Below are 57671 nucleotides of genomic sequence, written 5' to 3'. Positions count from 1 at the left end.
GGCCAGTCCTTCCATGTTTTTCTGATGCTCTTTATCATAGAGAAACAATGCAGGTACAAATAAGAGACTTTGAGTTTCTTCTTCTATAACAATAACAATATCTAGTGGATTTAGTTTTATTGCTCTTGTTGTAACGGTATTACTACCAATATCCATGATAACACTTCCGGTATCTATTAATTGTTCGTCTGTAATATATTTTTGTTGAACATAGTATTTGTTTTTATCCTCTTTTAGATTGGACTCTATTTTTTCCAGACTTACAAAAGATTTTTTTCCAACTGAAAAAAGATGATTAGTAAAAGTGAAATTATCTTTTGCGATATGAGAGAATGAATTAATGATACTTATAAAGGCCATTTTACAAGGAACCTCCTGGCCCATAAAAGCTATCTCATCATCCAAAGCATGGTAGAGGTTAACTACAAAACTTTGGTTTTTATTGAATTGTTGCATCAAAAATGAGATTCGTTGAGGAGTGTTAAATGCAAATAATGCTTTCATTAACGCAGGACTGGCATCTCTTACAAAGCTGAAAAAACCGTTTACATCATAGCTGTAAAAAGAACAAATGTTTTTCCATAAAACTTCAGGTTTTAAGCTGGATAATGTGAAATCAGGGGCGTTTTCATATAACCAAATAAGTTGTTTAATATCTGTAGTCCTTTCAATTAATGGAATATATTTGTTGTTAATTAATTGTTGAAACCATTCAGGGGTATCTCCTTGGATTTCTTTGATTAAGTAATATATATCCGTAATGTTTTCACTGAAAAACATAATGCCAACATATTTATCATTAATGCTAAATGCATTTTCTGAAGTTGTTGATTGTACAGAATTCCGATAATGTTCTGTATTTTTATAAAAGTATGCTGCCTTACACTTAATTTGTTCTTGGTTGCTGTCAATTTGAAAAGATATTGATATTGTACTGTCAATATTATCTATTTTTCTATTGATACCACAGCTAATCGATGTTGTAATTTTCTGTTTATAAGAGTTGATATAATAAAAAGGAATTGTCTCATTAACTTTTCTCTTTACATCAACCACACCATCTGTACCAATTACAACACTTTCATTAATTATTTTTGTTGGGGCAATAAAGTTTGTCCAGTCTAAAGGTTCTTCTGTGCCAGTCTTCAAGTATTTAACTATCTTAGAAAAATCAATTTTTTCATTTCTTTCTAATCCATAAAAATCTTCTGAATATTTACCAGATTTTTTTTTTTGTAGCCCTAGCGGAGGAATAGCTTTTATGACTTGAGATGGAGAGGAAATATCCTGTATTTTTGGAACTTTTAATGCTTTTATTGTGCTCATCTTTTTAGTTTTTAATGTTATGAGAAATAAAATGGCGGTTAGTCCGCCATTTTGTTAAATAAATATTAGCCTAAAGTACTGGTGTCTTTTTCTCCATGTTGCAACTGCGCCTCTTCATCCAATTTGAAGCTTGTTTCAAACACAAGTTCTTCACGGTTTTCACAATTTTCCGGATAATCTTCACGGAACAGTGGAAGCGGATGCAGCGGATCAACCGGTAATCCTGTAGAAGATGCCTGAAGAATCGTAAGGGTTGTAGGAACTCTTGTGATCCAGTATTTCCCTTGCGGAACTCCTGTCGGCTGTCTCATCTCGTCTACAATAGACATATACATTGGGTCTCCGATCACAGGAACAGCACCTCCGTTCCAGATAATTCCTGTTTCCATAAAGAATTGTACAGCGGCTTCAAAGCCCGGTTTTACAGTAACAATGATTCTCGCCATCCCTGCCTGAAGGAAACTTCTGAACAAAGGATCCATACTTTCGGTAAGGTAGAATTCCTGCCAGCTTTTACGGTTTGCCCAATAGTACGGATAGAACGTATAATCCATGATTTCCCACTCAAATGCCTGTTCCATGAACTTTGCCAAAGCTGCATACTGATCAAGGTTATCATTAAGATATACTTGGAAGTTATCCATTTTGGTATTATCATTCAATGCGTTTGTTGATTCATAGCCTAATGTATTTGAGTTAAGGTAATCCTGCAACAGATAAGCGATACAGTTATGCTTCAGGGTATCATGCTCCATATAACGGTAGAAATTACCCTGTTTTTCTTTAGCTTCTGTTTCTTTCTCCTTCTGCTCCGCATCCAATCGAGCCTGTTCTTCCTGGAATTTTTTATACGCTTCTTCGTAAGCCTTGATGATAGCATTAAAGTTTTCTGTAGCCCACTGAAGCATATATGCATCAGAAAGGGTACATTTAGCTTTCACAACCAAACCTACCTGTGTTGTTCCGTTTTCTCCTGCATACTGCATATTATAATCTCCAACAATGTTAATTCCGTAACTTGTGTAACTGCTTCGAAGCCAACCCTGACGATGCGGATTTTCAATATGCTGCGAACCTCCTTTTAAGTTATCAAATGTTAACCAAGAACTATTTTTTTTGAATCTGTTATAAAAAGCATACGTTATTTCAGCTTCATATGCTTTATAATTTGCAGGAATACTGATTGGTAAAATTCTTGGTGTCGCACTATTATCCAAATCTATTTCTACATTACTGGTTACAGTAAGATTAGCATTAGGTAAATCAGTAAGTGTAACTCCATAAATATTCGCCCAATATTGCAATAATTCTTTAGTTGCAGCCTTTGGACTGTCCATTGTTTTAGGAGATGGAGCGGTTCTCGGATCTACCGGAGCCGTAAGTACCTGCGCCTTTGCGACGGCAACCGCCAGACGATGCAGTCTTGAAGGCTCAGGAACCATAAATTCAAACATGGTACGTACCCCATAATTGTAAATCTGATTTTTCATCTTCTTATCAATCCATCTGTAAACGCCTGTAATGTGTTTAGGCTGTGCTGCATCTGCATCATCTGTTTCAGTTACTTTTCCTCTGTTGTCAAATTCATGAACATTGGTTTCCGTGTATTCTTTAATGATCTTTTGTACTCTTTCTTCAGAAATTTTGGTCAATACTCTTTCCATAGCTCTTTCCGTGATTTCCTGAGATTTAGCAACCGCCTGTCTTGTGCTGTCATGCTGCGCGGTATTGTTGGCATAATCGGCTCCTACTTCAAAGTACCAAGTACCCGATTTACCAAATCTTGCGTGAGCATTGAAACTCTGTTGCTTATCCAGTTCTTTTGCTACTTCCGTCTGCATATCTGTTCTGGAAGTTTTGGAAGTATCAGAGATTTTTTCTGTTTCCTGAGACTTGGAAGTCGTATCCGTAATTTCAGAATAATCCCTTGCTACGGAAGATTTATGCCTCAGTTCACTTGCCATCACGTTCTCAATATTGGAAACTTCTCCCGGAACATAGGCGTGAATACTCTGCACGACTTTCAGATAATCGGCAACTCCTAATCTTTTGATTCCGAAGTTTCTGCGTTTCTGGATTTTTACATTCTCCGGTTCTTCCGGATTTTCCACCACTCCTCTTGTCAGAGTAAGCATTCCGGTTAGACTGATATCTTCTTTTGGGTACAACTGTCCAAGATCTGCGGATGCTTTACTTCCATTATCAAAAATAATTTCGATTCTGAAAGCAAGACTTGCTCTGAATTTATTGATAAGACATGTTGGCAAAGTAATTTTATCGTTGATTACCGGAATATTGCTGAAACTTTCTTCAAAACTTCCTGCAACATCAGAAGCTGCAATAATCTTTGCAGAAGCAACGCTCCATGAAGAATCTGCGACCTCAAAAGAGAAATTAACAAATCCTCCCGCTCCCGAAAATCCAAATGTATTGTGGGAATAAAAGCTATAAGCCATTGGTGTTCTTGCGGTACTTTGCACCACAGGAACAGATGCCCCTGCAAGGTTAACATACTGCTGCTGCTGAAGTGGTGAGTTTTCCAGTGCGGTCTGCATAGAAGAAGAGATATGATTTCCGACAATGTTTAAGGCATCAGAATAGCTTTCTAATTCATTATCAAGTGTGATATTTTGGGAACCTATTCTTAACGTATTGTCAGAAAGAATTCTGATTCCCTCTTTTACAGCTTCTTCAGAGGCCTTCTGATGATCTAATTCTGCAAAGAGCTTGATGAAGGTATCTAAAGATTCAGGAGAAAGGTTGTCCTTCAGATCCAACAGATTAATTTCGTTTTTGTAAGAAAACTGAAAAGGGGCGACCTCATATCTCTTCAATTCCTCGTACATTCGGAGTTTTTCTTCTTCAGAGGTTTCCATAGTAATTCTACTTTCTACTTCCTCTAATTTTCTTTCGTACAGTTCAAGGGCTTCTCTGTTTTGTTCCTTATAGTTAGCATATGCCTCCTGATAAGCCTGTTCACTAACTTTATGGTATCTTTTCTGAAGCTTTTCCAATTCTGCGTTAAGTTTTTCCAAAGCTTCTTTTTGATGAAGTGCTTTGTTGGCAGATAATAAAGCCTGTGTTTCAGATTCTAATCTTTGCGAAGTTCTTGCACTCAAAGCATTAGCCGATGTTCCGGAAGCAGCTCTTGAAGAGACAGACCCCGCGGTAACAGCATCTTCAGAGAATAAAAACTTAGGCAAAACGATTTTCCCATCCAATGCCTTTTCCAATGGTTTCCCTCCATTAGCCTTTATGATTTCAGGATCTGCTAAATTCATACTTTGTGCGAAACCAATATGAATTGCCATTAAAACATGACTGATTGCTTCTTTCACATAGAAATCTCCCTGAGTAACGATCTGGAAAATATAATTGTTCCAAAGAGTTGAAAAGATTTTGATTCCATCTGCTGTGAGCTCTTTATAGTTATCAATAAGATGACTGTAATAATCTTTTACATAGCTTAATTCGTTGGCGTTAAGCTCTTCTCTTTTAGAAATTTTTCTCCCGATAATCAGAAGTTTACCGAATTCTCCTTCTTCAATTTTCTTTTCGGTTTCAAATCCTGAATTACTGAATGTTCTTGCCGCATTTGTCATTTCTGAGAGCTTTGATGCTCTTGAAGATTTTCCTGCAACGGCAGTATCGAAAGCTCCGGTAACTCCTTTTGGTCTGTGGATAAATCCTAAATTTCGTTCTTTGGTTTCTGTAAGCTGTGGATTTCTTAAGCTCACGAATCTGAAAAGCGTTTGAGACGCATTGTTTTTTCCTGACATTTTGTAAATTTGTTTTGCATTATAAAGGTTAAGATTTGAAGCCTCTTTTTAGTAGAGTTACTTCAGGTTTTAGCCTTATTTTTTTAGGTGGTCTTCAGGCTAAGTATGTCCACCGTGAGTTTTAAAGTCTCTTTTCACTTTCTGTGTTTTTGTATACTGCAAATATCGTCCGGCATGGCGACAAAACTCGTCGTATTAAATTGATTTCTAATTATTTTCGATAAAAATTTATACTTAATTGAAAATCAGTGAGAAAAATTTTTAAAGGATTTTTCGGAAATTTTGAAGAGAAAATTGTCTAATTTTTTAGCTTTTTTAGAAGAAAATTAATGTATTCTGTGAGTTGCTTTTTGGTGTTAAAATTCATTTGAAATTTTCATATTTTAGCTAAAAATTTTCATCCATCCTTTTACAAAATTCATCACAACATTATTTTATCTTTGTATGTTGATTTTGATTCGAATTGATAAATCAGTTTATTTTTCAGGTTTAGAATCAACAGAAAAAGTAAAAACAAAATGATATAAAAAATGGCAAGAGGATTCAGAGAAAAAATCAGACAGAAAAACACTGAAAACAGTGGTTTTGGTAGTAATGCTTCCGGAAGGTTTATCAACAAAGATGGTCTTCCGAACGTCAACAGAAAAGGGGTGAATATTTTCAACAGATACAGTTGGTATCATACGATGTTGGAACTGTCCAGTTTTCAGTTCATTTCCTATCTTGTTATTGCTTATATTCTGGTTAATTTATTTTTTGCTTTAATCTATTATCTTATCGGAGTAGAGCATTTAACGGGAATTGATAAAAGTAATCCTGTGAATGAATTTATTGATGTATTTTTCTTCAGTTCTCAAACTTTTACAACAGTAGGATACGGAAGAATTGCTCCGGTAGGTTTTACAGCCAGTCTTGTTGCTACCTTTGAAGCTTTTCTGGGATTGCTTACCTTTGCCATTGCAACGGGACTTTTCTATGGGAGGTTCTCAAGACCGAGAGCGTATCTGAAGTTTTCTGAAATTGCCGTTATCGCACCGTTTAAAGAAGCTTCAGCTTTGATGTTCAGACTGGCGCCTTATAAAAATAATGCGTTAACAGATGCCGAAGTTGTTATTACCACGGCCATTGAAGTCGTGGAAAATGGTATTTCGAGAAGTAATTTTTATCAGTTGAAAACACAGTTCAGCAAAATCAATACATTGGCTCTGAACTGGACAATTGTTCATGAAATTGATGAAGAATCCCCTTTTTATGGATTTTCTGAAGAGGATTTTAAAAATACGGGCATTGAAATTATTGTTCATATCCGTGCTTTTGATGAGGTTTTTTCCAATACGGTGGTTCAGAGAACTTCTTATATAACCAAAGAAATCGTGTACGGTGCAAAATTTATCCCGATGTATTATCCTGATAAGGACCATCTTTCCACGGTGCTGAATCTGGATAAAATAAGTGAGTATCAAAAAGCAAAACTTCCCGTATTGGTGGAAGAAGAATAAATGGATTTAGAATTTTATAAAAAACAGGCTTTACAAAAGCAGAAAGAGCATAAAAAATTTCTCGACGGACTGAAAAAGAAACCACCAAAAAATCTGGATTATGTGGTTCAGGAAACGCATGAAGAGGTTTTTGAAAAAATAGACTGTCTGCAATGCGCCAATTGCTGTAAAACAACAGGACCGCTTTATACCGAAAAAGATATTGAAAGAATTTCTAAGCATCTCCGCATGAAACCTGCCGATTTTGAAGCAAAATTCCTGCGTGTAGATGAAGATAATGATAAAGTTCTGCAAAATTTGCCGTGCTTTTTTTTAAATGAAGACAATACCTGCTCTATCTATGAAGTGCGTCCGAAAGCGTGCAGAGAATATCCCCATTCCGACAGAAAGAAGATCTACCAGATCAATAATTTAATGATCAAAAACACCGTGATCTGTCCCGCTGCATACGAATTTGTAGAGCGAATTATGAAAAATTTAGGAAAATAATATACAATTCAAAATCCGTCTTAAATAATTATAAAGTCCGTTAAATAAAGACTTCCCGCATAATATTAGATAAAATGTCGGCGTTTAAATTAAACAACCATTTAAATATTAATATTATGAAGAAGTTAGTTTTAACAGCAGCGTTTACATTAGTCGGAGTAATCGCAGTATCGGCTCAAACGGTAACATCACAACAAAATCCGTCCACAAATTCTAATAATCCATCGACCACTCAGACCCAACAGAATTCACAGGCAACCACCAACGGGGAGACAAACTCCGGAACGTCAAGCCAAAACCAAAATACAGGCACCACTGCCACTGTTGAAGCAACAATACCCGCCACAACAGCATCCGCAGAAACCACTGTAAATGCCAATACAGAACCTGTAACAGACACCACCAAATCCACAGAAGCTATAAAAGAAGAAAAGAAATCCAAGAAGAAAAAGTCGAAGTAAGTATTTAAATTTTTAAGAAGTAGAAAGAAGATCCTGAAATGTAATGTTTCAGGATTTTTTCGTAAATATCAAACAGTATAATTTATCTTAAATAATTATAAATCAAGTTAAAATAAGTAGAGATCATGAATTTTGTACGAAAGTTGTATTTAACATAATATCAAATTTTGAATAAATAATCGATATGCAAATAAAGAGAATCCTGAATCATTTTTCAGGATTTTGTGTGGTTTATTTCCTCTAGTCTGAACTGAACAATTTTCTTTATTAAATTTTCAGGAAGATCCTCTTTTTCAGGAAACTGTACCGCTCCTTTTGAAAATCTATAATTGCTTTTTTTAAATTCAGCCTCAAATTCTTTTATTCCTTCTGCTCCGGGATAAAAGCCAATATGTTTTTTATACCCTGCAAAATAGACCAACGGCTTATTTTTATATCTGAAAGCGGGCATCTGATAGCCAATATACTCTTCAATTTCAGAACTTTGTGAAAGAATTAGCTTTCTGAGATTTTCTAATTTATCCCGAATCTCCGGAAACAAAGCAATATATTCATCAATATTTTCAAATGTATTTTTCATGAATTAAATGTAATGATTTTTCACTTTTTGGCAGTTCTTATTATCATTCAGATCGAAGCGTAGCAAAGTGAAGAATCTGTCTTTGGTTGAGACGTTATACTTTGAAATGACATGAAGATGTCAATTTCATTTGAATTAAAATGATTATCATTAGCTGAATGAAATGCATTCACGATCGAAAAATATTCAGCATCATTCCAAAACAAGATCTTGCGAAAGTAGCGTTAAACACAAAAAAAGCGCTGAATAATCAACGCTTTCTCCTTTCACTTTTTACTTTTTTCCCATTTATAATCCCGGGAACAGGTTATATGAAAAAAGGTCGGGAATTTCCCAACCTTTGTATTTTATACTACTCCCTGAGCTAACATTGCTTCTGCAACTTTCACGAATCCGGCGATATTGGCTCCTTTTACGTAGTTTACATAGCCGTCTTCTTCTTTTCCGTAGTCTCTGCACGCTTTGTGAATTCCGATCATGATCTCTTTCAGTCTAGCATCCACTTCTTCAGAAGTCCAGTTCAGACGGATCGAGTTTTGCGTCATTTCAAGACCTGAAGTTGCAACACCTCCTGCGTTAGAAGCTTTCCCCGGAGAGAACAATACTTTATTGTCTAAGAAATAGTTGATCGCATCAAGTGTAGAAGGCATGTTTGCTGCTTCTGTTACACAAACACATCCGTTTTCTACCAATAATTTAGCATCTTCCAAATCTAATTCGTTTTGGGTCGCAGAAGGGATCGCAACATCACACTTCACTTCCCAAGGACGTTTTCCTGCAAAGAATTCTGCAGAAGGATATTTCTTCACATAATCTTCAGCTCTGTTGTTTCCGGAAGATCTTAATTCCAATAAATAATCGATCTTATCTCCGTCGATTCCATCTTTATCATACACATAACCGTCCGGTCCGGAAATCGTTACTACTTTTCCTCCCAGTTCGTTAACTTTTTTAATAACTCCCCAAGCTACGTTTCCGAAACCTGAAACCGTTACCGTTTTATCTTTGAAAGTCTGTCCGATCGTTTTAAGCATCTGCTCTGCGAAGTAAACAACACCGTATCCTGTAGCTTCAGGACGGATTAATGAACCTCCGTACGCAAGACCTTTTCCTGTAAGAACTCCCGTAAACTCGTTTCTGATTTTTTTGTATTGTCCGAATAGATATCCGATCTCTCTTGCTCCTACTCCGATGTCTCCCGCAGGAACGTCTGTTTCAGGGCCAATGTGTTTGCACATTTCCGTCATGAAAGCCTGGCAGAAACGCATTACTTCCATATCAGATTTGCCTTGCGGATCGAAGTCTGAACCTCCTTTTCCACCTCCCATCGGAAGCGTTGTTAAAGAGTTTTTAAACACCTGTTCGAACGCTAAGAATTTAAGAACAGAAAGGTTTACGGTAGGATGGAAACGGATTCCTCCTTTGTAAGGTCCGATCGCAGAGTTCATCTGGATTCTGAACCCTCTGTTTACCTGGATCTCTCCTTTATCGTCAACCCATGGAACTCTGAAGATGATAATTCTTTCAGCTTCCGCCATTCTTTCTAGAAGCTTCATTCCCGTATATTCCTTTTTCGTTAAGATAAACGGAATTACAGTTACCGCAACTTCTTTTACTGCTTGTAAAAATTCTGGCTCATTAGGGTTTTTTGCCTCAATTTTAGCTATAAATTCTTGGATTTTCTGGTCAATATTATATTGTTCCATATATTAGGGTTGAATATTATTGCCAACAAATTTAATTTTTTTTTCAAGATTCACAACACCCTAAATAACAATTGTTGAAAATTTAATAATATAATGACTTAATATTATTAAATCAGCAATTCAATCATTAATTTTATTAAAAATTAAATGTTATGTTTAAAATAATGCAATATTAAGAAATCGTTAATTGTTATATTGCTAAAAATTGTCTCCCTGAAAATGATTTTACTCTTCCTAAAAGCTCCAATTCTAAAATTACAGGCAAAATTTTGTGTGAAGAAAGGTCTGTTTTATCAGCAAGATCGTCCAAAGAAATCTGTGGATTATCGACAATAATTTTAAATATTTTACTCTGATTTTCAGATAATTGAATAAAAACTTCACTGCGTGGAAACAATTCTTCCATTCTGCTCTCCGGATTATTAAATCCTAAATTTTCAACCAGATCTTTTATCGTGGAAATGACCAAAGCTTTGTTCTGAAAAATCAGATGATTACAACCCTGACTCTGTTTATCTGTAATCTTTCCGGGAAGCGCAAATACTTCGCGGTTGTACTGATTGGCAAACGTTGCGGTGCTGATTGAACCGCCTCCGAAAGCTGTTTCCACCACAACTGTCGCAGGGGAAATTCCGGCTACAATTCTGTTTCTCTGAATAAAATTTTCGCGGTCCGGCTTTTTGGATGAATTGAATTCTGTAAATAAAGCTCCCCCGTCTTCAAGAATTTTTTCTGATAATTTTTTATTTTTCGAAGGATATAATGTGTGAAAACCATGGGCTAAAACCGCAACCGTACAAACCTGATGATGAAGAGACTGCTCATGAACTTCTTTATCTACTCCCAAAGCCAGACCGCTTACGGAAATAAAATTACCGGAAGACGTTTCCTTAAAAAAATCTTCAATAAACTGTTTTCCGTAGGAAGTCATATTTCTTGTTCCTACCATGCTGATTTTTGGTTTAGCATCATCAAAATGTCCTTTTTGGTAAAGAACAGCAGGTGCGTCGTCGCACTCGTGCAGAAGTTTGGGAAGATCGTGAAGATGTCTGAGATTAATTTTGATATGGTTTGCCTCACAAAACTTCAGTTCATTTTCGGCAAACTTCAGATGATCAGGATTTCCGATATCTGAAATCATTTTAGACCCGAATCCGTCCAGCTTTTTGTATTCCTTTTTGGTGTTTTCCCAGGCATTTTTGGCACTTCCGAAAATACGGACAAGCTTATAAAAATTAATATCTCCGATTAAATTACACTCTCGCAGAGCAATGGAATAAAGATGTTCTTCAGAATACATTTGTGTTGTTTTCACAAATGTAGAAAATTTTTAAAATTATTTGCCTCTCAGTTCATCCAGTCTTTCCCAGATATCGTCTTTCTTTTTGTAAGGCAGTTCCATAAAATCTTCGGGATGATTTTCTTTGTATTCCTGCCATAATTTATCATCTTTTTCGCTGTAATAATTTGGAAACTCCCAGATGAACTTCTTCTTTTTATCGCCTACTTTCTTAAATAAAAGAGCCAGAATTACGCCTACAATTCCACCTGCAAGATGCGCCTGCCAGGAAATTTTACTGGGTTCCTGAAGATTGGAAAACAGTTCTTCGGGAAGCATTCCCCAGATGAGACTTCCATAGTACAAAACGACCAACAGAGAAATCGTGAGCAATTTCATATTCCATTTAAAAACCCCACTGAAAAAAAGGAAAAAAGCAAGAACGTACACCACTCCACTCGCTCCGATGGTACAGGTATAAAGATAATCTCCCGTCATGATATCTATTGGCGGAAGAAGCCAAACCAAAAATCCTGTAGCAAGCCAGCCCGTGATAAACACTTTATTGGCAACCAAAGGATAAAACTGGTACAGCAAAAACATAAGCACCGCGATCGGGATAGAATTTCCCACAATATGTTCGAGATTACCGTGTAAAAGAGGTGACGTTATAATTCCCAATAAGCCTTCCGGCAACAATGGAATGATCGCCCCGAAACAGCTCTGAAAAAAGCCCTGCATCTGTAAAAAGAAACCCAGCCACATTGCTGCAAGCATCAGCAAAGGATAAAGCAGCGCTTTTTTGGAAATTATATTGTTTTTTAACATGAAGATTTTACGTCAAATGAAAAGCCAACGATAAATTTCGGAAAAATTGTCGATGAAATCTCTCTTCAGAAATTTATTTCAGCCAAAAAGTAATGATTTTCACGGCTTTCGAAGGAATTCCTTTTATTTTGTCATTGAAAACTTCAAAAAACGACTTCAAAAACCGGATAAAAGCCTGATCACATTCACTTCTTAAAGCTGGTTTTACATTCATAAAAATTATATTTAATATTTTTGTAAGGAATTTTGTATAATGAAATCCTGAACTCATGAAGAAGTTTTTATTCACACTCTCTCTTTCTCTGGGAATTTTTGCCAATGCACAGGTTGTTATTACAGACACCGCAGCCATTAAAGTAGATACCGTTAAACACTGGTCGGTTTTAGGAAAACAGTCGCTGATGATTAATCAGGCAGCATTTTCTAACTGGGTAGGTGGAGGAGCCAACAATGTGGGATGGCTTGCTGCGCTGGATTACAACATTACGTATGAAAAAGATAAAGATCTTTGGGAAAACATCATTCTTTTGAATTACGGACAAAATGATACGAAAGGAGTTGGTGTAAGAAAAACTCAGGACGTTATTAATGTTTCCACTAATTACGGAAGGAGGTTTTCAAAAAGCTGGTATCTTTCCGTAGGAGCGGGTCTGATTTCTCAGTTTTCTGCGGGATATGAGGACGGAAATAATCCGGAAGCAAAAAAAATATCCAATTTTATGGCTCCCGGTTATCTGAATGTCGGGATGGGGATTACGTACAGACCGAATGATAACGTAAATGTTACCCTTCGTCCGAGCAACGCGAGATGGGCTTTTGTGCTGGATAAAGATCTTCAGCTTGCAGGAAATTACGGTTTAAAAGCAGACGGAGATTCCTCGATTTTACAATATGGTTTTCTGGGAACGGCTTATTATAAATTCAATTTGATGGAGAACGTAAATATTACCAATACAGCATCCGTTTTCTCCAATTATCTGGATCATCCGGAAAGATTGGTTCTTGCGTATGGAATGATCTTAAATTTAAAGGTTAATAAATTCATATCGTCTAATATAACAGTGGATGTAATGTACGACCACAATCAGGTTCAGAAAACACAGCTTAAACAGACGTTGGGAGTTGGTTTTGCCTATACTTTAAACAACGGCGTGAAACGTTCCGACAGAAAGGACAGCCAATGGTGGATTAAAAAATAAAATCATCAATGATCATATTTTCCCTCAACAGATTTATTGAGGGATTTTTTTTGAATATCCTTTAATTTTACTGAGTTCAATGTAAAGATTCTGAATCAAAATTGGCTAAAGCCATCCCTATTGATGTTTTGTATTGTTTTATATTGAACCCACATTACTATTTTCGTCTTTATTTGATATTTTCCTTTGTAAAAAACCGGGATAATCTTTTGATTTTAATACATTTGTTAAAACATATTTAAAGATGAATTTCGAACAGGTTGCTTTACATTTAGAAGCTTACAGAGAACACGACCAGATCATTGATGCGGCAGAATACATCATCCGCTCTTTCAATCTCGAACATGAAAACTTTGAAGGATTTGGTCTTCGCGATGAGGTTTTCCCAAATTCTCTCGTTCTAACGGCAGAAGGCGTTTTAGGAAGCCCGCAAAAAGTAATGATCCCTAAAAATTTATTCGATTTTGATCTGAATCTGGTTTTAAATTTAATTGCCCACGAAATGCTGCATGTAAGACAGAAAGCTCCGGGACACGTTATTGAAGAAAAAAGCGAAAGGGAATTTCAGGCGTATTACGAAATGCTTTTTCATAAGGTTTTTCCTCAGATTCCTGAAGTATCCGATTTTTACAAAAAAGACTTCGGCAGCAAAGCTCTTGAATATTATAAAAGAATGGGCGAAGGTTCTGAACTGCAGAAAAAATATGCTGAACAGAAACTTGAAGTAGAACAATTAATCAACTCGTTATGATGATAAAACCTGAAATCTCGTGGGAAGATTTCGAAAAAATAGACATCCGCTGCGGAACCATTATTTCTGTAAATGATTTTGAGAAAGCAAGAAATCCATCTTATCAGCTCGAAATAGATTTTGGAGATTTAGGCATTAAAAAATCTTCCGCTCAGATCACTTCGTTGTATCAGAAAGAAGAATTAATTGGTCAGCAGATTTTGGCTGTCGTTAATTTTCCTAAAAAACAGATCGCCAATTTTTTCAGCGAATGTCTGGTTTTGGGTGTTTATGGTGAAAATAAAAAAGATGTTACCCTTTTAACTCCTTTATTACCCACAAAGAACGGAATGCAGGTAGGATAATGTCTTTCAAAAAATCTAATGAAAATATTGAAACCTGTGAGGTTTAGTTTCAAACAAATTACGAAGAAGTAAAAAATGATACAAAATATTCCTTTAGAAAGAGTTTTATTTCTTGATATCGAGACGGTTCCGGGATTCGGATTGTGGGAAGAATTATCGGAAGCCGAACAGATGCTTTGGGATAAAAAAACGAGATTCCAGAGAAAAGATGAGGTTTCTCCTGAAGAATTTTATGTGGAAAGAGCCGGAATTATGGCAGAATTCGGGAAAATCATCTGCATAACGATCGGAATGATCGAAAAAAACGATACCCTGAAAATCAAAAGTTTTGCAGGTGACGATGAAAAGAAATTACTTCTGGAATTTGGTGAAATTTTTAACAGCCCGAGACTTCGCGACGTCATTTTATGCGCACATAACGGAAAAGAATTCGATTTTCCGTGGATTGCCAGAAGATATTTAATTAATGGGATGATGCCTCCTACTCCGTTTCAGATGTTCGGAAAAAAGCCTTGGGAAATTCCGCATATCGATACGATGGAACTTTGGAAATTTGGGGATTACAAAAGTTTTGTCTCGTTGGAATTGCTGGCTCATGTTTTCGGAATACCGACTCCAAAAGACGATATCGACGGCTCAATGGTTTCATCAATCTACTACATAGAGAAAGACTTGCAAAGAATAGTTGACTATTGTGAAAAAGATGTCTTAACTTTGGCGAATGTTTTCCGGCGTATGCGTCAGGAAGATTTGTTGAAAAGGTACATCAATTTAGATTAAAAAATGAAATTTACAGACGATCAGATTGCTGACATCGGTGAGGAAATCATCGGTGTTTTAAAAACCGTGTATGACCCAGAGATTCCGGTAGACATCTACGAATTGGGGTTAATTTATGATGTTCAGATCTCCGATGAAGCGGACGTAAAAATTATCATGACGTTAACGACGCCCAACTGTCCGGTTGCAGAAACGCTTCCGCAGGAGGTAAAAGATAAAGTTGGTGAAGTGGAAAATGTAAAAAGCGTAGACTTAGAACTTACTTTCGAACCTAGCTGGAATAAAGATATGATGAGCGAAGAAGCTAAATTTGAGCTTGGAATGCTTTAAAATTTTATTTCTTTAAGCAATTTTCCATTAAAAAATAATTGGCTGTTTCATTTTGAAGCAGCTTTTTTTATTTTCCGTTTTTTCCCCATATACATTTCGTATAAACCCTAACATTCAGATTATTAAGTTGATATAATTTTGGTTTCAGAAATCAACAGTATGAAAGCCAATATCCTCATCGTATCATTCAATAACGGAAGTGTTCCGCCGCAGTACGCGTACCGATATCAGATTATATTTTCCGAACAGGACGGAAATGCCGAACTGAAAATCTTTAGAGGATATGACGCGGATGAAAAAATGATCGTCTCTGAACAAAGAAAATTCAATACAGAAATTTTTCTTCAGCTTCTTTCTTTAATCAGCAAAATAGAGGATTCTGTGAAAGATCCGGCAATGGTGGGAGGAAGCCAGAGAATGATTGAGGTGAATTCAAGAAAAATCATGATCGAACCCAATGATGATTTTGGAATTTCTCTGTTCAACCGGTTTTTATATCTGTACAATCCCGATTTCATTAACCAAATTAATTCTAACCTTAACCTTTAAAAAACAATTATCATGGACAAAGCACCTAAAGAACTGTTTGTAGGAGTTATCAATCCTTATGCATTAACTGAAGCCATCACAGGAAGAAAATTCGACTGGAAAGACGTAAAATCGTACCAGATTCTTGAAGAAACCCTGGAAACCAATTATGCAGAACTTTTCGACATCAAATTTAATTCTCCTCTGTACGCAGGACTGCAACTTAACAGCGATAACACTGTAAAAACTCTGAAATCTGAGGATATTAAAGTGAGAGCAACAGACAAACTGGAAACTGTAAATCTTTCGAATATTAAGACACTCAATGATCTTTCAGGTACTGGAATAAAAGACCTGAACAGCATCGCTGTAAAAAATGCCAGATTAGACAAAGGCGATGTAAAAGTGGTACTGAATATCCCTAAGCTGAACAACACCATCAGCAATAAAGTGCTCTCCCCTTCTATTAAAAATATCATTTTCGGGATGGGAAATGCCAACGGATGGACTCCTGCAGGAACTTCGTGGAGCGACAGAGGAAATTTCTTCAACGACGTTACGGAATACAATGACCCGATTCAGGGTGCAGTTGCCAACTGTTATTTTATTGCCGCTATTTCTGCTATTGCATGGGCAGATCCTTATACTATTCAGCATAAAGTGAGAGCCACCGGAACTGGAGAAACAGACCGCACCAACGCCATTCAGTTTTTCACAAAAGGCGGAGGAAAAGATGCGGCAACAAGACTTGTGGAAGTTACTGATAATACGATCATTAACTCATCCAACAACAATCCTGTATATTGCCGAAGCAACGATGCTGGAGAAATCTGGCCGGCTGTTTATGAAAAAGCCTTTGCCAAATGGATCACGAATGTAAATGACGATAAACCGGACATTTCTAAAACGGCTTTCGGAGATCCTGCAAAAGCTGTTGCGCAACTTACAAACAAAACACCGTATTATTATTACACTTCACCACGAACTGCGCTTGATCTTTTTGGCGTTGTAAGAGAAAACTCAATGAGCTGCAAGACCATTAATCCGATGGTTGCATGGACGTATGGATCAGGAAAAGATTATACCGGATCTAATATTGTTGGAAATCACGCTTACACGGTTTTAGGCTGGTCTACTTTCAATGGAAAGAACTACATCATCCTGAGAAATCCGTGGGGAGTTACCGAACCGAATGGTTTGAATTCTTATCAGGGACTTATCAGCTTTTTCGACGGAAGTTTCTGGAGACCGATTAACATGATTGGAAACGACGGCGTTTTTGCACTGGAAATCAATGCCTTTAAAAATTATTTTGAAGCTTTAGCTGTTACAAAATAGAGAAAAATTCACCTTTTTATTAACCAACCCTTCACTTCAGCTTTCACAGATTTCGGTCTGTGGAAGCTTTTATAATTCTGTGGAAATTTCTTTCCCTTCTCTTCTGCTCCATTCGCTCCATGATCCTACATACAGATTCGGGATTTTGAATCCTGCGTAATCCAAAGCCAGAATGGTATGACAGGCCGTTACTCCGGAACCACAGTGAATGATGAGATTTTCGGGCTTTCCTTCAAGCAATTTTGAATATTTTTCTCTTAAAATTTCCGGTGAAAGGAAGTTTCCGTTTTCATCAAGATTTTCAGAAAAAGGAATATTGATTGCTCCGGGAATATGTCCTGCAACGAGATCAATCGGTTCAGATTCGCCTCTGTAACGGTATGAATCTCTTACATCTACAACCGTCGATGATTGTTTTGTTAATTCATTTTCAACAGCTTCCAGATCTGAGACAGGAAGAAGCCACCTTTCTTTATGAATCAGGTCAGCTTTTTCGAAAGATTCTTCGCAGGAAGAAAATTCAACCCCTTCTTTTTCAGCATTCTGAAATCCGCCATCCAGAACCTGAACGTTTTCAAAACCGAAAGCTTTCAGCATCCACCAAGTTCTTGCAGCAGCGTTTGATCCGTTTTTATCATCGTAAATAACAATATGGTTATTTTCTGAAATTCCCAGATTTGAAATTGTCTCTGCAAATTTTTTAATTTCCGGAAGCGGATGTCTTCCTCCAAAAGCAGCGTTCTCTCCGATTTCAGCAAGATCTTTATCCAGATCAATAAATCTTGCTGCTTTAATATGTTTATTCAGATAATTTTCATAAACATCTTTTCCTGCTCTTGCATCAAGAATGATAAGATTTTCTGTTGGAAGATTTTTTAGTTCTGAAGGTGAGATGATTGGTAACATTTTTTGCTTGGTTTAAATTAATATTGTAGAAGTTTTCAACAAAAATAAAACCGCAGAAAATTTCTACGGTGTATTATTTTATTGATAAATGAAAATCATGGTCTGTACCAAATCCGGATGAAGGCTTTTCGCAACCGGACAATTATGCGCTGTTTCTTCTATAAAAGCTTTTTCTTTGTCGGAATAAGAATTCGGAAACACAAAATTGCAAACAATTTCGCCGATTCTTCTTGGTTCGCCTTTCATAATCTTTTGAAGATTACAATAAGCACCATCAATGTTAATCTTTTTTTCTTTGCCTAAAATCGCAATGGTTGTAAGTGCACATTCTGCCAGAGAAGTTGCACACAAATCTGTGGGAGAAAATTTTTCACCTTTTCCGTGATTATCTGTCGGCGCATCGCTTTCAATAAGAGTTCCGGATTGTAAATGCTCTGCTGAACATCTCAAATCTCCAATATATGTAATTTTTGAAGTCATACTAATTAATAATAAAAGAGAACTTGTCTCAAAAATGAAAAATATCTTTCGCTTTGTTATAAGAACTTTCGAAGTTCAGCAGATTGAGTTTATGGTCTGCTTTTTCTACGCTCATAAAGTTGATCACCTGTTCGGTCGGCATATTTCCCACCAGATCATCTTTCGCCATCGGACAGCCTCCGATTCCTTTAATGGCACTGTCGAATCTCGTACATCCCTGATCGTAAGCGGCTTTCAGTTTAGCATAAGAATCTTCATAACGGTTATGGAAATGTGCTCCAAAATTAATTTCAGGATATTTTGAAGGAATTTTTCCGAACAAAAGAGAAATGGTTTCCGGCGTTGCCACTCCCGTTGTATCAGAAAGTAAGATCTCTTTAACGCCAATTTCAGAAAATCGCTGAGCCCAGAAATCTACCTCTTCCCACTTCCACATTTCGCCGTAAGGATTTCCAAAAGCCATTGAAAAATAAATGTTTAACTGTCTGTTTTCATTTTTTACCAGTTCCAGTATTTTGATAATTTCCTGAAAAGCTTCTTCCTGATTTTTATTCGTATTTCTATGCTGAAAAGTTTCGGAAATGGAAAACGGAAAGCCGATAATGTCTACCGACTGATGTTTTAATGCTTTTTCAGCTCCTCTGTAATTGGCAACAATCGCAGAAACTTTGGTATTGGATCGGGATTTATCGATGTTTTCCGCCACCTCATCAGAATCTGCCATTTGCGGAATTGCTTTCAGAGAAACAAAACTCAGACAGTCCAGAACATCAAAACCCACATCCATAAGAGAATTGATGTAATCTATTTTTTTATCAGTCGGGATGAATTCTCCCCACCCCTGCATTGCATCACGCGGACATTCTGTAAGAAACATTTTTAACGTTTAGGTTTTCTCAAATATAATAAAACTAAACAAGTTTATCTAAGATTAAAACAAAGCAATCATTATTTTGATTTTCAGCATTTTATATCATATTAATAATCTCAACAGCTTCTATTCGGTCACAAATAAATTATTCTGAGCATCAAATTTGCTAACTTTACAGGAAATTTATACCAATATAATGAGCGCAATAGAATTCAGCCCTTTGTGGAAAGAAAAGCTACTGAACCGTTTTCTTAATTACGTAAAAATCTATTCAACCAGCGACGCAGAAAGCGAAACCACTCCATCTACAGAAAGACAGTGGAATATCGCCAACTACATCACGGAAGAACTGAAAACGATAGGTCTTGAAAATGTATCGATCGATGAAAATGGTTATATCATGGGATACGTTCCTTCCAATCTTGAGAATAATGACAAACCGACCATCGGATTTATTTCGCATTACGATACTTCACCGGATTTCAGCGGAGAGAATGTAAAACCGCAGGTTTGGGAAAATTATGACGGAGGAGATCTGGTTTTGAATCAGGCAACAGGATTTACTTTATCGCCATCAAAATTTGAAAGTTTAAAAAAATATATCGGTCAGACCTTAATTACCACAGACGGAAATACCCTTCTTGGAGCCGATGATAAAGCAGGTTGTGCAGAAATTGTAACGGCTGCGGAATATTTAATGGCTCATCCGGAAATCAAGCACGGAAGAATCGCGGTTGGATTTACGCCTGATGAAGAAATCGGAAGAGGAGCACATAAGTTTGATGTGGCAAAATTCGGGGCTGAATTTGCCTACACGATGGACGGCGGAGAAGTTGGCGAACTGGAATATGAAAACTTCAACGCGGCTGGAGCAGTGGTAAAAATCCATGGATTGAGCGTTCATCCGGGTTATGCTTACGGAAAAATGATTAACGCCGCTTTACTGGCTTCTGAATTTGCACAAATGCTTCCTGCCAATGAAACCCCTGCAACGACTAAAGGTTTTGACGGTTTTTATCATTTAATGGATTTAAATGCAGATATTTCTGAAGCTAAACTGCAATACATCATTCGTGATCACGATGCTGATAAATTTGAGGCAAGAAAGAAATTCATGGAAGAAAAAGTAGCTGAGTTTAATAAGAAACACGGTGAAGGAACTGCCGAAATTGAAATTAAAGAGCAGTACAGAAACATGAAGCAGCAGTTTGAAGGAAAAATGCACATCGTAGATCTTGCCGCAGCAGCGATGAAAGAAGCAGGAATCGAACCAAAGATTAAAGCAATCCGCGGAGGAACAGATGGAGCGCAGTTATCTTACATGGGACTTCCTTGTCCGAATATTTTTGCGGGAGGAATCAATTTCCACGGACCGTATGAATATGTGGCTCTGGAAAGTATGGAGAAAGCGATGGAAGTGATTCTGAATATTGCGAAGGCTTAAAAATTCTAACTTATATAACTAATCCGGCTTTGTTGAGCCGGATTTTTATTACATTTTTAGCAAATCTTTCCTAACATGCTCCAAATCTTGAAAAATTCTCTCTACATTCATTTACCAATTAAAACTTTTCTCAACATAAGTATTTTCAAAAAGATTCCAGGGAATACTGTCTGCATTTTTTAGAATTATATTGTTCTTTTTATGAACAAAAATTTTTATTAATTCTCCCGCATGATGATAGCCGTTTAAAACAATAGCAGTAGCTTCACAATATTTAAGTCCTCTTCACAATACAACTTTTTTGTTTATAATACTTCTATGATCCCCATTACTAAATTATTCTGAAATTTTTATACATTATTGGTCTGATTTTTGTTGAAAAAACGAAAAAACATCCTTATAAATGAAAAAGAGATTATATTCAGCAGCATTGATTCTTTTATTGGGAATCGGAGTATCTGCACAAAAAACGAATTCTGTAAAGCAAGAGGTAAAAAAAGATGCAAAAAAAGTAGGAACCGCTGTTAAAGACGGCGCAGAATGGACCGGCAAAACCGCAGAAAAAGGTTATGATGCAACCAAAAAAGGTGTTAAAAATGCAGCAAAATGGACCAAAAAAACGGCTAAAAAAGGTGCAGATGCGGTAGACAAATCCTACCAGAATGTAAAAGCAGATATTAAAAAAGATTAATTACCTAAAAAACCACCGCTATTGCAGTGGTTTTTTTAATATCTAAATAATAAAATTATCTATCCTTGCTGATTTCCCAGAAAAGCGTCCCAACCCTGCGCTGTTAAAGCAACCAGTTGATTAGAACCTCTCGCCACCATAAAATTTCCGTCTTCTTTTTCAACGGCATGACCAATGATGGTAAAATCCGGATGGTTTTTAATTTTATCAAAATCATTTGGCGAAATCGTGAATAATAATTCGTAATCCTCCCCTCCGCTTAAAGCAGCCATCACAGGATTTAAATTGAATTCATCCGCTGTTGTAATCGTCAAATTATCCATCGGAATTTTTTCTTCATACAATCTGAATCCTACTTTCGACTGATCTGAAAGGTGAAGAATTTCAGAAGCCAGACCGTCAGAAACGTCAATCATAGAAGTTGGTTTAATATCCAGTTGTTCTAAAATTCCTTTTACGTCGGTTCTTGCTTCGGGCTTCAACTGTCTTTCCAGAATATAATCGTAGCCTTCCATTTCCGGCTGCATATTCGGATCGGCTAAGAAAACAGCATGTTCTCTTTCCAGAATCTGAAGTCCCATGTAAGCACCGCCCAAATCTCCGGTGACCACCAAAAGATCGTTTGGTTTTGCTGTACTTCTTTTCACAATATGTTCATCATTCTCCATTCCGATTGCCGTAATGCTCATTACCAAACCGGCTTTGGAACTCGTTGTATCTCCGCCAATTAAGTCAACTTTATACCTTGCACAAGCGGTTTGAATTCCGGAATAGATTTCTTCCAGAGCTTCCACCGGAAAACGGTTGGAAACGGCAAGAGAAACCAAAATCTGAGTTGGCGTTGCATTCATCGCTGCAATATCACTGAGATTTACAACAATCGCTTTATAGCCTAAATGCTTCAAAGGCACATATCCCAGATTGAAATGAACACCCTCCGCCAAAACATCTGTTGTAAGAACCACTTTCTTATTTCCGGGATTAATCACTGCCGCATCATCTCCCACTCCAAGCTCCGAAGATTCATTGGATAGAGGAAAATGCTCCGTTAAATGTTTAATTAAACCAAATTCCCCCAGTTTGGAAATTGGCGTTAATTCTGGATCTTTATCTTCAAACATATTTTTAATTATAAGTAATAAATAATGGGTAATGAGTAATTTTAAAACAATAAACTCAAAACCTTACATCTTAAACAGTAAATACTGCCGGATCAACATTTTCCGGACGGAAAGGAAGTTTTTTGAAATCTTCTCTTGTTAAAATTACCGTTTCCGGAGATTTATATTTGTTCATGGCTTCCACCACATCATCGGGCGGTGTTGTCATTTTTCTCAGCATCGTATCGATCCACACTCCCGTTGCTTCTGAAGTTGCACAATGTTCTCCGTCGGTTGTGTAAAATTTGTGTACAAAACGGTAAATAGAACAGTCTTCTGCACAGCCGTCAATTTCAAGACTTACAATCACAGTCTGGTCTGCAAATATTTCTTTGAAAAAAGAAAATCTTTCGTGCATGATTACAGGACCGATTCCCCATCGGCTCATTTGGGTAACGCCCATTTTTTCCTGCTTCATAAAAGCCATTCTGGTTTGCGCACAATATTGTACGTAAGATGAATTTGCCAGATGTTTGTTGGCATCAAGATCGCTCCATCGAACTTCGAATGTATGGTAGAATTTCATTTACTTTTTGTTTTAAAATATAAATTGTGTGATTTTTTATCACAAAAATCATTTTTTGTAGTCAATAATTTCACTGTAAAAATGAAAAATTATATTCTTCAAAATTACTCAAATAAGATGGTTTATAAAAATTGTAGTTTTGCAAAAGTAATCTTGAGCATAAGATTAAAAGTATTATGAAGCAAATTATCATTATCGGAGGCGGTGCGGCAGGTTTTTTCGCAGCATCGAATCTGGACGAAACAAAATATAAAATTACCATTCTTGAGCAGAATTCGGATGTTCTTCAGAAAGTCAAAATTTCGGGAGGAGGACGCTGTAATGTGACTCATGCCTGTTTTGATCCCAAAGAACTGGTACAGTTTTATCCCCGCGGAAACAAGGAATTGCTGAGTGTTTTCACCAAGTTTCAGCCGGGAGACACGATGGATTGGTTTGAGCAGAGAAATGTTATGTTAAAAATAGAAAATGATAACCGTGTTTTTCCGGAAAGCAATTCTTCGCAGACGATCATCAATACTTTTCTACATGAAATTCATCAGAAAAATGTTGAAGTGAAAACCAAATGTTCTGTAAAAGAAATTGAAAAATCAGGCGAAAAATATATCATTAAGACCAGTTTAGGTGATTTTGAAGCTGATTTTATCATTTATACAACCGGAAGCTCGCCAAAATCTCTGAAAATGATCGAAAATTTGGGTCATAAAATTATTGATCTGGTTCCGTCGCTTTTTACTTTTAACATTAAAGATGATTTGCTGAAAGATTTAGCCGGAACAAGCTTTGAAATGGCAGAAACTTCCATTCCGAAACTGAAAACCGAAGAAAGCGGACCTTTGCTGATTACGCATTGGGGACTTTCGGGACCTGCCATTCTGAAAATTTCAGCTTGGGAAGCAATCAATCTGGCGAAAGTAAAATACAATTTTGAAATTGAAGTCAATTTTATTTCCAAATCAATCGATGATGCGGAAGAATTATTTCTAAACTTCAAACAATCGAATCCAAAGAAAACCATCGGGCAATCAAAGATTTTTGATATTACCAACCGATTCTGGCAGAGAATTCTGGAGGTTTCAAAAGTGGATCAGAATAAACAGGTTGCCCAGATTTCAGGAAAAGAAATGCAGACTATTCTTGAAAATCTATGCAAAAAGAAATTTAATGTCACCGGAAAATCGACGTTTAAAGATGAATTTGTAACGGCAGGAGGCGTTGATTTAAAGGAAATTAATTTTAAAAACCTGTCTTCGAAAATTTTGCCTAACTTTTACGTTGCCGGAGAAGTGCTGAATATTGATGCGGTAACCGGCGGATTTAATTTTCAGGCGTGTTGGAGTGAAGCGTGGCTGATTGCGCAGGATTTGAATCTGAAGTAATAATTTTAACACAAATTACACGAATCTTTTTTCACGAATTATTGTAACCATTTGCGAGAAATTGGTGACATTAGTGTTTAGATTAAAACACAAATTACACGAATCTTTTTTTTCACGAATTACACAAATTATTGTAACCATTTGTAGAAAATTGATGAAATTAGTGTTGAGATTAAAACACGAATTGCACGAATCTTTTTTCACTAATTACACAAATTATTTGTGACCATTTGTGAGAAATTGGTGACATTAGTGTTTAGATTAAAACACAAATTACACGAATCTTTTTTTCACTAATTACACAAATTATTGTAACCATTTGTAGAAAATTGATGAAATTAATGTTTAGATTAAAACACGAATTGCACGAATCTTTTTTCACTAATTACACAGATTATTTGTGACCATTTGTGAGAAATTGGTGACATTAGTGTTTAGATAAACACAAATTACACGAATCTTTTTTCACTAATAACACAAATTATTTATGACCATTTGCGAGAAATTTGTGATATTAGTGTTTAAATAAAAAAAAATGCTTTCCGTCAAAAAAAATATTTCGAACACCTTTAAAATCCTTTTAGTTATTGGATTTGGATATTTCTTTTGGCTGATGCTGAAAATTACGCTAGAATATATTCCGTTGCGCTCTGATGTGAGTTTTTTAATGATCAAACAAACTGAAGTTACCAACAGACCGGAATATCTTTATTTTTTCTACACTCACGTCTACACAAGTATTTTTGTTTTGCTGAGTGGATTTTTAGCGATTCTCAGAAAAGATTTCGGCATAAAAAGTTTCCACAAAAACACCGGAAAGATGTACATTTTTCTGATTTTGTTTTTCGCGGCTCCGTCTGGAATTTATATGGGAATTTTTGCCAACGGCGGAATTTTATCGAAGATTTCTTTTGTCATTCTCGGCTGTTTATGGTGGTTTTCAACTTTTAAAGCCTATCAGTTTGCCCGACAGAAAAAATTTAAAGAGCATAAACAATGGATGTGGCGTAGTTTTGCGCTGACACTTTCCGCGGTAACATTAAGAATGTGGAAGGTAATTATTGTATATTTATTCCACCCGAATCCGATGGATGTTTATCAGATCATAGCATGGTTGGGCTGGATTCCGAACATCTTATTAATTGAATATTTAATTGCAAAAAAATACATATGAAAATTTTAAAATTATCGTTAATTTCCTTATTTACAATTGGTTTAACCGCCTGTAAAAAGGATGTAAAAATAACAGATCCTTCAAAAGACAGTCTTACGGCAAAGAAGGATTCTGTAGCAGTTCCCGAAGTTTACAAAGAATATTACGGAATTTATATGGGCGATTTCGCGGGAAAAGAAATGATTCAGCCGGAAATCGGAGAAGCGTATGAAGGTGAAATTTATAAAAAAATTGCCCTGAAAATCAACAGAATTACCAAAGACAGTGTATACGGACAAAGTATTGTTGATGGAAATCAAAGACCATTCAGAGGCGTTTTTAACGAAACTTCAAAATCCTTTATTCTGGATGAACCCGGAAATGATAAGACCGACGGAAGATTCGAGGTAAAATTGAACAACGACAGTCTTACCGGAAGCTGGAATGCCTTTAATAAATCGGCGGTAAAAGCTCCGAATAAAACTTTAAAGCTTGTGAAAAAAGAGTTTGTATACAACCCGAATTTCATGCTGAATGAAAACAATGACCTCATCGACTGGGAAAATCCGAAAGATTTCGTAGAAAAATACACCGACGAAGAAACCGGAAAGACTGAAACCTACACCGAATCCAGAAACAGAATTGCTTCAGATGCTGTTTTTAAAATCAATGCATCCAAGCAGAAATTATCGGAAAAAGATCTTAAAAACCTCAGAAAACTGGATATGGAAATCATTAAAAACGCAGTTTTCGCGAGACACGGCTATGCTTTTAAGAAGCAAACGTACCGAAATTTCTTTGAGCAGACCGACTGGTACATTCCGGTTTCCAATAACGTAGACAGCGAGCTTTCTCCTCTTGAAAAGGAAAATGTAGCTTTACTGAACCGCTTCATCAAATACGCTGAAGATAAATACGACAGTTTCGGAAGGTAGTTTAATGTGTTGTTTGAGGATTTTTCTGAAATTTAACAAAAACAAAAAGCAATAAGCATCCAACGAAGTAGCACAGAATATCAATCCACGAAAACGAATTTCCGATCACGATATACATCAGGCTTCCTTTCCGGAAGCCTAATTTTTCAGCAATATTGAAATATTGGGCAACTTCTACCAGAAAAGAAAAAATCAGGATACTGAGAATCAATTTTTTATTATCTTCAATTCTGAAAAATGTTTTGATGAAAGTATAGATCAGCATCACAACAATCACATCTCCGAGATAGGCTCTCACAAAGAAAATATCTTTGAGTTTGGTAGCGATTAAAACTTCCGTCAGAAATATAAAAATGGTAACCAGAAAATACGTGTAATTAAATGTAACCCGAAATGCCAATCCTTTTTCTTCCACTTGTAGTCCTTTTTATGTATTATGTAGGTTTTATAACCCTCACAAAATTAAAAATAAAGCAGATTGATAACGATAACAAAACTCATTTTCTGAGATTTTTTTCAGGGTTTATCGTGATGGCTCTTCTTACTTTATTGATTTTACTGATAAGATGGATCATCACACCACATCAGCCTAATGATTTCCACTGATCCTTATTAAAAAACCAATTTTCATTCGGCTTTATTTTTGATGCTTTAAAAATATTATTTCTCATAACACATTTATATGAAAAAGCTGATTATTTTTTTAGGCTTATGGTTAAGTTTCTCATTATCTGCACAAACCAAGCAGTATAATTCCGTAAAAGAACTTCCGGATTACACAGTTCTAAGGACGAAAATGAAACTTGATGATGTCTACACCAAAGCAGATACTCCGGCGGAATTTCCCGGTGGAATGGAAACGTTCAAAAGGGAATTTTCAGAAAAAATGGACGTTATCGATGTAAAATCAAAAAAAATAAACACCCGAGTGTATTTTATTGTCGAAAAAACAGGCTATGTAAGATATGTAACTGCATTAGGAGACGATCCGAAACACTCCAAAGCCGCAGAAATTGCTGTAAGAAGACTTTTTGTAAAGTGGAAACCTGCAACAATCAAAGGGGAACCTGTAAGATTTCTTTATACTTTTCCGCTTACTTTAAAGAAATTTTAAATTTCGTTTGCAATTAAAATTTATTTTTGCAAAAACTTTAATGATGAAAATAATTCCATTTTTAGCTGTATTTTTTCCTGTGCTTATCTTTTCTCAGGAACAACCCATCCAAACAACTCAGCTTAACGAACTTTTAATTACTGAAAAAAATGGCAGGGCGACGATTGATGCAGAAAAGCCGGCAACATTTCCTCTTGGGGTAACAGTATTGAGAAATAAAATCGCTAAAAACTTCAGAATGCGAAAAGTACACAGTAATGCTGAAACAGAATCCTGTTCAATTACTTTTTTAATTGATAAAGAAGGTTTTGTGACAGAAGTAAAGGCATACGGAGACAATGAGAGCTTTAACAGAGAAGCTGAAAGAGCTCTTTTAAAAATTAAAGATAAATGGACTCCTGCTGAACTTAACGGAGAAAAAGTTCGTTACAGATTTCGAATTCCTTTAACAATTTCTTTTAATCAGAAATAACAGAAAACTATCCTCCAATCATTTTCTTAATTGCATTCAGCTTCATCAACGCTTCAATCGGCGTTAATGTATTGATATCGATTTTTGTTAATTCTTCTTTAATGCTTTCCAGAACCGGATCGTCTAACTGAAAGAAAGAAAGTTGGATATTTTCTTCCGTAACGCGCTTGATCTTTTCAGAAGAACCTCCGCTTTGGGAACGGCTTGCTTCCAGCGTTTTCAGAATTTCATTGGCTCTGTTCACGACTTTGGAAGGCATTCCCGCCAGTTTTGCCACATGAATACCGAAACTGTGTTCACTTCCTCCCGGAACCAGTTTTCTTAAAAAAATGATATTTCCTTTATTCTCCTGAATGGAAACGTGGAAATTTTTCACACGCTCGAAACTTACGGTCATTTCATTCAGCTCGTGATAATGCGTTGCAAACAACGTTTTTGCCTGAGTCGGATGCTGATGAAGATATTCCGCAATCGCCCAAGCAATGGAAACTCCGTCATAGGTAGAAGTTCCGCGCCCGATTTCGTCCAGTAAAATTAAACTTCTCTCGGAAATATTATTCAGAATATTCGCTGCCTCGTTCATTTCCACCATGAAAGTCGACTCTCCAGCAGAAATATTATCCGTTGCGCCAACTCTTGTAAAAATTTTATCCAAAATCCCGATTTCCGCATGTTTTGCCGGAACAAAACTCCCTATTTGCGCCAAAAGGCAAACAATTGCTGTCTGTCTAAGAATCGCCGACTTACCCGCCATGTTTGGTCCGGTTACCATGATGATCTGCTGAGAATCTTTATCTAAGAAAATATCATTCGGAATGTATTTTTCGCCTAAAGGAAGCGCATTTTCTATGATCGGATGCCTTGCTTCTTTTAAATCGATGGCAAAACTGTCATTTAAAACAGGTTTTGTATAACTCTCAGAGACAGCCAGTTCGGACAAACCAACGGCCACATCCAACTGTGCAATAATTTTAGAGTTTTCCTGAATCTGATCAATGTGAACCATCGTTTCAGAACATACATTTCTGTACAGTTCATTTTCTAAAACTCCGATTTTTTCTTCGGCTCCAAGAATCTGATTTTCATACTCTTTCAGTTCTTCTGTGATGTAACGTTCTGCATTTACCAGTGTCTGTTTTCTCAGCCAGTCATTTGGAACTTTATCTTTATGGGTGTTTCGAACCTCAATATAATAGCCGAAAACATTGTTGAAATCAATTTTCAGACTTGAAATTCCTGTTCTTTCGATTTCTCTCTGACACATTTCATCCAGAAAACCGCGACCTTTGGATTGCAGTCCTCTTAAGCGATCCAGTTCTTCGGAAATTCCTTCTTTAATGACGTTTCCTTTCGATAAATTCACCGGAAGCTCATCATTCAGATGGTTCTGAAGGCATTTTATCAATTCATCCTGATCATACAAAGGATCCAGCCAAGCCAAAATATCGGCATGAGGATGAAGCAACGCTTTGATTTTATGAATATTAATTAAACTCTGGCGAAGATATCCCAGTTCTTTCGGTGAAATTTTTTCCGCCGCCAGTTTTCCCATCAGTCTGTCTAAATCGGAAATCGACTTTAAGAGCTGTGAAATTTCGTATTTAAGATGATCATTTTCGTTTAAAAAATCAATTAAAGACAATCTCCTGTTGATTTCATCCACTGATTTTAACGGCAGGATAATTCTTCTCCTCAATAATCTTCCTCCCATCGGAGTGGATGTTTTATCGATAATATCTAGTAATGATTTTCCCTGCGGATTGCTTGGATACACAATTTCAAGATTTCTCAGCGTAAAATTATCCATCATCAGAAAATCTTCCTGCGGAATGATCTGAATTTTGGTGATGTGAGACAGTAAATTATGATGCGTATCTTCCACCAGATAAGCGAAAATCGCTCCTGCTGCGGTAATTGCCAATAGCTGATTTTCCACTCCAAAACCTTTTAACGAATTGGTTTTAAAGTGATTCGTCAGTTTTTCGTAGGCAAAATTATACTGATACGCCCAGTCTTCAAGTTTAAAGGCATTTTTATTTTTAATCTGTTCCGGAATCTGAACACTTCGCTGGTAAATGATTTCACTCGGATCAAAAGTATTGACGATATGAAGCAGTTTTTCCAGATTTCCTTCACTCACCAGAAATTCTCCCGTAGAAATATCCACCAAAGCAATCCCGAATTTCTCCTTTTCCTTATGAAGAGAAAGAAGGAAATTGTTTTTTTTGGAATTTAAAACCTGATCGTTGAACGTAACTCCCGGTGTTACCAGTTCCGTCACTCCCCTTTTTACGATTCCTTTTACCATTTTTGGGTCTTCCAACTGGTCGCAGATCGCAACTCTCATTCCAGCTCTTACGAGTTTTGGTAGGTAAGAATCTACCGAATGGTGCGGAAATCCAGCCAGTTCGATATGACCTTCACCGTTGGCTCTTTTCGTTAAAACGATTCCTAAAATCTGTGATGTTCTTACGGCATCCTGCCCGAAAGTTTCATAAAAATCCCCTACTCTGAATAGCAAAAGTGCATCAGGATATTTCGCCTTGATGGTATTGTACTGCGTCATTAACGGGGTTTCTTTCTTCGCTGCCTTTGCCATTACAATCGTTCTTAAGAATTAGGTCGGTAAAAGTATGAAATAAAATAGTAGAAGGAAAGTGGTTTGTATTTTTCCCACAGATATCACAGATGATTTGGCATATTTTTAAATTTATGAATTGACTTTATCCCTTTACTAATAAAGGCTTCGACAGGCTCAGCCTGACAATGTGTAAATCTTTCTGTTAGTATTAGAGATGTCATCCTGAGCTTGTCGAAGGAACTCTGTTAGAAAACCGCTTATTAATCGTTATTCTCCAATATTAATTAAAAAGATAAAGACAATTAATAAAATATCAACTTATTCATTACAATATAACGTATCGAAATCTACATTTAATTGTGTTGATCCTGAATGATCCATTGATATCCATTTATAATTGGTAAGAATATAAGCATTCCCTTTATCCAACTGAACCCACTCATCAATTCCTTTTGCTGCATTTTTTAAATCATTTTTAGCAAATAGACCTGCAGGAGCCGCATAACTCCTTCCTTTTGTTAAATACTTACACTTATCTGTAGAAACCAAGGAATCAACTTCACTTTGTAGAATCAGCTTTGATTTTGTAAGTGTTGGAAGCACCTTATACATTTTTGCCGGGGTATAAGAACTTTGACAATTAAAAAAAGATATTGAAAATATAAAAAATAAACTCAGATAAAGTAATTTCATGATCTTTTGTATATTAATTTAGACACATTATTTAATAAAATTCAACACAATCATCTGTGAAATCTGCGGGAGAAAAATGATTAAATTTTCTTCAAAGCTTCCGAACTTTTTTTATACGCCCACTTCTGTTTGTAATTCACCCACTTTGCTTTGAAAATCTTTCGCATAATTTTATCGGTATATCGCATGATAAAAACATGATACAGCATATTCGCGAAAACATTCGGTTTATTAGGCAATGCACGAAGCGACATTGAAAATCCGGGTTCTAAATATCGGTTAAAATGCCAGAACGCGCCGGGAATAAAAAGGGCATCACCATGCTCCATGAAAATTTCAAAACCTTTGGCGTGTTTCAGGGCAGGAAATTTTTCATAGTCAGGATTTTCATAGTCTACATCATAAATGGTATGAACCGATAACGGAACTTTGTATAAAAAAGCAGATTGTTTCTGATCGAATAACAGAATTCTTTTCTTTCCTTCAAAATGAATGTGCAGAAAATCTCCCAAATCTACATCATAATGCATCAGAACATGCGCTTCACTCCCTCCGAAAAATAAGGTCGGAAGACGTTTGAAAAATTTCATTCCCAAATCCGGATACGTAAAGTTTTTCAGCAGTTCCGGAAGCCGGTCTGTAATGATATAAAAGAAAATCCTGAGATCGGAAGGTTTATTTTTTATCGTATCAATATAATCCTTCATTTTCATTCTGGCAACCGGAGCATCGCTGCTTTTATTTGCATCGGCAGGCTTATTATCGTACAAAGGGACTTCCTGTTCACCCGCTTTTTCACGGATAAAATCAAAATTCCATTTGTCGAAGGCATCCCATCGGCTCGCAAAATTTTTAATCAGAAGCGGCTTGTGCTTTTTGAAATAATTTTTCTGGAAATCTTCTTTACTGATATCGTTAACAACATCTACACTTTCGAGAATCATTTTGTGTGGTATTTTTAATGCGAAATAAAAATAGTGTTTTTTTGAAATTTGGTGAAATTTTAAAAATAATATAATGTCACAAGGATTTTTTACAAAATTAAATTTTATTCGATATAGAATTGGCAGAATTCGTTTTTAACGCGACGTTCGCAAAGATTCTTTTTAAATGTTGAAAATATTCTTCCGTTCGCTAAGGCGTTTCACTCAGCTAAGGATGATTGCTATAACTTGCTAAACTCAATGTTTTTACAATTAAAAGATATCTCTTATCCCTTTTTCAAAGCCTTTTTTTTCAACTAGTTACTTTTGCTATCATTTGCTGAACACAGTGCCTTGGCGATCAAAAAATATACATAAAAAATTAAAATAAATCTTTGCGAACGTCGCGTTAAAAATTAATTATATTCTCTAAATCACATCTTTAAAATCACAATTCATATGTTTTAAATTTTTTAGTAAAGTCGGGATAAAACTAAAATTTTATCTTTGTAAGACGAACGAAATCTATGAGAGTTTACAACACCAAACATTTCCTGAAAATCCTTTTCAGCTTACATAAAAGCGACACTTTAAAAATATTATTTCCAAGCATGATCCTTGTCGGATTATATTCGTGGGGTGTAGAATACCTTGAAATTGAGCATTTCCGGCTTAATTCAAAATCAGGAATCAGCAATGTGGGTTTAATTCATTCTCTATTAGGCTTTGTGCTTTCTTTGTTGTTGGTTTTCAGAACAAACACAGCTTATGACCGATGGTGGGAAGGCAGAAAACTGTGGGGAAAACTGATGAATGACACTCGTAATTTTGCCATAAAAGTGAATACTATTTTGGGCGAAGACAGACAAAATGCTGAGCAAATTGCAAGATACTTAAAGTTTTTTCCTCACTTTTTAGCAAAACATTTATCTAAAGAATCTACCCGACTGGCTTTGGATGAAGATTATTCTGAAATCGAGAAAGAGCTGAAAAATCATGGCCCGAGTGAAATTATCATTCTGATGAGTCACAAATTAAATCAGTTAAAGAAAGAAGGAAAAATCTCAGATATTGAAATGCTGTATCTCGACACCCAACTTTCCGGTTTTCTGGATGTTTGCGGCGGTTGCGAGAGAATTAAAAATACGCCGATTCCGTATTCTTATTCATCGTTCATTAAAAAGTTTATCATTCTGTATGTTTTTGCACTGCCGATTGCTTACGTTATCAATATCGGAAACTATATTATCCCGCTTACGGTATTCATTTATTATGTTCTGATGAGCCTTGAGCTGATTGCCGAAGAAATTGAAGATCCTTTTAATAATGACGAAAACGATATTCCGATGGAAACCATTGCCCAGAATATTGAGAAAAACGTTCATCAGATCATGGGTACTAAAAAATAACAAAATCCGTTTTCATCTGAAAATCGTAAATATTTATACCTAATTTTGACAAAAAAATAAAATTGGTACAGAAATTAAAACTGGAAGAACTCAACAGAATTGATGTGGAAACCTTTAAATCGGTTGAGAAAATTCCTTTGGTTGTAGTTTTAGACAACATCAGAAGCATGCACAATGTGGGTGCAACGTTCAGGACGGCAGATGCGTTTTTGGTTCAGAAGATTATCCTTTGCGGAATCACGCCGCAGCCGCCACACCGCGAAATCCATAAAGCTGCTTTGGGAGCTACGGAAAGCGTAGACTGGAGTCATGAAAATGATATTAATACCGCCATTAATGATTTAAAATCTCAGGGATTTGAAGTCGTAGGAATCGAGCAGACCACGAACAGCCAAATGATCACAGATTTCACCATAGATCAAACAAAAAAATACGCGGTGATTTTAGGAAATGAAGTGGAAGGAATAAGCGATGAAGCGTTGCCGAATATTGATTCTTTCCTTGAAATTCCTCAGTTAGGAACCAAACATTCTTTAAATGTAAGCGTTTGCGGAGGAATTGTAATGTGGGAATTTGCAAAGGCTTTAAAATAAAAAAACTGCATATGTCTAAGAGACAGTGCAGTTTGAAATAAATCTAATAAAAAGTAAAAATGAAAGGCGACAAAGATACCCTTTTTTTTTACACCAACAAATTTTAAAATTATTTTTTTTTATTTTCCTGAAAAAAAGTATCATTTTGAAGAAAAGTTTCGTTTAATTTTTTATAAATTAGCACAATGTTTATCAAGGATTATATCTCAAAAGACTTCCCGTGTTTCAGCCTTTCTGACTCGATAGAATCAGCCAGGGAAATGTTAGAAGCATTTGGATATTCTCATATTTTCATCAAAAAATCCCATCATTTTTACGGTGCAATTGCACAGGATTTCCTGTATGAAGAGGAAGGGATGCTGAAAAACCTCGAACATCAGATCGAGCGTTTTGCCATTCTGGAGGATAACAATATTATGGACAGCATCAGAATATTCTATACCTTCAATTCCAACGTGATTCCTGTTATTAATAAATCCGAAAAATATTTGGGATACATTAGCTGTGAGGATATTTTTCAGGATTTTTCAAAATATCCGCTGTTTTCCGAATCGGGAGCCATTCTTACCGTTGAAACACCGGCAAGGAAATATTCGATGACGGAGATTGCCAATATTGTGGAAAGCAATAATTCCAAATTTTACGGCGCGTTTATCAGTTTCATGTCGGATGAAGTGATTCAGGTGACGATAAAGATCAGCAATGAAAATCTGAGTTCTATTGATGAAACATTCGACCGATATGATTACCGCATTGTACAGAAGTACTATTCTGATGAAAAATCAGACTTATTGCAGGACAGATTCGGGTTTTTCCAGAAATTCATAGAAATATAAAAACTAATGAAGGCAGCCATTTATTCTCAGAAAAAAGATCTTGATACTTTTTTATATTTAAGCAAATTTATTTCCGAGCTGGAAAGTAGAGGTGTAAAATCTGTTTTGTACGATGAGATGGCTGAAGCTCTTCAGTTTTCAAAGATTTTTGAGACATTTAATAATAAAAAAGACCTTCTGGAGAAAGAAGTGGATCTTTTCTTCACTTTTGGTGGGGACGGAACGATTGTGAATTCTCTCACCTTCATTGAAGATCTTGAAATCCCGATCGTTGGGGTAAATACCGGAAGATTGGGATTTCTGGCAAGTTTTACCAAAGAAGAAGCATTTAAAGAGCTGGATTCTATTCTGAAAGGCGATGTAAAAACAAGCCGCCGCTCTGTAATTCAGGTTGTTTCGCCTATTCTGGAGGATTTTTTCCCGTATGCTTTAAATGATGTTACGGTGTCCAGAAAGGAAACCACTTCCATGATTACGGTAGATTCTTATATTAACAATGAGTTTCTGAATGTTTTCTGGGGAGACGGTGTTATCGTTTCCACTCCTACAGGCTCTACGGCGTATTCTTTAAGTTGTGGAGGTCCCATCATTTCTCCGAACAACGAGAACTTCGTCATCACTCCTATCGCACCCCATAATCTCAATGTGAGACCTTTGGTGGTAAATGACAGGGTTGAAATTAAATTCGGAGTTGAAAGCCGCGTGTCACAATATTCTCTTTCTTTGGATTCGCGGTTGATTCATATCGAAACAGATCAGGAAATTGTGATTAAAAAAGCGGATTTTCAGATATTACTCGTTCAGCCGAATAACTTAAGTTTCTACGAAACCATCCGCCAGAAGCTACTTTGGGGAAGAGATAAAAGAAATTAAGAATATTTTAAAAATTATTACCTTTACAGGAATTTAAAAACACCCTAATAATTTATATTAAAAAGCAAAACATGAGCAGAATTTTCCCGGCAGGAGTTGCCACAGGTCAATTAGTTACTGATATTTTTCAGCATGCTAAAGAAAACAAATTTGCATTACCAGCAGTAAACGTAATTGGTTCCAGCAACGTAAACGCGGTTTTGGAAACTGCAGCAAAACTAAACTCACCTGTTATCATTCAGTTCTCTAACGGAGGAGCTGCTTACAACGCAGGAAAAGGGTTAAGCAACGACGGACAGAAGGCAGCTATTTTAGGAGCTGTAGCCGGAGCAAAACATATCCATACCCTTGCAGAAGCTTACGGAGCAACGGTAATCCTTCACACAGACCATGCTGCAAAAAAATTATTGCCTTGGATCGACGGATTGATGGATGCTAACGAAGAATTCTACAAGCAGACAGGAAAATCTCTTTATTCTTCTCATATGCTGGATCTTTCTGAAGAATCTCTAGAAGAAAATTTAGAAATTTCAGCTCAGTATTTCGAAAGAATGACTAAAATCCAGATGACTCTTGAAGTAGAAATCGGGGTTACAGGAGGTGAAGAAGACGGTGTAGACAATTCGGATGTAGATAATTCTAAATTATACACGCAGCCTGAAGATATTGCTTACACGTATGAAAAACTGAAAGCTATTTCTGATAACTTTACCATTGCTGCTGCTTTCGGAAACGTACATGGAGTTTACAAGCCAGGAAATGTGGTTCTTACACCAAAAATCCTTGATAATTCTCAGAAATATGTTCAGGAGAAATTCGGAACTGCTGAGAAACCAATTAATTTCGTATTCCACGGAGGTTCTGGTTCTACTCTGGAAGAGATCAGAGAAGCGATTGATTACGGTGTAATTAAAATGAATATTGATACTGACCTTCAGTTTGCTTACACAGAAGGAATCAGAGATTATATGGTAAACAATATCGATTATTTAAGAACTCAGATCGGAAATCCTGAAGGAGAAGAAAAACCGAACAAAAAATTCTATGACCCAAGAGTTTGGGTAAGAAAAGGTGAGGAAACTTTCTCTAAGAGACTGGTTCAGGCATTCGAAGATTTAAATAACGTAAATACGCTAAAATAAAAATCATTAATGATAAATGATGATTGATAATTGATTTCTATTAAACAGTTTTTTCATCATTTATCGTTTATTTTTCATCAATTATATAAACAATATGGCATTCGAGTGGTTTAAAAGAAAAGCACAAAATATTACGACATCTACTGATGAGAAAAAAGACGTTCCCAAAGGTCTTTGGCATCAGACTCCATCAGGAAAAGTGGTGGAACATGATGAATTGAAGAGAAATAATTATGTTTCTCCGGAAGACGGTTTCCATGTAAGAATAGGAAGTGCAGAATTTTTTGATATCCTTTTCGATGAAGGTAAATTCACGGAACTGGATGCCAATGTTGAAAGTATTGACATTCTGAACTTTAAAGACACGAAATCTTACACAGACCGTCTGAAAGAAGTAAAGGCTAAAACCAAACTTACAGACTCTATCAGAAATGCAGTAGGAACCGTAAAAGGTACTGAAATGGTGGTTTCCTGTATGGATTTTGCTTTCATCGGAGGATCTTTAGGTTCCGTAATGGGAGAAAAAATCAGAAGAGCGATTGATTACTGTATTGAGAAAAAACTTCCTTATATGATTATCTGCCAATCTGGTGGAGCAAGAATGCAGGAAGCAACCTATTCTTTGATGCAGTTGGCTAAAGTACAGGCTAAACTGGCTCAGCTTTCAGAAGCAGGACTTTTATACATCGCTTATCTTTGTGATCCTACTTTTGGAGGAATTACCGCTTCTTTCGCCATGACAGCAGATATTATCATGGCTGAACCGGGAGCTTTGATCGGTTTCGCAGGACCAAGAGTTATCCGTGAAACCATCGGTAGAGATTTGCCGGAAGGTTTCCAGACTTCAGAATTCCTTCAGGAAAAAGGTTTTGTAGATTTTATCGTTAAAAGAACAGAAATCCGAGATACTGTTGCCAAAACAGTAAATTTATTAGCTGTAAAAGCGTAATAATTTGTAACAAAATAACACAATCTCTCTCTAATTAGGGAGAGATTTTTATTTATGAGAACTTTCAAGATATTTTTCAGCACCATCCGAAGTATGAGTTTTAAAAAGATTATCCGTCTTTTAACGCTTGTTCTTCCTCATCCTGTTTTCTCATTGCTCAGTTTTCATGCCACCGTTCAGGCATATACGATTGCTCAGAAAAAATTCCCTAAAACCGCCTCTACCAATGGAGTGGGGAATGCATTCAGACACGCACTATGGTGCTGTTTTATTGCGATGTACTGCTCTAAAGTCTCTTCGCCTCAGAAAGCACTGAAATTCTGTAAAAGAATCACCGATATGCACGAAGAACTATTCCCGAACAAGCCTCTGGAAACCAAAATGGATCTTCACAACAACAAATTCGGAATGGATTACTTTAAAGAGCTGCTTCCGGGGGTTCACCGCCAGTTTTTCGAGAAAAGTTTTTTCATTGAAGGCTTAGAAAAGAAAATGAAAGATGCTAAAGTTCTGAAAAATCTGGACGATGATTTTGAAGGGTTTCTGGTTTATCTGGATGAAAAGTAAATTTAAACCATTAAGGAGAATTAAGGTTTTAAGTCTAATTAAGATAAATCATTCTGATTTTTAGGCTTTCCTTAATATTCTTAATTTCTTATTGAATCTTAATGGTTCAAAGAAATAAAAGTTTTTTCAAGTTTTACTTATAATTTATTATCTTTTCTAAAATTTTTAATTTACTCAAATGGTTCTCAGCAGAATTTGGTCGGCATTCATTATCATTGCCATTGCCATTGCAGGTATAAAATACATTTCATCAGGCAACTACAAAACTATTTTCAATGATATGGTTGTAGGAAAAGGCGGTGATACCGTACAGATTGCCACACAGAAAATGAATGCCCTCTCTCCTATTGTGCGGGACAGCCTCATGAAAAAGACTGATTTTGCGGACAGCAGGATTCATTATAAAACAGATTCTTTACAACAGGATGTAAAAGTGTACCGTGTTCAGGAATCGGATGGGGTAATCGGAACTTCTGAAACAGCAGTGAAAATCTGTCTCGGACTTATCGGAATTATGACTCTATTCATGGGCTTCATGAGTATTGCGGAAAAAGCAGGCGGAATCAATCTTTTAAGCCGGTTAATTCAGCCTTTTTTCTCAAAATTATTTCCCGATATTCCTAAAAACCACCCCGCTTTCGGACATATGCTGATGAATTTCAGTGCCAATCTTCTCGGTCTGGATAATGCAGCAACACCTTTTGGTCTAAAAGCGATGGAAAGTTTGCAGACTTTAAATCCGAATAAAGACACGGCAAGCAACTCTCAGATCATGTTTCTCTGTCTTCATGCAGGAGGAATGACTCTAATTCCGGTTTCCATCATTGCGATCCGCGCTTCGATGGGTTCGAAAACGCCGACTGACATTTTTCTTCCGTGTATGATCGCTACATTTGCGGCAACTTTGGCAGCCATGATCGTAGTTTCTTTATATCAGAAAATCAACCTTTTAAAACCCATTGTTCTTGCCTACGTTGGCGGAATTTCTGCCATAATCGCGTTGTTGGTTTTGTACCTCACTCAATTAAGCAAGGATGAACTGGATGATTTCAGCAAGGTATTAAGCAACGGATTGATTCTTTTTATATTTTTAGCCATTGTTCTTGGTGCTATTTATAAAAAAATCAATGTTTTTGATGCTTTTATTGAAGGCGCAAAAGAAGGTTTTACAACCTGTGTAAAGATTATTCCTTATTTGGTCGGAATGCTTATTGCCATTTCGCTATTGAGAACTTCCGGAGTATTTGACGTAATTATCGACGGGATGAAATGGGTTGCTTATTCTGCAAATTTAGATTCGAGATTTGTAGACGGACTTCCAACCGCTTTAATCAAACCTTTGTCGGGTTCTGGAGCAAGAGGAATGATGGTTGATACCATGACAACTTTCGGCGCAGACAGTTTCCAGGGAAAATTGGCAGCGGTTCTTCAGGGAAGCTCAGACACGACGTTTTATGTCATTGCTGTTTATTTTGGAGCCGTAGCCGTAAAGAATACAAGATACACAGTAATTGCTATGCTTCTAGCGGATTTGGTGGGGATTATTACTTCTATTATTTTAGCATATCTTTTCTTTGGATAAGAGTTGCTGGTTAATGGTTATTAGTTTATTGTTCTAATATAAAGACACATATGAGTTATACGAAACTTGATATTTATAACATTTCGTTTGAATTATTTATTGAAACCCATCGGCTTTCTTTTAAATTGCCAAAATATGAAACTTATGAATTAGGAAGCCAGCTAAGACGCTCTTCGGATTCTATTGTTACAAATATTGTAGAAGGCTATGGAAGAAAAATTTATAAAGGTGAATTTATTCGCTTTTTGGTTTATTCACAAGGCAGCTGTGATGAAACAGTTTGTCATTTATCAAAACTATCCAGACTTTATCCTGAATTAAATTCAGATTTTGAAAATAAAGCACAAGAATACAAACTTCTGGGAGGAAAAATAAACAACTTTATAAAATATGTCCAATTAAACTGGCGTACATAGACAAGCAACCACAAACCAATAACAATAAACAATTTATGATCACAGATAAAGAATTTACCCTACGATTAATACGCCAGTTAACTCAGGCATTGGAAAAACTTATTTTGGATAAACCCGAAGAAAGTTTAATGCAGAAAGAGCTTGATTTTGAATCTTTAATGAAAGACATTTTTATGTTTGATTTTACAACGCTTTCATCAAAACCGAAAGAGGAAATCATAGAAATTGTTAATGAAAGACAGGAAAGAGACCATAAAGATTACTATGAAATGTTAGGAAATCTTTTCTATTTTAACGGAAAACAATCTGATAACAAAGATTTTTTAGATAAAGCAAAAACATTCTATGAACTGTATCTCCAAACTAGCGGAATTTTTGCACTTCCTGTTATCAACAGAATTTCAGAAATAAAAAAAGCACTTGAGTAAAGTGCTTTTGTATTTTTAAAAAGTAATTTTATACGTTCCGGTGGAAGAAACACTCGCTTTTTCCGCTTTTACATACTTCTTAACCCACGATATCGCATTCGAACTAATGCATGGATCCGAAGTTCCGCCCGATCTTCTCGCGGAAACAACGTTTCCTGCTTTATCTACAGTGTAAGCAATGGTAATCGTTCCGCTCGCTGTACAGTTATTCGCTGGTTGTGATCCGCCTCTTCCCATCGTTCCGGGGATAAATCCTACCAGTTTTCTGTCGATTCCGACTTTACTGTCACCATTTCCATCACCACCTAAAGGATCTCCTGCATTTCCGATTCCGTTTCCATCGCCTTGGCTTCCTGCTTTTGTCCCACGTCCTCTGATCAAATTTCCAATGGCTGCATTTCCTTTTCCGTCACCATTTCCAGTCTTGGAATTTGCGGTTGTAGCTCCTGATTTTTTAGTATTTTTGGTTGCAGAGGTACTCGTGGAAGTCTTTTTACTTTCCGCTTTGGATTCTTCTTTTTTCGGAACCGAAGTTTTGGCATTGTTTCCCGTAATAATTTTGTCCTTTGCCTCTGTTTTTTTGGTTTCAGGCTGCGGATCCGGCTGGATAACCGTCTTGGTTTCAGGAACAGCGGTTTCTGAAGGTTCAGAAGCGACTTCTTCTGTCGCAGCAGCAAGACTTCCCGGCTGATCTGCCGGTTCTTCTACCCCGTTTCCGTTTCTGTTATCTCCAAAATTAACCAGCATGGTTGTAATAACTTCTGGCTGTTCATCGAGTTCCGGTTTCAGTTTATACAGAAAAACAAATAAAAGAATGGCAGACCAAATGAGAATAGAAAGCACTGCGCTTTTTATCCTGTCTCTGTTTTGCTCATCTTTACTGATTATATGGCTTCTCATTTTAAAATGCTCCTTACTTCGAAGAGTTATTTATCTTTAACGGTTGCAATGGCAATATTGAATTTATTTTTTTCGGCAATTTCCATTACAAAAACCACGTCTTTATGAAGGGTATTTTCGTCAGCTCTTATGGTGAAAGATTTATTCGCCTGACCTGTTAATTTATTGACAATGGTCTGTTCCAATTCTCCTCTGTTCACAGGATTATCGTCTACAAAATAAGACCCATCCGGTTTTACGCTCACCACCAAAGGATTCGGAATATTATCTGCTGTTGTATCTGCTTTTGGCAATTTTACATCGATCGCACTTTGATTGGCTGCCGAAGAAGTCACCATAAAGAAGATGAGCATCAGCAAGATAACGTCTGTCATTGCTGCCAAACTGAATTCCGGGTTTGCTTTATTTCTTCTCTGAATTTTCATCTGTTGATTCTTATTTTATGTTTGTCAGATGGAACCTTATGGTTTCATAAGAAAAAATTATAACGGTTTATTGATAAGGTCTAAAAATTCTCCGGACATATTTTGTGCCTTCAAAACAAATTTATCAATTCTTGTAAGTAATAAATTGTAAAAAAAGTTTGCCGGAATTGCTACTGCAAGACCTACTGCGGTCTGCCCCAATGCTGTATAAATACCTTCAGACAAGGTTTTCGGAGAGAAAGATCCCGTTGCATGCGACAGATTAAAGAAAGCGATAATCATCCCGATTACAGTTCCCAATAATCCCAACATCGGGGCAATACTCGGAACTACTGCCAAAAGATTCAGGTTCTTTTCCATATTGGCAACCTCAACCTGAGCTTGGGATTCCATCGCACTTACGATATCCGAAACCGGACGTCCCAATCTGGAAATTCCTTTTTCTAAAATCCTTCCTTCCGGAGAATTCTGTCTCTTGCAATAATCTGCAGCGGATTCAATCTTACCTTCTCTGATAAAATCTTCGATATTATCCATAAAATTAGCATCTGTTTTTGAGGTTAATCTTTTAATAAAGAAAAAGCGCTCAAAGAAAAGATATACGGAAAATACACCGAGCAACAACACGGTTACCATCACTATTTTAGCGAAAGCTCCTCCGTGGAACATGATTTTCCAAAATGAGAATTCTAAATCGTCTGCCGCTACTGCAGGTGCAGCAACCTGGGCAAATAAAATCTGAGTAAGTTCCGTTAACAGCATTAAAGTGTATTTTTATAAAAGTTGTAACGACAAAAGTAATGGAATATTATGAATTGAACTCTTAAAAATTGCTTAAAAACAACTTAAAGTTTGTTATTTTCATAAACAGCAAATTTCTTTCCAAAAATGATTTGAAAAGAAATCTGATATAAAATGGGGACAAATAAAGATGATTAATCTTCGTCTACCTCAATTTCTTCCTGCTTGAATTCACATTTCAGTCTGAAAGGAATCGGCGTGTCTGATCCTGTGTAGAAATCATCAATCGTTCCTTTCCAGATTACCTGAAGTTCTCCTTCTTCATTTTTCTCAAACTGAAGCTCGTTATCATAAATAAAGGCTTCCTCGTCATCAAAAAGATCTACTTCGGTATATGTATCTTCATCAGAATCATTAATGGTGATGGTTTTTCCTTCTATTTCCGCGGAATCGATAGGGAAATCGAACACTTCAAGAGAGAGTTGCGGAAAGTTGTACTGTAATGAATCATCCTCTACATGATCCAGACTGTCATCCGTAATAATTTCAACTTCCAGAAAATGTTGTTGATTGCTGTAAACCGCTTTGCAATAAGTATTTCTGATATTGTACTTTAGCGTTTCGTCCGGATGGTAAATTTTTAAAATCCCTTTCATTATTTCTTAAAAAAAAGAGCGGTAATAATATGATTGTTAAACGTTTTCAACAAAGATAAAAAATAGATTGAACGTGAAAAATTTTTTGAAAAGTATTTTTAAAAAATCTCTTTTAAATTAATATAATAAGACTCTAAAATTTTAAACTTATGAAAAAGTGCCGCTATATGATAACGACACTTATACAAAAATTTAATTATTAAAATAAGTTATTCAATTTTTTCGGCTTTAAGCTGAGCCGTATTTAATCTTGTATTGCTTGGTGCATTTGCAGATTTTTGAAATTTCAGTTCAGAACCATTCCAGTGAACCGGTTTTCCTTTGGAAGAAGTATCTGTTTCATTATGAAGTACGGCAGTCATATTTTCGTCATAATCCTTTGAAAGAATTTCTTTTGGAACAGCAACATTTTCAAGATCTTTTCTCGTTCCTACAGCAATGTATGAGAATTTTACAGCATTGCTATCATCCGTTTTAGCACTGAATCCTGTTTTTGTAGGCTCCTGCTCAAGATAGATCTGAGAGCCTTTCCCGATTGGGGTAATAGTTACCACAATAGAATTTTCCGCTACAAGATCAGAGAATTTCCTGTCAAAAGAAACATTTACCCTTCCGTTTGCATCAAGAGTTGCCGTTCCCCGTGTATAAATATCTGCCGTGGTAGACGTAGGAACATACGTTGTAATCCTTTCTGCGCTTCCATCCACGGCACTTACATTAGCAATTACATTATTCGTATAGGTTGCACCGTCAACATACATTCCGTAACGGCTTCCACTTGCGTTAACCCCGTAAACATTTCCTCTAAAAGCGGCTCCCATAAGATCTCCAACTCCCATTACTCCAAAGCCCGCTGCCTCAGAACCCAACGCAGATCTGCCTGTTCCTGTAGACATCGCGGCATTTCCATATACACCTGCATTAGCCGATCCCGAAGTTCGATATCCCAAGACTCCGAAGATTCCTGCAACCTGCGAATTTCCCAAAACACCACCCGATCTGTCAACAGCCGCTGCGCCTCCTACCGAAAGAACCTCGCCTAAAACACCAAAAATATAAGCATCATTAGCCGCTGTAGGCTCTGCATTTCCCATAGATCCGTAAAGAGTTGTGTGTGCTAATGTAGTAGCCGAAGAACTTGGTCCGGAGTAACCGCTACCGGAATTACTTCCAGCAGTACTTCCTATTGTTCTGTCTCCCCAAATCATTGATCTTCTTGTAGAAGATGCTGTTGTTGCATCTGCACCAGCCGCATTTGCAGATGCATATACCCCACTTCCTGCTCCGCTATGCAAAATGTAAACACCAGCATTATTATTTGCCGTATTGCTATTCTGAACTCTGAAGCCTTCTCCAGTTCCCGTCTGATTGATAAAACCTCCTATTGCGGGATTTGCTGAAGCCATTGTAATATTTAAGCCTCTTGAATTCGTAGCCGTTCCGTTTTGATTAATCACCAACGCCCTATCCAAAGTTGTGGAACCCATATCAATATATAATCCTTTAGATCCTGTAGCGGATAAACTTCCGGTATCTGCAGCACTACTCGACTGACTTATGATTGCACCGGGTTGATTGGTTGTCCCTGATTCTAAAATGTGAATTTTTGCAGAAGGAGTTGTTGTTCCGAATCCTGAATTTCCATTATTAAGAAGAGACATTCCACTTGCTGCAACATTACTTGGCTGAAACCTCGCAAAAACACCTGTCGCATTAGAAGGCGCTGCATTGTTGATGATTCTCACCAATCCATTTGTAGAATTTAAGGCTGTACTTGTAGAAGTAATATCCAGCAAAGTTCCAGTAGTTAAAGCATTGGCTCTTAAAGTGAGTGGCGTTTGCGTACTTGCAGTAGTCCAATCCCAACTTTGCGCAAAGTTTTTACTGTCGATCGAATTGTTTGCCGTTCCGTCGATAAGTCCTGAAATTGGTGTTTTCGCAGCCGTTCCAAAATTATTAATAGCTACCCATTTTGCTAATCCGGAATTATAATAATAAAATCCAGGAGCGGTAAGATCTATTGTACTTCCGGTAAGACTAGTGGCTGCAGTCGTCGCATAAATCATCATAGAATTTTGAGAACTTCCCAGAAGAAGCTCCATGCTTTTAATCTGATCTCCTGTTAATCTTGGAATTAAAATACCTTCAGGTTTTGTTCCACTGGTTTTTGAAACAATTTCAAAAGTTGTATTGGGAGAAGTTGAATTTATACCCACTTGAGCATAAAAAGCAGAGATGCTTGAAAAAGCAACTGCCAGGTTAAGTAGTTTTTTAGTCATATCAATTAAATTAGATTTTCATATTAAATTAAATAATAATTAAAATAATTCACAATACTTTTACTTATTATTTAATTAATCGCTAATATAGAAAAAAACTAACAACACAAAAAATATAGCATAAATAATTATTTTTTTTTACACATAATTTAAATAAACGCATTTTTTTTAATTAATAAAACAATTAAATATATTTTTAACCCAACACATACGTTTTTAAATTAAAAATTTACAATTATCAATATCATTTCATAGAAACAATTGGATTTAATGTAAATATTTTCATTAAAGAGAATAAAATAACAAATAATATCCTCTTTGTCATCTTAATTGTAGTTGATCGGAAGTTTACATTGATATAATATTTATTTTTGTTCTCTAAAGATTCCGGAATGAAAAACATCATATCAAAAAGTATTATAGGATTAGGCATAATGATCAGTTTAGGATCATGCAAAAAATCCGATTCCCCTTTAACGAAAGTAACACCATCCAATCTGGATTCTATTGCTTCCAATTATTATGAACAGTATCTGAAATTATATCCTCTGGATGCAACTTCACAGGGAGATTTACGTTATAACGATCAGCTTCCGATTAACATCGATAAAGATTTTATCTCCGGAGAAGTCGCTTTCTACCGTTCTGTAGAAAAGCAACTGGAGAATGTGGATTATAAGAATCTTTCAGACGAAGATAAAGTAGTTTACGATGTGCTGAATTTTACTTTAAAAGATAAGATAGAAAACTACAATTATCATCCGGAATATATTCCTTTTACGCAATTCGGAGGTTTGCCGCTTAACTTTCCATTGTATGGAAGCGGAGAAGGAAGCCAGCCGTTTAAAACAGAAAAAGATTATTCTGACTGGCTGAAAAGAATGGAAAAATTTCCGGAATGGATGAATGCCGCCACCGATAATTTCCGCGAAGGAATTAATAATAAAATGGTTTTGCCTAAAAAACTGGTGGTAAAGATGATTCCTCAAATGAGAGCCGAAGAAATTATAACGACTGATTTTGATAAGAATATTTTCTACGGACCGATCAGAAAATTTCCGAAAAATTTCACAAACGAGCAGAAAGAAAAATTTTCAAAGCTTTATCAGGACGCCATCGTGCAGAAAATTATTCCTGCTTATACTAAAATGGGCAACTTTTTGGAAAAAGAATATCTACCAAAAGCAAGGGAAACAGACGGTTACAACAGCCTGCCAAACGGAAAGGAAATTTACAGGTATTATGCAAAAAGCTGGACGACAACCGATAAAACGCCTGAAGAAATTAATAAAATCGGACTTCAGCAGGTGGCAATGCTTCGTGCGGAAATGGAAAAGGTTAAACAGCAGGTTGGATTTACCGGCACATTGGAAGAATTCATTAATTATGTAAAAACAGATCCGAAAGCAATGCCTTACACGAGTTCAAAAGAAGTTTTAGCGGCATTCAACGGAATTTTAACGAAAATTACACCAAAGCTGAAAACCATGTTTTCCGTAACACCGAAAACAGGATTTGAAATCAGACAAACTGAAAAATTCAGGGAAGCAAGTGCAAGTGCGGAATATATTCAGGGAACTCCGGACGGAAAAAGACCGGGAATATTTTACGCTCCGCTTCCAGATCCGTCAAAATTCAACGTAACTTCAGGTATGGAATCTTTGTTCTTACACGAGGCTATTCCGGGACATCATTATCAGGTTTCTTTACAGCAGGAAAATACCAAACTGCCAAAATTTATGAGATTCGGATGGTTCGGAGCTTACGGTGAAGGATGGGCGCATTATTGCGAAACATTAGGACCGGAATTCGGCTTGTATACAGATCCTTATCAGAAGATGGGTTATCTGAGCGACCAAATGCTGAGAGCGGTAAGACTGGTTGTAGACACGGGTCTCCACACCGGAAAAATGAAACGAGAAGAGGCAATAAAATATTTCCTGAGCAATATTTCTTACGATGAAGCCGGAGCAACCGCCGAAGTGGAACGATATATGGCGATGCCGGGACAGGCTTTAGGCTATAAAATCGGTTCATTGAGAATTCGTGAGCTGAGAGAAAAATATCAGAAAGAACTGGGCAGCAAATTTAGTTTAGCCAAATTCCATGATGAAGTTTTGAGTCAGGGCTGCCTTCCTTTGGATGTTCTGAACAGAAAAATGGAACTTTGGGCAAAAAAACAGAAATAAATTTTGCAGGAATCACTAAAAACGCAAAAAACTTTCTTACCGCAAAAGATGTAAAAGATTTTAACACGTGAGTTGTTTAAGTTTAATCCTTAAATGGAAAGAAAGATCACATAAGGTAAAAAATCAAAGATTTTCTCTTGCAGACTTTTAAAATACTTTAAATAAATCTGATAAAGTCTTGTGTATCTTTTGCGGTTAAATTTAAAATTAATTTAAACAAAATTATAGTTTGCGCTTTTGCAATTAAAGCTGAATAATTAAAAAAATACAACGAAAAAAAATGTTTACAGTAGAACAAATTGAATCTGCTCACAGCAAAGTAAAAACAGGAACAGATTTTCCGAATTACATCAAAGAAATTAAAGAATTAGGTGTAAAATCGTTTGAAACATGGGTAAAAGACAGCCATACCAAATATTTTGGTGAAAATGATTTTACCACAAAATCCGAACCTAAATATGCCAATCTAATTATTGAAGATCAGACTGATAAAGAAAAATTTATTCAACAGTTAAAAAGTCATCAGAGAGGAGAGACGGATTATATGAAATTTTGTGAAGACTGCGCTGAAACGGGAATTGAAAAATGGATTGTAGATCTGGATCAATTTACCTGCATTTACTACGACAAAGCAGGAAACGAAATCCTAACAGAAGAAATTCCTCATTAAAAAACTGAAGTCACAAATTAATTTTTGTGGCTTTTTTGTTTAGCTTTATGTTTTAAAACAGATTATGATAAAAACACTTCTTTTTTTAAGCTTTTCCATTTTGGGATTGTGTTTTTTAAGCTGTAAAAAAGAAAACAGGAAAATTTTAAAACCTGAAAATATTACTGTTGATGAAAATTTAAGTAAAAATGATACATTCAAAATTCTATCAAAATATCCTGAGCTTAAATTATTTAACAGTGAAAAAGTAGAAAGTCTAACAAGAACCGCTCATATTGTACAAGAAGATGGTTATTATGAAAGCATTTTCTATCCTCGAAGAAAGCAATACAGATTTTTTCAGTTCAGCGATTATAAATGCAAAACTGAATACAAAGGAGACACCATCAATATCTGGCTTAACAATTACAACGGATATTTTGGAAACGGAGTTTTGATAAAGGTTTTTAATGATCAGTTTTTAATTCAAGATATTGACCCAAAAACATTAAAAGGCGAAATTAAATTTATCAATTCTTATCCGGTGTATCAGAAATTGGTTCTTAACAAGTACCCGTTTCAAAAAAATGACAGCATTTATGGGTTTATCGACTATGAAACGAAGCTAGATTCTCTGGTTACTAAAAATTTCAGAGGACATTTTAGAACAAAAATTAAATAAAAAACTATGACAGCAAGTCTAACATCCTTATTCCTAAGAGATTTAAATAAACTGAAACAGCAAATTGAGTCTTATCAGAATGAAACAAATCTCTGGAAAACAGAGGCAACCATTGCAAATTCGGCAGGAAATTTAACGTTGCATATTGTGGGAAATCTCAGTCACTTTGTGGGAGCCGTTTTGGGAAATTCCGGCTATGTAAGAAACAGGGAGCTTGAGTTTTCATTAAAAGATATTCCGAGAATGGAATTGATTCAACAGATTGAAAAGACGATCGAAACGGTGACGATTACGCTTGATAGGCTGGCTGATGAAGACCTCCAGAAGCAATATCCGCTTGAACCTTTGGGTTATGGAATGACGACGGAATATTTCCTGATCCATCTTTTCGGGCATCTGAGTTATCATTTGGGACAGATCAATTATCACCGAAGATTGTTGGATTGATTTGCTTCTTCATCTATTTAACCACCCCGTCAAAAATTCTTCCGAATTTTCGCCACCCCTCCAAAGGAGGGGAATTCAGGCTTCGGAAAAGATTGTTTATTTTTCGAACAGCATTTTGGTGATGAAATCTTTGGCTCCGTTTCCGCGTGCGGGAGAATATTCTCTTCCGTAGAAAATAATCTGAAGATGAAGTTTGTTCCACACTTCTTCTTTCCAGAGTTTTTTGGCGTCTTTTTCGGTTTCTACTACGTTTTTTCCGGAAGTGAGCTTCCATTGTGTCATTAATCTGTGAATGTGGGTATCTACAGGAAAAGCAGGAAATCCAAAGCCCTGACTCATCACCACAGAAGCGGTTTTATGTCCAACTCCGGGAAGCGCTTCCAGTTCTTCGTAGGTTTGCGGTACTACTCCATTGTGTCTTTCCAGAAGCAGCTCTGCCATTCTTTTGAGGTTTTTGGCTTTCGTGTTGGCAAGTCCGATTTCTTTGATTAATTCTTTAATCTGATATTCCTCCAGTTTTGCCATTCTCTGTGGAGTTCCTGCCACCGCGAAAAGCTCAGGCGTTACCTGATTCACCTTTTTATCGGTCGTCTGTGCAGAAAGTGCAACGGCAACCATTAAAGTATAAGGATCGGTATGATCCAGTGGAATGGGAACTTCAGGATATAGTTTTTCTAATTCGGTTTGTACGAGTTCAGCTCTTTGCTTTTTTGTCATGGAAGCATTAAATTTGAACAAAAATAAATCATTATGTTGAAAGTCGGAGATAAATTACCTCAATTTGAAGGAACCAATCAGGATGGTGAAACGGTACATTCTGAAAATCTGATCGGTAAAAAGCTTGTTGTCTTTTTCTATCCGAAAGCAAACACGCCCGGCTGTACTGCTGAAGCATGTAATCTTAGAGACAATTACGCTGAACTGAAGAAACAGGGATTTGAATTGTTGGGAGTAAGTGCAGATCCTGTAAAAAGTCAAAAAAAATTCAGTGAAAAATTTGAATTTCCTTTTGATATCATTGCCGATGAAACGCGTGATATTATTGAAAAATTTGGCGTTTGGCAGCTGAAAAAGTTTATGGGAAAAGAATTCATGGGAATTGTAAGAACCACTTTTGTTTTTGATGAAAACGGAATCTGTACAGAAGTTATTGATAAGGTAAAAACGAAGGATCACGCTGCACAGATTTTGAAATAGTTTTTATTGAATATCCGTTAAACAACCTATTACTATGCATTGATATGAAAATCAATCATTTTATAATAGACACTTCGACAAGCTCAGTGTGACACCTCTAATACTAAACGCTTGATTTCTAGAGATGTCAAGCTGAGCCTGTCGAAGCTTTAGGTTAATAAACGTACAATCAAATAGTTCTTAAATAATATCCTACTCTGTTTCGTAATACATCAGTTCCTCCGGATCGTTGGGAATGGTGACATATTTTTGGAATTTCAACCCCAGCTTTTCAATTAATTTCTGAGAAGAAAAGTTGTCTTTTGTTGTAATGGCAGAAATCTTTTTCAACCCGAAATCATCCATTCCGACAGATTTTATCTTTAAAGCGGCTTCATAAGCGTACCCTTTTCCTTCAAACTCATCTAAAAGCGAAAAGCCGATATCCACAACATCCAATCCTTCCCTTTCGAAAATTCCAACTCCTCCGATTTTATGACTTCCTTCTTTGGTAAGCATTAAATAATTTCCGTAACCCAACCGTTCCATCTGAGGAAGAAAGCGGTTTCTGATATAATCTTCCGCATCGGAAAGGGTTTTCAGATTACGATCCCCGATAAACTGAATGAATTTCGGACGGTTGTAAAGATCCAGAATAAATTCCGCGTCTTCCAGAGCCATCGGACGAAGAATCAGACGTTCTGTTTCGTAAAATTTATTTCCGTTTGGTGGATCTTGCGGGTTTCTTTTTAGGCTCATCTTTCGGTTCTTCTTTTTTCTCGATCTTCAGCAATCTTGGGTTATTGGTGCATTTTTTATTATAAAGCTCAATATACGAACCATTATCTTTCGCTTCCGTAATTATTCCTGTTGATTTACTGATGGTTAAAGTAAAATGTTTTTTCTGATAAGGACATTCTGTAGAAGTCAGCTTTCCTAAATTCAGATAATAATTGGATTTATCTTCGTAATAATTTGCCGCAATATCTCTGAATTCTTCATCGATAATATAACCGTCTGTTGCTGCAGAAATGGCAGCATCCTGAATGTCATCAGGTTTTCCCACAAAGTTTTTAAGCCCTTCAAGAGTGGTAACATATTCTGTTTTTCCTCCGGATACATAGACGATGAAATAAAATTCATTTTCTTCCGCAATTCCGATATTGAATCCTGAAGTTTGTGAAACATAATCTATCGCCGCTCCGGACTGTTTCAAAATACGGTCTTTCCCGTAACTGCTGTGAATCAGCAGCCAGGAAGAGGCTTTAACATTCGGAATGATGTTCTGTAAAATGCTGGAAACATTCGAAAAATGCTTCTTTTCCTGCGCGTAAGAAAATGTTCCCAAAAACAAAAAACCGAATACCCAGAATTTTCTTATCAATTTTATCATAATTACAGAACGAGGAAAAAAGGGAATTATTTTACATGAATTTATCTCCTTTCTTCAGGTTTTTAAGGTCTAAAACATAGTCTTTTATGAGCTGATCGTGATCTCTCGGGCAGATTAAAAGAGCTTTATCGGTATCTACAATGATGTAATTTTCCAATCCGTCGATAACCACTGCTTTATTGTTATTCTTCATACGGATTACGTTTCCTTTTGCGTTGTAGGTAAGAATCGGCTGTTTTGTTTTTACCGCATTCAGATTTTCGTCTTTATCCGCATTTTCATAAACGGAAGTCCATGTTCCCAGATCGCTCCAGCCTAAATCTGCGGGAATTACATAAACATTCTGTGCTTTTTCTAAAATTCCGTTATCAATGGATATTTTCTGTACTTTAGGATAGATCAGTTCAATACAGCTTTTTTCGCTGTCTGCGTTGTATTCGCAAGCCATAAAATGCTGCGTCATTTCTGGAAGATACATTTCAAAGGCATGATGAATGCTTTTTACGTTCCAGATAAAAATTCCTGCATTCCAAAGGAAATCGCCGCTTTCCAGAAAGCTTTTGGCAATCTCAAGAATCGGTTTTTCCGTAAAGGTTTTTACTTTGTAATAATCAGAATCATGCTTATCAACAAACTGAATGTATCCATATCCTGTATCTGGTCTTGTTGGTGTAATTCCCAACGTTACCAGATATTCGTTCTTTGCAGCAATTTCAAAAGCCAGTTCTACCTTTTCCAGAAAAGTTTCTTCTTTTAAAATTAAATGATCTGCAGGAAGTACAATCATGGTTGCATCCGGATCTGTTTCAGCGATTTTATTCGCCATGTAAAGATTACACGGAGCCGTATTTTTAAGCAAAGGTTCGCCTACAATATTTTCCTGCGGAACTTCCGGCAACTGCTGATGCGAAAGCTCTACATACTCTTTATTCGTAATCACAAATATATTTTCGTTAGGAATAATTCTGCTGATCCTGTCATAGGTCTGCTGAATCATAGTGCGTCCCACTCCTAAAATATCCTGAAACTGTTTCGGAAATTTCTGCGTACTCATAGGCCAGAATCTGCTTCCGATTCCACCTGCCATAATGACGCAATATCTGTTTGATTTTGACATTCTTATGTGTATTTTTCTACCCTTGCCAATGGTTTGAAAGAATACTTTCTTCCTGTAGCCAAGTTTTTACAAAGATAGTTTTTTTTAATTAGACCTTCTAAAAGGTACTTTTCGTTTCGGTAGATAAAGAAGTCTCCTTTCTGAAGCGTTTCAATAAAAACAAGCGTATCGTCCTGCTTTTCAGAATGAAAATATTTTACAAGATCCGGACTTGCCATGAAATTGGCTTTCGGAGATTTCGAAAATTTAACAATGATCGGTCTTAAATCTTCTTCATATACCTCAAGACTCTGCAAAAGCATCTGCCGGAAAGTATGTTTCCATTCGTTTCCGTGAGGAGAAATTCTTCTGCCATACTTCTCAAAGGCGATAAGATGCGCCAATTCATGGGTTAATACGAAGAAAAACAATTGCGGAACCAATGTTGAATTAATCGTAATCTCATGAGAATGATCCGAAAGTTTACGATAATCTCCCAGTTTGGAATTCCTGTTGCGTGTAACTTTTATATGAATATAATAGCCTGCAAACCAGATTCTTAAATATTGAAGCGTATTTTGCGGTAAATATTTTTCTAATGACTGAATAGACATTTTACAAACTTAATGGAATTCCTGCATAGAAATTCAACAATTTAAGACTGAAAACATAATTATATTTTGCCTGTGCTACAGAACCCTGTGCGTTCGCGTAATTATTTCTTGCAATATTTACATCATAAATGGTAGATCTTCCCGCTGCATAACTTTTATCTGCAAACTCCAATGCAAGTTTTGTGCTTTTCTCTGCCTGAAGTGATGAAAGATAGATTTCATAATTGGCATCCGCATCAAACTGCGCTTTCTGAACATTCTGTCTTACGGTCTGTTTCTGCTGTTCTAAAGTTACTTTAGCCAGACTTTCATTCAGTTTAGACTGTTCTACCTGAAGTTTTGTAATTCCTTTATTGAAAATAGGAATATTGACAGAAAGAGCCGCCTGTTGTCCGAAATTGTCTTTATATTGAGAAAAGAATCCCTGTTCTTTTACATAGAAAAGAGCGGAACCTACATTATCTGTATTTAAAAGGTTATTGTAGAAAGATCCGATTCCTGCACTTGCCGTAACAGTAGGCCAGAAAGCCGTTTTGGAAACTTCAGTCTGCGCCTGCGCTGCTTTTATCCTGCTCTCCGCTGCTTTTACCTGCGGCTGAGTCTCGTAAGCTTTTGTTAAAACCTCATCAACAGATTTTAACTGCGGAGCCAACTGATCCGGAACATTTACATCTTCCACATCAAAATCTTTATATTCCTGAAGCTGTAAAAGCTGAGCTAAAGCAAATAAACTTCTTCCCACATTAATTTCAGCGGTCTTCAGGTTTTGTTTTTCTCTTGCCAGTCCTGCCTCTGCTTCCGCTAAAACCGTTTGTGCCGTTGTGCCTATTTCTGTAGTAATTTTTGATCTGTCATATTGTTTCTGAGCATTTTCAACAGCCGCCTGAGAAATTTTTACAATTTCTTTATTCAGTAACGTTGTTAAATACTGCTGTGCAATCTGAAGAGAAATATCATTTTTAATGGTTTCAATATCATACTGACTTGCTTCTACATCGAATTCTGTTTTTCTGATGGTTTTTTCCAGCCTTCCGTTATTATACACCAAAATATCTGCGCCAAGATTTGCGCTGTTACTGAATCTGTCGTTTCTTAAACTTCCCGTCCCGAAAGAAGTCTGCCCGAAGCTCACCGTATTTCCCACAGAACCGGAAACAGACGGAAGATAGTTTTTCTTTGCAATTTTCAGATTCAGATCCTGAGACTGTTTCGAATATTCATTTTGGATCACCTGAAGATTATGTTTGGTTGCATAATCCACACATTCTCTCAAAGACCATTTTTTCTGGGCATTGACTGCCAGACAAGATAATCCCAAAATAATAGTCAAAACCTTTTTCATACTCTATATATTTTTCCCTATTAGACGAAGTAAATATAAAAAAGTTACAGTTTTAATATTTCTTTTTAAAAAACTTTTGAGAATTTTGCATTATGACAAATGAACAATATCAGGAAGCGGTAGAATGGTTGTTCGTACAGGCTCCTAATTATCAGATAGACGGGCAGAAAGCATACAAGCCGGGATTGAACAATATCATAAAACTTTGCGATTTTTTCGGAAATCCTCAGGAAAAGATAAAATGCGTCCACATTGGCGGAACCAATGGGAAAGGATCTTCCAGCAATATGCTGGCTTCAGTGCTACAGGAATCGGGATATAAAACAGGACTGTACAACTCTCCTCACCTGATCGACTTTACAGAACGAATCAAGGTAAATGGTAATAATTGTGATAAAGAATTTGTTTATCATTTTATTCAGAAACTGAAAAATCTTCCGGAAGATATTCAGCCTTCTTTTTTTGAATTTACCACCATTATGGCTTTTGAATATTTCTATCAGCAAGATGTAGATATTGCAATTATTGAAGTTGGTCTTGGAGGAAGATTAGATTCTACCAATATCATCAAGCCATTGGTTTCAGCCATTACGAATGTACAGCTAGATCATCAGAATATTCTGGGAGACACTATTGAAGAAATTGCAGGAGAAAAAGCAGGAATCGTAAAAGCGAGAGTTCCTGTTATTTCCGGAGATGAAAATGAAGCAGTAAAAAATATCATTAAAAATAAAGCGGAAAAAGAAAATGCAGCTTTTGTTGATGCTACTCTACTAAAAACAGATTTAAAATCTGACTTAAAGGGAAATTATCAAGAGAAAAACATTAAGGTCGTTTTATGTTTAGTTGATGAATTAAGAAAATTAAATTACAACATTTCCGATGAAAATATTAAAAAAGGACTTCTTCATGTTCATCAAAACACAGGATTTATCGGTCGATGGTTCCAGTTTTCAGAAAATCCATTGACGATTTGCGACACAGGGCACAATCAGGCAGGTCTGGAATATGTTTTTTCACAATTAAATTCCATCAATAAGCACAAACATATTATTTTAGGCTTCGTGAATGACAAAAAAATAGATGAAGTCATGAAAATTTTACCTGATAATTCTCAGTACTATTTTGCAAAACCAGCCATCCATCGCGGAAGACACCCTGAAGATTATGAAAATTTACTGGTTGATGCGAAAATTTTTTACAAAATTTTCGATTCTGTACAGCAGGCGTATCTTTCTGCAAAAGAGCAATGTACAAATGAAGAAATGATTTTTATCGGCGGAAGCAACTTTGTAGTGGGAGAATTTTTAGAAAAAAATTTGGAGATTTCTAAATAAGTCGTATATTTGCACCACTCTAATCGAGGAAACAACGATAAAGAGGGTTCTTAGCTCAGTTGGTTCAGAGCATCTGGTTTACACCCAGAGGGTCGGGGGTTCGAATCCCTCAGGACCCACAGAAAAGGAAACGAAACCTTTCAAAAAAATTCGGGTTCTTAGCTCAGTTGGTTCAGAGCATCTGGTTTACACCCAGAGGGTCGGGGGTTCGAATCCCTCAGGACCCACAGAAATCTCTCTTTTTTAAGGGAGATTTTTTTGTTTTATACTACTTCTCCTTTATTCATGGGAGTTTATAGCAATTCTTATTTAAATCCTAAGTTTTTTAAATCTCAATATTTTTCAATTTTAAGGCAAAATTTTAGGTTACCATAATTTCTTTCAGGTTACCATATCAAAAATTCA

General features: G+C 36.3%; 60 protein-coding genes and 2 tRNA genes (1 of these 62 running past the window's edge). 35 read left to right on the top strand and 27 right to left on the bottom strand.

What is annotated here, in order from left to right; all coding sequences use genetic code 11:
• Nucleotides 1–1326 carry the 5' portion of a hypothetical protein gene (locus QWT87_RS06755; protein WP_302715049.1) on the bottom strand. 1251 nt of this gene lie to the left of the window's left edge, so the window shows 1326 of its 2577 coding nt (coding positions 1–1326); its start codon is at nt 1324–1326; its stop codon lies off the left edge, out of view.
• Nucleotides 1327–1391: 65 nt separating this feature from the next.
• On the bottom strand, nt 1392–5105 hold the full coding sequence (locus QWT87_RS06750; RefSeq protein WP_302715047.1) for a hypothetical protein: 3714 nt from the start codon (nt 5103–5105) through the stop codon (nt 1392–1394).
• A gap of 530 nt (nt 5106–5635) precedes the next feature.
• Here QWT87_RS06750 and QWT87_RS06745 point away from each other — a divergent pair.
• The 3 genes from QWT87_RS06745 to QWT87_RS06735 all read left to right on the top strand — a co-directional run bounded on the left by QWT87_RS06745 (nt 5636) and on the right by QWT87_RS06735 (nt 7554).
• On the top strand, nt 5636–6604 hold the full coding sequence (locus QWT87_RS06745; RefSeq protein WP_302715045.1) for an ion channel: 969 nt from the start codon (nt 5636–5638) through the stop codon (nt 6602–6604).
• Entirely contained in the window at nt 6605–7093 is a 489-nt protein-coding gene (locus QWT87_RS06740) for a YkgJ family cysteine cluster protein (RefSeq protein ID WP_302715043.1), read from the top strand. It abuts the gene before it with no gap.
• Between the two features lie 116 nt (nt 7094–7209).
• The gene (locus QWT87_RS06735) at nt 7210–7554 is read left to right on the top strand and encodes a hypothetical protein (protein WP_302715041.1); all 345 of its coding nucleotides are present in this window, start codon (nt 7210–7212) and stop codon (nt 7552–7554) included.
• Nucleotides 7555–7768: 214 nt separating this feature from the next.
• Here QWT87_RS06735 and QWT87_RS06730 read toward each other — a convergent pair whose 3' ends face one another.
• The 5 genes from QWT87_RS06730 to QWT87_RS06710 form a co-directional block, all read right to left on the bottom strand.
• On the bottom strand, nt 7769–8134 hold the full coding sequence (locus tag QWT87_RS06730) for an iron chaperone (protein WP_302715039.1): 366 nt from the start codon (nt 8132–8134) through the stop codon (nt 7769–7771).
• Between the two features lie 347 nt (nt 8135–8481).
• The gene (gdhA, locus tag QWT87_RS06725) at nt 8482–9840 is read right to left on the bottom strand and encodes an NADP-specific glutamate dehydrogenase (protein ID WP_087711904.1); all 1359 of its coding nucleotides are present in this window, start codon (nt 9838–9840) and stop codon (nt 8482–8484) included.
• A gap of 190 nt (nt 9841–10030) precedes the next feature.
• Nucleotides 10031–11140: a DNA-processing protein DprA gene (dprA, locus tag QWT87_RS06720; protein WP_302715194.1), complete on the bottom strand. Its 1110-nt coding sequence runs from the start codon at nt 11138–11140 to the stop codon at nt 10031–10033.
• Nucleotides 11141–11176: 36 nt separating this feature from the next.
• Complete coding sequence (locus tag QWT87_RS06715; protein WP_235132119.1) at nt 11177–11947, bottom strand: rhomboid family intramembrane serine protease; 771 nt, start codon at nt 11945–11947, stop codon at nt 11177–11179.
• Between the two features lie 73 nt (nt 11948–12020).
• Nucleotides 12021–12161 (bottom strand): hypothetical protein, encoded by a 141-nt coding sequence (locus QWT87_RS06710; protein ID WP_302715035.1) that lies wholly within the window; start codon nt 12159–12161, stop codon nt 12021–12023.
• A 55-nt stretch (nt 12162–12216) separates the two neighbouring features.
• Between QWT87_RS06710 and QWT87_RS06705 the strand changes: the two genes are divergently transcribed.
• From QWT87_RS06705 to QWT87_RS06675, 7 genes are all read left to right on the top strand, one after another.
• Nucleotides 12217–13146: a DUF3078 domain-containing protein gene (locus QWT87_RS06705; RefSeq protein ID WP_302715033.1), complete on the top strand. Its 930-nt coding sequence runs from the start codon at nt 12217–12219 to the stop codon at nt 13144–13146.
• A 244-nt stretch (nt 13147–13390) separates the two neighbouring features.
• A complete protein-coding gene (locus QWT87_RS06700) occupies nt 13391–13897 on the top strand; it encodes a hypothetical protein (protein ID WP_302715010.1) in 507 nt (168 codons plus the stop codon).
• Complete coding sequence (locus QWT87_RS06695; RefSeq protein WP_302715008.1) at nt 13894–14241, top strand: tRNA-binding protein; 348 nt, start codon at nt 13894–13896, stop codon at nt 14239–14241. The genes QWT87_RS06700 and QWT87_RS06695 overlap by 4 nt, the downstream gene beginning before the upstream one ends.
• A gap of 75 nt (nt 14242–14316) precedes the next feature.
• On the top strand, nt 14317–15021 hold the full coding sequence (locus tag QWT87_RS06690) for a 3'-5' exonuclease (RefSeq protein WP_116099060.1): 705 nt from the start codon (nt 14317–14319) through the stop codon (nt 15019–15021).
• A gap of 3 nt (nt 15022–15024) precedes the next feature.
• On the top strand, nt 15025–15351 hold the full coding sequence (locus tag QWT87_RS06685; RefSeq protein ID WP_076394014.1) for an SUF system Fe-S cluster assembly protein: 327 nt from the start codon (nt 15025–15027) through the stop codon (nt 15349–15351).
• 159 nt (nt 15352–15510) lie between these two features.
• The gene (locus QWT87_RS06680) at nt 15511–15900 is read left to right on the top strand and encodes a hypothetical protein (RefSeq protein WP_302715007.1); all 390 of its coding nucleotides are present in this window, start codon (nt 15511–15513) and stop codon (nt 15898–15900) included.
• 12 nt (nt 15901–15912) lie between these two features.
• Nucleotides 15913–17217: a C2 family cysteine protease gene (locus tag QWT87_RS06675; protein ID WP_302715006.1), complete on the top strand. Its 1305-nt coding sequence runs from the start codon at nt 15913–15915 to the stop codon at nt 17215–17217.
• 69 nt (nt 17218–17286) lie between these two features.
• Here the strand turns inward: QWT87_RS06675 and QWT87_RS06670 are convergent, their stop codons facing one another.
• From QWT87_RS06670 to QWT87_RS06660, 3 genes are all read right to left on the bottom strand, one after another.
• Nucleotides 17287–18123, bottom strand: coding sequence for a sulfurtransferase (locus QWT87_RS06670; RefSeq protein WP_302715005.1), 837 nt, complete (start codon nt 18121–18123; stop codon nt 17287–17289).
• Between the two features lie 78 nt (nt 18124–18201).
• Nucleotides 18202–18603 (bottom strand): OsmC family protein, encoded by a 402-nt coding sequence (locus QWT87_RS06665; protein ID WP_076394022.1) that lies wholly within the window; start codon nt 18601–18603, stop codon nt 18202–18204.
• Between the two features lie 28 nt (nt 18604–18631).
• Nucleotides 18632–19480 carry a hydroxymethylglutaryl-CoA lyase gene (locus QWT87_RS06660; RefSeq protein ID WP_302715004.1) on the bottom strand — a complete coding sequence of 283 codons (849 nt, stop codon included), beginning with the start codon at nt 19478–19480 and terminating at the stop codon, nt 18632–18634.
• A 190-nt stretch (nt 19481–19670) separates the two neighbouring features.
• Here QWT87_RS06660 and pepT point away from each other — a divergent pair, with 190 nt between their 5' ends.
• Together pepT and QWT87_RS06650 are read left to right on the top strand one after the other, a co-directional pair.
• A complete protein-coding gene (gene pepT / locus QWT87_RS06655; RefSeq protein WP_302715003.1) occupies nt 19671–20918 on the top strand; it encodes a peptidase T in 1248 nt (415 codons plus the stop codon).
• A gap of 403 nt (nt 20919–21321) precedes the next feature.
• A complete protein-coding gene (locus QWT87_RS06650; RefSeq protein ID WP_185209468.1) occupies nt 21322–21609 on the top strand; it encodes a hypothetical protein in 288 nt (95 codons plus the stop codon).
• Nucleotides 21610–21668: 59 nt separating this feature from the next.
• On the opposite strand, the gene thiL is transcribed toward QWT87_RS06650, so the two are convergent.
• A complete protein-coding gene (thiL, locus tag QWT87_RS06645; protein ID WP_302715002.1) occupies nt 21669–22730 on the bottom strand; it encodes a thiamine-phosphate kinase in 1062 nt (353 codons plus the stop codon).
• A gap of 70 nt (nt 22731–22800) precedes the next feature.
• Nucleotides 22801–23295 (bottom strand): acyl-CoA thioesterase, encoded by a 495-nt coding sequence (locus QWT87_RS06640; RefSeq protein ID WP_302715001.1) that lies wholly within the window; start codon nt 23293–23295, stop codon nt 22801–22803.
• Between the two features lie 176 nt (nt 23296–23471).
• Here QWT87_RS06640 and QWT87_RS06635 point away from each other — a divergent pair, with 176 nt between their 5' ends.
• The 3 genes from QWT87_RS06635 (at nt 23472) to QWT87_RS06625 (ending at nt 26762) form a co-directional block, all read left to right on the top strand.
• Complete coding sequence (locus QWT87_RS06635; RefSeq protein WP_302715000.1) at nt 23472–24674, top strand: BaiN/RdsA family NAD(P)/FAD-dependent oxidoreductase; 1203 nt, start codon at nt 23472–23474, stop codon at nt 24672–24674.
• A gap of 535 nt (nt 24675–25209) precedes the next feature.
• The gene (locus QWT87_RS06630; protein WP_302714999.1) at nt 25210–25848 is read left to right on the top strand and encodes a DUF2306 domain-containing protein; all 639 of its coding nucleotides are present in this window, start codon (nt 25210–25212) and stop codon (nt 25846–25848) included.
• Nucleotides 25845–26762 (top strand): YARHG domain-containing protein, encoded by a 918-nt coding sequence (locus QWT87_RS06625; RefSeq protein ID WP_302714997.1) that lies wholly within the window; start codon nt 25845–25847, stop codon nt 26760–26762. The genes QWT87_RS06630 and QWT87_RS06625 overlap by 4 nt, the downstream gene beginning before the upstream one ends.
• A gap of 1 nt (nt 26763) precedes the next feature.
• Here the strand turns inward: QWT87_RS06625 and QWT87_RS06620 are convergent, their stop codons facing one another.
• A complete protein-coding gene (locus QWT87_RS06620; RefSeq protein ID WP_302714996.1) occupies nt 26764–27177 on the bottom strand; it encodes a ribosomal maturation YjgA family protein in 414 nt (137 codons plus the stop codon).
• Nucleotides 27178–27444: 267 nt separating this feature from the next.
• Here QWT87_RS06620 and QWT87_RS06615 point away from each other — a divergent pair, with 267 nt between their 5' ends.
• Together QWT87_RS06615 and QWT87_RS06610 are read left to right on the top strand one after the other, a co-directional pair.
• A complete protein-coding gene (locus QWT87_RS06615; protein ID WP_302714995.1) occupies nt 27445–27876 on the top strand; it encodes an energy transducer TonB in 432 nt (143 codons plus the stop codon).
• Nucleotides 27877–27916: 40 nt separating this feature from the next.
• Complete coding sequence (locus QWT87_RS06610) at nt 27917–28348, top strand: energy transducer TonB (RefSeq protein ID WP_185209455.1); 432 nt, start codon at nt 27917–27919, stop codon at nt 28346–28348.
• Between the two features lie 7 nt (nt 28349–28355).
• Here the strand turns inward: QWT87_RS06610 and mutS are convergent, their stop codons facing one another.
• The 3 genes from mutS to QWT87_RS06595 form a co-directional block, all read right to left on the bottom strand.
• Nucleotides 28356–30947, bottom strand: a complete 2592-nt coding sequence (gene mutS, locus QWT87_RS06605) for a DNA mismatch repair protein MutS (protein ID WP_302714993.1) — start codon at nt 30945–30947, stop codon at nt 28356–28358.
• A 300-nt stretch (nt 30948–31247) separates the two neighbouring features.
• Complete coding sequence (locus QWT87_RS06600; protein ID WP_302714991.1) at nt 31248–31532, bottom strand: hypothetical protein; 285 nt, start codon at nt 31530–31532, stop codon at nt 31248–31250.
• A 170-nt stretch (nt 31533–31702) separates the two neighbouring features.
• Nucleotides 31703–32566, bottom strand: a complete 864-nt coding sequence (locus QWT87_RS06595) for a cupin-like domain-containing protein (RefSeq protein WP_302714989.1) — start codon at nt 32564–32566, stop codon at nt 31703–31705.
• 506 nt (nt 32567–33072) lie between these two features.
• Between QWT87_RS06595 and QWT87_RS06590 the strand changes: the two genes are divergently transcribed.
• From QWT87_RS06590 to QWT87_RS06545, 10 genes are all read left to right on the top strand, one after another.
• Nucleotides 33073–33954, top strand: coding sequence for a bestrophin family protein (locus QWT87_RS06590; protein ID WP_302714986.1), 882 nt, complete (start codon nt 33073–33075; stop codon nt 33952–33954).
• A 62-nt stretch (nt 33955–34016) separates the two neighbouring features.
• Nucleotides 34017–34547 (top strand): RNA methyltransferase, encoded by a 531-nt coding sequence (locus tag QWT87_RS06585; protein ID WP_302714984.1) that lies wholly within the window; start codon nt 34017–34019, stop codon nt 34545–34547.
• A gap of 260 nt (nt 34548–34807) precedes the next feature.
• Nucleotides 34808–35383, top strand: a complete 576-nt coding sequence (locus QWT87_RS06580) for a CBS domain-containing protein (RefSeq protein WP_268052232.1) — start codon at nt 34808–34810, stop codon at nt 35381–35383.
• A 6-nt stretch (nt 35384–35389) separates the two neighbouring features.
• Nucleotides 35390–36256: an NAD kinase gene (locus tag QWT87_RS06575; RefSeq protein ID WP_302714978.1), complete on the top strand. Its 867-nt coding sequence runs from the start codon at nt 35390–35392 to the stop codon at nt 36254–36256.
• 71 nt (nt 36257–36327) lie between these two features.
• Nucleotides 36328–37398 (top strand): class II fructose-bisphosphate aldolase, encoded by a 1071-nt coding sequence (fbaA, locus tag QWT87_RS06570; protein WP_302714976.1) that lies wholly within the window; start codon nt 36328–36330, stop codon nt 37396–37398.
• A gap of 94 nt (nt 37399–37492) precedes the next feature.
• Nucleotides 37493–38347, top strand: a complete 855-nt coding sequence (gene accD, locus QWT87_RS06565; RefSeq protein WP_116099254.1) for an acetyl-CoA carboxylase, carboxyltransferase subunit beta — start codon at nt 37493–37495, stop codon at nt 38345–38347.
• A gap of 54 nt (nt 38348–38401) precedes the next feature.
• Entirely contained in the window at nt 38402–38914 is a 513-nt protein-coding gene (locus QWT87_RS06560; RefSeq protein WP_302714973.1) for a DUF6973 domain-containing protein, read from the top strand.
• Between the two features lie 178 nt (nt 38915–39092).
• Nucleotides 39093–40496, top strand: coding sequence for a nucleoside recognition domain-containing protein (locus tag QWT87_RS06555; protein ID WP_302714970.1), 1404 nt, complete (start codon nt 39093–39095; stop codon nt 40494–40496).
• Nucleotides 40497–40546: 50 nt separating this feature from the next.
• A complete protein-coding gene (locus QWT87_RS06550) occupies nt 40547–40912 on the top strand; it encodes a four helix bundle protein (protein WP_116099264.1) in 366 nt (121 codons plus the stop codon).
• 35 nt (nt 40913–40947) lie between these two features.
• Nucleotides 40948–41340: a hypothetical protein gene (locus QWT87_RS06545; RefSeq protein WP_302714967.1), complete on the top strand. Its 393-nt coding sequence runs from the start codon at nt 40948–40950 to the stop codon at nt 41338–41340.
• A 15-nt stretch (nt 41341–41355) separates the two neighbouring features.
• On the opposite strand, the gene QWT87_RS06540 is transcribed toward QWT87_RS06545, so the two are convergent.
• The 5 genes from QWT87_RS06540 to QWT87_RS06520 form a co-directional block, all read right to left on the bottom strand.
• Nucleotides 41356–42240 (bottom strand): ferric siderophore ABC transporter substrate-binding protein, encoded by an 885-nt coding sequence (locus tag QWT87_RS06540; RefSeq protein WP_302714965.1) that lies wholly within the window; start codon nt 42238–42240, stop codon nt 41356–41358.
• A gap of 26 nt (nt 42241–42266) precedes the next feature.
• Nucleotides 42267–42665: an ExbD/TolR family protein gene (locus QWT87_RS06535; RefSeq protein WP_302714963.1), complete on the bottom strand. Its 399-nt coding sequence runs from the start codon at nt 42663–42665 to the stop codon at nt 42267–42269.
• 57 nt (nt 42666–42722) lie between these two features.
• Complete coding sequence (locus tag QWT87_RS06530; RefSeq protein WP_273077119.1) at nt 42723–43427, bottom strand: MotA/TolQ/ExbB proton channel family protein; 705 nt, start codon at nt 43425–43427, stop codon at nt 42723–42725.
• Nucleotides 43428–43600: 173 nt separating this feature from the next.
• On the bottom strand, nt 43601–44062 hold the full coding sequence (locus QWT87_RS06525; protein WP_076394087.1) for a hypothetical protein: 462 nt from the start codon (nt 44060–44062) through the stop codon (nt 43601–43603).
• Between the two features lie 209 nt (nt 44063–44271).
• Nucleotides 44272–46341, bottom strand: a complete 2070-nt coding sequence (locus QWT87_RS06520; RefSeq protein ID WP_302714957.1) for an autotransporter outer membrane beta-barrel domain-containing protein — start codon at nt 46339–46341, stop codon at nt 44272–44274.
• Nucleotides 46342–46733: 392 nt separating this feature from the next.
• Here QWT87_RS06520 and QWT87_RS06515 point away from each other — a divergent pair, with 392 nt between their 5' ends.
• From QWT87_RS06515 to QWT87_RS06500, 4 genes are all read left to right on the top strand, one after another.
• A complete protein-coding gene (locus QWT87_RS06515) occupies nt 46734–48530 on the top strand; it encodes a DUF885 domain-containing protein (protein ID WP_302714955.1) in 1797 nt (598 codons plus the stop codon).
• Nucleotides 48531–48810: 280 nt separating this feature from the next.
• The gene (locus tag QWT87_RS06510; RefSeq protein WP_302714953.1) at nt 48811–49200 is read left to right on the top strand and encodes a DUF1398 domain-containing protein; all 390 of its coding nucleotides are present in this window, start codon (nt 48811–48813) and stop codon (nt 49198–49200) included.
• A 64-nt stretch (nt 49201–49264) separates the two neighbouring features.
• Nucleotides 49265–49861: a hypothetical protein gene (locus tag QWT87_RS06505; RefSeq protein ID WP_302714951.1), complete on the top strand. Its 597-nt coding sequence runs from the start codon at nt 49265–49267 to the stop codon at nt 49859–49861.
• A gap of 6 nt (nt 49862–49867) precedes the next feature.
• On the top strand, nt 49868–50308 hold the full coding sequence (locus tag QWT87_RS06500) for a DinB family protein (protein WP_288459365.1): 441 nt from the start codon (nt 49868–49870) through the stop codon (nt 50306–50308).
• A 96-nt stretch (nt 50309–50404) separates the two neighbouring features.
• Here the strand turns inward: QWT87_RS06500 and QWT87_RS06495 are convergent, their stop codons facing one another.
• Nucleotides 50405–51025, bottom strand: a complete 621-nt coding sequence (locus QWT87_RS06495) for an endonuclease III domain-containing protein (protein WP_076394093.1) — start codon at nt 51023–51025, stop codon at nt 50405–50407.
• Between the two features lie 33 nt (nt 51026–51058).
• Between QWT87_RS06495 and bcp the strand changes: the two genes are divergently transcribed.
• Nucleotides 51059–51505 (top strand): thioredoxin-dependent thiol peroxidase, encoded by a 447-nt coding sequence (gene bcp / locus QWT87_RS06490; protein ID WP_235132156.1) that lies wholly within the window; start codon nt 51059–51061, stop codon nt 51503–51505.
• Between the two features lie 192 nt (nt 51506–51697).
• Here bcp and QWT87_RS06485 read toward each other — a convergent pair whose 3' ends face one another.
• Genes QWT87_RS06485 through QWT87_RS06465 form a run of 5 tightly spaced genes read right to left on the bottom strand, consistent with a single transcriptional unit; the run spans nt 51698 to nt 55929 of the window.
• Nucleotides 51698–52243, bottom strand: a complete 546-nt coding sequence (locus QWT87_RS06485) for a GNAT family N-acetyltransferase (RefSeq protein WP_302714939.1) — start codon at nt 52241–52243, stop codon at nt 51698–51700.
• On the bottom strand, nt 52200–52877 hold the full coding sequence (locus tag QWT87_RS06480; RefSeq protein WP_302714937.1) for a hypothetical protein: 678 nt from the start codon (nt 52875–52877) through the stop codon (nt 52200–52202). Before QWT87_RS06480 ends, QWT87_RS06485 begins: the two co-directional genes overlap by 44 nt.
• A 31-nt stretch (nt 52878–52908) precedes the next feature.
• Nucleotides 52909–53994, bottom strand: coding sequence for a mannose-1-phosphate guanylyltransferase (locus QWT87_RS06475; protein ID WP_273076759.1), 1086 nt, complete (start codon nt 53992–53994; stop codon nt 52909–52911).
• 2 nt (nt 53995–53996) lie between these two features.
• The gene (locus QWT87_RS06470; RefSeq protein ID WP_302714934.1) at nt 53997–54587 is read right to left on the bottom strand and encodes a SprT-like domain-containing protein; all 591 of its coding nucleotides are present in this window, start codon (nt 54585–54587) and stop codon (nt 53997–53999) included.
• A gap of 1 nt (nt 54588) precedes the next feature.
• A complete protein-coding gene (locus tag QWT87_RS06465; RefSeq protein WP_302714932.1) occupies nt 54589–55929 on the bottom strand; it encodes a TolC family protein in 1341 nt (446 codons plus the stop codon).
• A 92-nt stretch (nt 55930–56021) separates the two neighbouring features.
• On the opposite strand from QWT87_RS06465, the gene QWT87_RS06460 reads away from it, so the two are divergent.
• From QWT87_RS06460 to QWT87_RS06450, 3 genes are all read left to right on the top strand, one after another.
• Nucleotides 56022–57266, top strand: coding sequence for a bifunctional folylpolyglutamate synthase/dihydrofolate synthase (locus tag QWT87_RS06460; protein WP_302714929.1), 1245 nt, complete (start codon nt 56022–56024; stop codon nt 57264–57266).
• 44 nt (nt 57267–57310) lie between these two features.
• A tRNA-Val gene (locus QWT87_RS06455) sits at nt 57311–57385 on the top strand.
• A gap of 33 nt (nt 57386–57418) precedes the next feature.
• Nucleotides 57419–57493 (top strand) — tRNA-Val (locus QWT87_RS06450).
• Nucleotides 57494–57671: the final 178 nt, after the last annotated feature.

It is taken from the genome of Chryseobacterium urinae (assembly GCF_030518295.1).
Lineage (GTDB): Bacteria > Bacteroidota > Bacteroidia > Flavobacteriales > Weeksellaceae > Chryseobacterium > Chryseobacterium mucoviscidosis.
This window is presented reverse-complemented; position numbering and strand designations above follow the sequence as displayed.

Coding starts and splice junctions, on each gene's coding strand:
- QWT87_RS06595 (WP_302714989.1), bottom strand. CDS start 32,566: ATGATTCTCGAAAGTGTAGATGTTGTTAACGATATCAGTAAAGAAGAT.
- QWT87_RS06545 (WP_302714967.1), top strand. CDS start 40,948: ATGATCACAGATAAAGAATTTACCCTACGATTAATACGCCAGTTAACT.
- QWT87_RS06550 (WP_116099264.1), top strand. CDS start 40,547: ATGAGTTATACGAAACTTGATATTTATAACATTTCGTTTGAATTATTT.
- bcp (WP_235132156.1), top strand. CDS start 51,059: ATGTTGAAAGTCGGAGATAAATTACCTCAATTTGAAGGAACCAATCAG.
- QWT87_RS06465 (WP_302714932.1), bottom strand. CDS start 55,929: ATGAAAAAGGTTTTGACTATTATTTTGGGATTATCTTGTCTGGCAGTC.
- QWT87_RS06640 (WP_302715001.1), bottom strand. CDS start 23,295: ATGAAATTCTACCATACATTCGAAGTTCGATGGAGCGATCTTGATGCC.
- QWT87_RS06575 (WP_302714978.1), top strand. CDS start 35,390: ATGAAGGCAGCCATTTATTCTCAGAAAAAAGATCTTGATACTTTTTTA.
- QWT87_RS06485 (WP_302714939.1), bottom strand. CDS start 52,243: ATGAGCCTAAAAAGAAACCCGCAAGATCCACCAAACGGAAATAAATTT.
- pepT (WP_302715003.1), top strand. CDS start 19,671: ATGAGCGCAATAGAATTCAGCCCTTTGTGGAAAGAAAAGCTACTGAAC.
- QWT87_RS06675 (WP_302715006.1), top strand. CDS start 15,913: ATGGACAAAGCACCTAAAGAACTGTTTGTAGGAGTTATCAATCCTTAT.
- QWT87_RS06700 (WP_302715010.1), top strand. CDS start 13,391: ATGAATTTCGAACAGGTTGCTTTACATTTAGAAGCTTACAGAGAACAC.
- QWT87_RS06535 (WP_302714963.1), bottom strand. CDS start 42,665: ATGAAAATTCAGAGAAGAAATAAAGCAAACCCGGAATTCAGTTTGGCA.
- QWT87_RS06520 (WP_302714957.1), bottom strand. CDS start 46,341: ATGACTAAAAAACTACTTAACCTGGCAGTTGCTTTTTCAAGCATCTCT.
- QWT87_RS06495 (WP_076394093.1), bottom strand. CDS start 51,025: ATGACAAAAAAGCAAAGAGCTGAACTCGTACAAACCGAATTAGAAAAA.
- QWT87_RS06730 (WP_302715039.1), bottom strand. CDS start 8,134: ATGAAAAATACATTTGAAAATATTGATGAATATATTGCTTTGTTTCCG.
- thiL (WP_302715002.1), bottom strand. CDS start 22,730: ATGTTTGAAGATAAAGATCCAGAATTAACGCCAATTTCCAAACTGGGG.
- QWT87_RS06665 (WP_076394022.1), bottom strand. CDS start 18,603: ATGACTTCAAAAATTACATATATTGGAGATTTGAGATGTTCAGCAGAG.
- gdhA (WP_087711904.1), bottom strand. CDS start 9,840: ATGGAACAATATAATATTGACCAGAAAATCCAAGAATTTATAGCTAAA.
- QWT87_RS06500 (WP_288459365.1), top strand. CDS start 49,868: ATGACAGCAAGTCTAACATCCTTATTCCTAAGAGATTTAAATAAACTG.
- QWT87_RS06590 (WP_302714986.1), top strand. CDS start 33,073: ATGAGAGTTTACAACACCAAACATTTCCTGAAAATCCTTTTCAGCTTA.
- QWT87_RS06540 (WP_302714965.1), bottom strand. CDS start 42,240: ATGAGAAGCCATATAATCAGTAAAGATGAGCAAAACAGAGACAGGATA.
- QWT87_RS06690 (WP_116099060.1), top strand. CDS start 14,317: ATGATACAAAATATTCCTTTAGAAAGAGTTTTATTTCTTGATATCGAG.
- mutS (WP_302714993.1), bottom strand. CDS start 30,947: ATGGCAAAGGCAGCGAAGAAAGAAACCCCGTTAATGACGCAGTACAAT.
- QWT87_RS06630 (WP_302714999.1), top strand. CDS start 25,210: ATGCTTTCCGTCAAAAAAAATATTTCGAACACCTTTAAAATCCTTTTA.
- QWT87_RS06530 (WP_273077119.1), bottom strand. CDS start 43,427: ATGCTGTTAACGGAACTTACTCAGATTTTATTTGCCCAGGTTGCTGCA.
- QWT87_RS06715 (WP_235132119.1), bottom strand. CDS start 11,947: ATGTTAAAAAACAATATAATTTCCAAAAAAGCGCTGCTTTATCCTTTG.
- QWT87_RS06710 (WP_302715035.1), bottom strand. CDS start 12,161: ATGAATGTAAAACCAGCTTTAAGAAGTGAATGTGATCAGGCTTTTATC.
- QWT87_RS06740 (WP_302715043.1), top strand. CDS start 6,605: ATGGATTTAGAATTTTATAAAAAACAGGCTTTACAAAAGCAGAAAGAG.
- QWT87_RS06625 (WP_302714997.1), top strand. CDS start 25,845: ATGAAAATTTTAAAATTATCGTTAATTTCCTTATTTACAATTGGTTTA.
- QWT87_RS06475 (WP_273076759.1), bottom strand. CDS start 53,994: ATGTCAAAATCAAACAGATATTGCGTCATTATGGCAGGTGGAATCGGA.
- QWT87_RS06650 (WP_185209468.1), top strand. CDS start 21,322: ATGAAAAAGAGATTATATTCAGCAGCATTGATTCTTTTATTGGGAATC.
- QWT87_RS06470 (WP_302714934.1), bottom strand. CDS start 54,587: ATGTCTATTCAGTCATTAGAAAAATATTTACCGCAAAATACGCTTCAA.
- QWT87_RS06560 (WP_302714973.1), top strand. CDS start 38,402: ATGAGAACTTTCAAGATATTTTTCAGCACCATCCGAAGTATGAGTTTT.
- QWT87_RS06685 (WP_076394014.1), top strand. CDS start 15,025: ATGAAATTTACAGACGATCAGATTGCTGACATCGGTGAGGAAATCATC.
- QWT87_RS06695 (WP_302715008.1), top strand. CDS start 13,894: ATGATGATAAAACCTGAAATCTCGTGGGAAGATTTCGAAAAAATAGAC.
- fbaA (WP_302714976.1), top strand. CDS start 36,328: ATGAGCAGAATTTTCCCGGCAGGAGTTGCCACAGGTCAATTAGTTACT.
- dprA (WP_302715194.1), bottom strand. CDS start 11,140: ATGTATTCTGAAGAACATCTTTATTCCATTGCTCTGCGAGAGTGTAAT.
- QWT87_RS06610 (WP_185209455.1), top strand. CDS start 27,917: ATGATGAAAATAATTCCATTTTTAGCTGTATTTTTTCCTGTGCTTATC.
- QWT87_RS06460 (WP_302714929.1), top strand. CDS start 56,022: ATGACAAATGAACAATATCAGGAAGCGGTAGAATGGTTGTTCGTACAG.
- QWT87_RS06670 (WP_302715005.1), bottom strand. CDS start 18,123: ATGTTACCAATCATCTCACCTTCAGAACTAAAAAATCTTCCAACAGAA.
- accD (WP_116099254.1), top strand. CDS start 37,493: ATGGCATTCGAGTGGTTTAAAAGAAAAGCACAAAATATTACGACATCT.
- QWT87_RS06505 (WP_302714951.1), top strand. CDS start 49,265: ATGATAAAAACACTTCTTTTTTTAAGCTTTTCCATTTTGGGATTGTGT.
- QWT87_RS06555 (WP_302714970.1), top strand. CDS start 39,093: ATGGTTCTCAGCAGAATTTGGTCGGCATTCATTATCATTGCCATTGCC.
- QWT87_RS06660 (WP_302715004.1), bottom strand. CDS start 19,480: ATGTTTCTTACAGAATGTCCGCGTGATGCAATGCAGGGGTGGGGAGAA.
- QWT87_RS06635 (WP_302715000.1), top strand. CDS start 23,472: ATGAAGCAAATTATCATTATCGGAGGCGGTGCGGCAGGTTTTTTCGCA.
- QWT87_RS06525 (WP_076394087.1), bottom strand. CDS start 44,062: ATGAAAGGGATTTTAAAAATTTACCATCCGGACGAAACGCTAAAGTAC.
- QWT87_RS06580 (WP_268052232.1), top strand. CDS start 34,808: ATGTTAGAAGCATTTGGATATTCTCATATTTTCATCAAAAAATCCCAT.
- QWT87_RS06615 (WP_302714995.1), top strand. CDS start 27,445: ATGAAAAAGCTGATTATTTTTTTAGGCTTATGGTTAAGTTTCTCATTA.
- QWT87_RS06510 (WP_302714953.1), top strand. CDS start 48,811: ATGTTTACAGTAGAACAAATTGAATCTGCTCACAGCAAAGTAAAAACA.
- QWT87_RS06480 (WP_302714937.1), bottom strand. CDS start 52,877: ATGATAAAATTGATAAGAAAATTCTGGGTATTCGGTTTTTTGTTTTTG.
- QWT87_RS06750 (WP_302715047.1), bottom strand. CDS start 5,105: ATGTCAGGAAAAAACAATGCGTCTCAAACGCTTTTCAGATTCGTGAGC.
- QWT87_RS06515 (WP_302714955.1), top strand. CDS start 46,734: ATGAAAAACATCATATCAAAAAGTATTATAGGATTAGGCATAATGATC.
- QWT87_RS06735 (WP_302715041.1), top strand. CDS start 7,210: ATGAAGAAGTTAGTTTTAACAGCAGCGTTTACATTAGTCGGAGTAATC.
- QWT87_RS06745 (WP_302715045.1), top strand. CDS start 5,636: ATGGCAAGAGGATTCAGAGAAAAAATCAGACAGAAAAACACTGAAAAC.
- QWT87_RS06680 (WP_302715007.1), top strand. CDS start 15,511: ATGAAAGCCAATATCCTCATCGTATCATTCAATAACGGAAGTGTTCCG.
- QWT87_RS06705 (WP_302715033.1), top strand. CDS start 12,217: ATGAAGAAGTTTTTATTCACACTCTCTCTTTCTCTGGGAATTTTTGCC.